This window comes from Desulfovibrio desulfuricans, from assembly GCF_024460775.1.
Lineage (GTDB): Bacteria > Desulfobacterota > Desulfovibrionia > Desulfovibrionales > Desulfovibrionaceae > Desulfovibrio > Desulfovibrio desulfuricans_E.
Map to the genome: position 1 here is coordinate 1 of NZ_JANFYZ010000007.1, position 57,671 is coordinate 57,671.

Sequence of the window (57,671 nt, forward strand, 5' to 3'; positions counted from 1 at the left end):
GTACTCAAGTACGTGAGCATCAAAATCCCGGCGCTGACGCATTCAGGGCGTAAAAGTCGGGTTTGCGTAAATCAGCCTGACAGGCTCACCCACCCCGCCACCAAACTCTTCCCGCCTTTTCTTACCCTCCCAGCCCTTCCCTGTGCCGCAGGGCTACACCTGCGGCTTACGGCTTAAAATCAACGACATATAGGGCGGTGTCTCGCCCGCTGCACAAGCTCCGCCAAGTCCCTGACAGACCTTCTCCGCAGGCTGCTCCACATGACTCGCCAGCACGCACGACTCCAGCCTGTTGGTTGCGCCCAAGGCTTCCGCAATGGCGGGCAAATTTCGATAGGCCTTGAGAATAACAGCCGTATCACTCTGCTGGAGGGAATCCTCCAGACTCTCCCGGCTGTTGATGCCCGGTATGATGCGCAGGGTCTCGCCGTTTTCGCACAAAACGGTGCGGGTGCGGGCAGCTGCCGCCTGAAAAGACGTGATGCCGGGAATAACCTCCACCGCCAGATGCGGCGCGCATTCGCCAAGGGTACGCATGAGATAGCCAAACGTGCTGTACACCAGCGGATCGCCAATGGTCAGAAAGGCGGCGCTCTGGCCGCATTCCAGCACGTCCTTGGTAGTTTGAGCAGCTACGCGCCATGCCTCGCGCAGCATGGAGCGGTCGCGCGTCATGGGAAATTCCAGCCGCAATACGCGCACATCAGCCCGCAGGTGCGGACGCGCCGTGTCCAGCGCCGCAGAAAAGTCATTGCGGGGCGAGGCTGCCGCAAGGATAACATCCACCTCGCCCAACACCCTGACTGCCCGCAGGGTCAAAAGATCGGGCGCGCCAGGGCCGACGCCCACGCCGTAGAGAATTCCGTTCATTACCTGCTCTCTTTACAATACTCTGAAATATTTATGGGATTAGCGGTGCAGCCAGTTTTCCAGCTCTTCCGCCGCATCCAGGGCGCGAGGGCCGGGGCGGGCAAACCGCTCTTCGTCAACTATTAGTACGCGGCCAGCGCGCTGAGCGCGCAAATCCCTGTAATGATCGCGCTCGGCCAGAGGCGTTGGTTCAGGATTCATGGGACCTTTCTGAATAATGTACGCATCCGGGTCTGCCGCAATCAGGGATTCCTCGCTGTAGCGCACCAGTTTTTTACCGTCGCTCACCACGTTTTCGCCCCCCGCAAGGGCCAGTATCTCGCTACTGATGCCACCGCGTCCGGCAGCCAGCAGATTGGGATAACGCACCTCGTAAAAGACGCGCGCCACGGGCTTGCCAGCATTGCGGCTGCGCAATGCCTGCACACGGCTCTTCCAGCCGTTTACGATGGTTTGGGCCTTATCCTCGCGCCCGGCAAGCCGCCCCAGAATTTCCGTCACCTCAAACAGCCGCTCAAAGGAATTTACTTCAAATGTCAGTACGTTCAGCCCCAAAGAACGCAGATTCTCGGTCTGGGTCTGGGCTTCGCTGCGGCCTTCAAGCTGCAAGACCACATCCGGCTGCTGCGCCAGCACAAGCTCGGCATTGGGGCGCATGTGCGTGCCAATGGCAGGCAGGGCCGCAAGCTCCGGCAGATTGCCGTCGGCAGCGGTGCGCGCCACCAGCAGGTCGCCAGCGCCCAGAGCCAGAAAAATCTCGTTAAACGCACCGTACAGGGCGATCACCCTTTTGACGGGTTGGGCAAAGGTTACTGTTGCGCCCGTGTCGTCCGTGATGACAATAGGGACGGAATCACGGCGTTCGCTGTTTTCAGAGTTGGCCGCCTGCGCTCCTGCCGGGAACATAACCAGACGGAGCATCAGGCTCAGCAGCATCAGCAGCATCAGCAGCATCAGCAGGGGCAGCCGGGCTAGCAGTTTTTTCCCCGCTCCACGGGCCTTTTGCGCTGGCAAGCAGGGCCTGAGGCAGTCCCCACCGGGGGTGGGGCAACACGCAGATGGGTATGTTGTAGAGCGCACCAAGATTCTCCTCGGTAAAAACATTTGCTACCGGCCCGTCAAAAACCAGATTTCCATCCCGCAGCCCCATGAGGCGCGTGGCATACAGAGCCGCCAGATTGCAGTCGTGCACGGCCATGAGCACGCAGGCTCCTGCGGCGCGGCGGCGCTCAAGCAGGTCGAACAGATCGACCATGCGCGCCCAGTCCAGCCCTGCGGCCAGCTCGTCCAGCAGCAGGAGCGGACTTTCCTGCGCAAGGGCGCGGGCCAGCAAAACCCGTTGCAACTCGCCGCCCGAAAGTTCTGTGAGCCTGCGGTGCGCCAGCGGCGCGGCCCCGGTTTCTTCAAGCGCCCGGTCTGCTGCGGCATAATCTTCCCGCCCATAAGCTCCAAGCCACGAAAGGTGGGCAAAACGCCCGAGCAGCACCATCTGCCGCGCGGTAAGGCCCTGCGGCAACTGCCCTCGCTGCGGCACCACGGCCACCATGCGGGCGCGCTCGCGCGGCTTCAATGTTGCCAGCGGACGGCCCTGAATCTCAATGGCGCCAGCCTGCGGCGTCAGCACCCCCGAAAGGGTGCGCAGCAGCGTTGTTTTACCGCTGCCGTTGGGGCCAAGCAGGGCGGCGCACTCCCCGGCGTGCAGGGTAAAGCCCGCGTCCCGCAGCACGCTCTGCCCGCCGTATCCGGCGCGCACCCCGGCAATACGCAGCACAGGCGGTGCAGTGCGCCCCTCATGACGAATATCTTGGTCAGGCCGCAGCATCAGCGCCTCCGCACCAGCAGGGCGAAAAATGGCCCGCCAAGCAAGGCCGTGACCACGCCCACGGGCAATTCCTGCCCGCCGGAAAGCACGCAACGGGCCAGCACATCCGCCCAGACCAGCAGCACCCCGCCGCCGAAAAAGGCCGCAGTCAGCAAGGGGCCGTGCCCCCAGCCCAGCAGCAGGCGCAGCACGTGCGGCACCACCAGCCCCACAAAGCCGATCACCCCGGCCACGGCCACGCAGCCCGCGGTCATGCAGCTTGCCCCGGCCAGCAGCCACAGGCGGGCGCGGCCCACATCAAGGCCTGTCTGGGCGGCCTGCTCATCCCCAAGGGAAAGCACGTCCAGGGCGCGCCAGCCAAAGGCCGTTGCCAGCAAGCCCGGTACAAGGGTCGCCAGCAAGAGGGGCAGGCTGCTCCAGCCCCGGCCTTGAAAAGACCCCATGATCCAGAACACGATGCTGGTTACGGATTCCTCGTTGAGGGCCTTCACAAGGGCCACCAGCGCCCCCAAAAATGCAGCTACGGCAATGCCCGCAAGAATAATGCTCTCCCGGCTGAACGCACCATCTCCGCGCCCCAGCCACAGTGCGCAGCCAAGGGCCGCCAGCGCGCCGATCAGGGCCGCAGGGGCCACCAGCCCGGCATGACTGAACCCGGCCAGCCCCGGCACGCCGCCCAACCACGGAATACTCCCCAGCATGGCCACCAGCGGCCCGCCAAGGGCTATAGCCATACTGGCCCCGCAGGCAGCCCCGGCAGAAATGCCCAGAGTAAAAGGATCAGCCAGCGGATTGCGCAACACGCCCTGCAATGCTGCCCCGGCCATAGCCAGAGCGCCGCCGCACAGGGCGGCCAGGCACACACGGGCAAGGCGGATGCTTACCACAACCCCAGTCAGGGCCGGATCATCGGGTGCGGACGCAAAGCCTGCCAATGCCGCCAAAGCGCGAAACACGCTCTGTGTGCTCAAGGGCACAGGCCCCGGCAAACAGGCCAGCGGCAGCGAAACAAGCCACACGACCACAAGACCGGTAAAAACCGGCCACAGCCTGCGGGTCTGCGGGAAGGAGGAGTGAGAAGATGCGGTCGTTCTGGTCATGCCAGCCCTCTGGCCGTAGCCTGCGGGGGCACACGCGGGCCAAAGCGTTGGCTGACCTCAGGGGTCAGACCCTTGCCCAGTGGCGGCCTGCGCCGCGCGAGCATAAAAAAAGCCTCTTCCACTCGTGGTGGAAGAGGCCCGTATTTCCTCTGTCCTGCCGGCAAAAACCCGTTGCCGTGGGGCGGCCAATGCCGCACCGTGGTGCCGTCATTCCATGACTGCGCACCTTGGGGCATGGCAGGTCTTCCGGCTTGGTTCCCCTGCTCCGGCCTTCCCGTTTCCAGTGGCGCAATATGGAGCAAGGTTAAGAACCTTACGGCGGCGGGTCCGCTCCCGTTTTTCACGGGATTCCCTTTTCAAGCCGGTCTACCCGGCTACCAATGCCGCCAACACTCTAGGCGCGGCCCTGCGGCCTGTCAATGGCTCAGGCTGCTATCCACACAAGGCTGGCCTGACGGCCCGAGCGTCTGGCGCAGCGGTAGGAAAAAAACTGCTCGTTGTTGCTGGCGGTGCAGATGTCCAGCCCGTAGATATTGCGCGGCAAAAGACCCGCGCGCTCAAGCTGGTGCCGCGTGAGGCCCCACAAATCCATGGTTTTGCTGCTGGCGTCAAACCAGGGCAGGTAGGGGTCGCCCCACTCCTTGTCAAAATTGACAAATTCCGCCTTGCCCGGCCCGAGGCTGGGGCCGCGCACTGCCAGCAGATCGCGCGGTTCAAGACCATAACGCTCGCAGAAGCGGGCTACGCCCGTGATGGGGAAATCGCAGCGGTTGCCCCGCCAGCCCGCATGCATGGCGGCGATATACGCGCCGCTTTTGTGGGCAATAAGGATGGGCTGGCAGTCTGCCGTTTTAATAAGCAGACCAAGGCCGGGACGCGCTGTGGCCATGCCGTCGCCTTCCGCCGTGACGGGCGTTTCGCAGGCCACGGCCTCCGGCTCAAAAACAAAACCGTCGCCGTGCACCTGCATCAGTTCGGCCCAGGCGGTCATGCCTTGCGGGCGCAGGCCTTCCAGCAGGCTGCGGCGGTTGGCAATGACGTGTTCGGGGTTATCCTGCACGGTAAAAGCAATGTTGCCGCCGCCAAACTCGCCAAGGCTCACGCCTCCGGCGCGGGTCTGAAAGGCGCAACGCACCTGCGGAACACCGGGGAAAACAAAGGGAATATAGCTTACAGACACAGCATACGCTCTTCAGTACATATGTAGTTGACCCGCTGGTCCCAGGGGGCCAGGGGCAGGGATTCCACAAGCTGAAATTCAAAACACAGGCCCACGCGGGGGCAGGTGAATCCTTTTTCCAGAAAGCGGTCGTAATAGCCGCCGCCATAGCCCAACCGCCCGCCAGCGAGATCAAAGGCCACGCCGGGCAGGAGCGCAAGATCGGGGGCAAGTGGGTGTGCTTCCCCCGCGCCGCTGCCGCCCGCTGCTTCCGGCCCGAAACCGGGCAGGGAATCGTGCGGTTCAAGCAGGCCGAGAGGGCCGGGCCGCAACTGATCCGGGCCGCTGCAGGCCACAAAATCCATAAATCCCGGTTCGCTGCGCCGCACACGCGGCAGCCACACAAGCACACCGGCCTGCCACGCTGCGCGCAGCAGGGCCTGCGTGCCAAGCTCGCCCCTGACGCCCACATAGAGGGCCACGGAGCGGGCATTCTTCCACAGGGCGGATTCCATCAGCCTGCTCTGCGCCGCCTCGCTGCGGATTTCGGCCAACTGGGGCGACTGCTCCGCCCGCAGACGGCGCATAACTTTACGCACATCGTTTCTGGCCTGAGCCGTAGCATCGGACAACTCGCCAGAAAGATTGCCCGCCAAACTCGTTGGCGGAGCATCCGGCTGATTCACTGACTGGCTGGGCGGCACAGGCGCGGGGGGCGTGGCATTGGAGGGCAAGCGGCTCTTTCCTTGTGGTGCAATGTGTGGCATTCTCAACACCTGCGCCACTGTAACAAAGGAAGCAATACCATGCCAAGCGCCGACTCTCAGGATTTTCTCTGGATCGCCGTGGGCGACATCCACGACGAGCCTGAACGTTTTGCCCAGATACCGGAACTCTCGCAGGCTGACGGCATTATCGTTACCGGCGACCTGACCATCACCGGCGGCGTCAAGCAGGCAGAGCTGGTCATGAACGCCCTGTGCGTCCACGACATCCCCGTGCTGGCCCAGATCGGCAACATGGACAGGCCTGAAGTCGACCAGTGGCTGAGCGAAAAAGGCTGGAACCTCCACGCCGTCACCCGTGAGCTTACGCCCGAAATCGCCATTTTTGGAGTTGGGGCCTCCACATTTACGCCTTTTGGCACGCCGAGCGAATTTCCGGAATCCGCATTCTCCGCGTGGCTTGAAACCTGCTGGCAAAAAGCCCGCCACTATCCGCACAGCGTGCTTGTTTCGCACAATCCGCCCAAGGATACCGCCTGCGACATGATCCCCGGCGGCATTCATGTAGGCTCCACTGCCGTGCGCGAATTTCTGGAAGAAGCCCAGCCGGACATATGCCTGTGCGGGCATATCCACGAATCGCGCGCCATGGACCGCGTGGGACGCACCCTTGTGGTCAACCCCGGCATGCTGGCGCAGGGCGGCTACGTGCTGCTGCGCTCCAATTCGGGCCAGCTCTCCGCCGAACTCAAGATGCTTGAAGACTGATTTTCGCCTGCCGCATCTGCCGGAACGCATTGCAAGGATGCACTTCGGCGGATGCGGCCCTTGCCCCAGCTCCGCGCCCGCCTCAACAATTTTTCTTCTGCCTCCGCAGCATGTTATAATGACATGATGCAGCCTTGCCTCCCGCATTTTCCCGCCCCGCCCCTGCCCGCTTGCATATTTTCAAAAAAAACGTACTCTCCAAAAAGCGGATTAGCATGCTGCCGCCTTCGCGCGCCTTGTTGGCGCTGCGGCGGAGCAAATACGGCACATTCCCGTAAGTGCATGGCATGCTGGCTGAAATTTTCGCGGAGGCTCAGCGCCCCGCAGCAAAAGGATTTTCATGACCATAGACCAAGACACCCCCGTGGCCGCTTCACAGCCAGCCACGGATGCATCGTCGCAGGAAGTTTCCAAACCCAAACGTTCAACCACAACACGCATCAAAGCCAAACCAGCCTCTGGCAAAACAGCTTCCGGCAAGGCTGCGTCCAAATCCTCCGAGTCAACGCCCGCCAAGGATTCTTCTGATTCTAAAGGCGCTTCCGATTCCAAGGCCGCCCAGGCCGAATCAGCTTCATCCAAGACCACGGCAGCAAAAGCCGCCGCCACTGCCAAGGCCGCAGGCCGCAGCGCGGGCAAAACAGCAAAGACGACTACCGCCAGGGCCAAAAAATCGGCCGACGCCTCCAAAGAAATTTCTGGCAGCACGGCAGATGCCGTAGCGCCCAAGTCAGCTGCGACCCCTGCTGCTGAGGCCCCAAAAACTGCTGGCAAGGCTGCTGGCAAAACGGCAAGCAAATCTTCTGCCAAAACCCCTGCCAAGGCTGCGGGCAAGACTGCTGGCAAAGCCGCAACGCCCCGCAAGGGCAAGGCCGCAGAAGCCAACGCGCCGGAATCCACTGCCACGGCCAAAGCTTCCGAAGCGTCTGAGGGTTCCAGGCAGGAAGCCACACAGCAAAAATCTGCCGCTCCCCAAAAGCCTGCCTCAAAGGCTCCCAAAGGTCGGCCCGCAAAAGCAGCGGCAAAAAGCACGGCTCAGGCAACTGCGCAGACCATTGACGCAACGCCTGCAGACACAGCCCCCAAGGCCGCGAGCCTCGCAGCAGACAAACCCGCGGTTTCTGCGGCTCTCACGAGCCCGGCCCCTGTGGCACAAGCCCATGTAAAAGCGGCTGAGCCGAGCGCAAATCTGGCGTCGGAACAAATTTCAGACAAGCCCGCAGACGCAACGCCGCGCCAGAACGCCCCCGCATCGGAACGTGGGCAAAGCCCCAGACAGGCTGCTGACCAAAACGCGAGCCAAAACACAAGCCGGGCCGCAAGCCAGCCCACGGACAAGGCCGCCGATACACCTGCCGTCCAGGCGGAACAGGGTGCAGAACAGGCCGCTGAAAGCGGTTCTGCCCAGGCATCTGGCGAGGCCGCTGCCGGGGATGGCCCGCGCCGCAAGAACAGGCGTGGACGTCGTGGCGGGCGTGGCCGCAACCGCAAAAAAGAGCTGAACGGGCAGGATGGCGCGCAAACCGCCGAGGACCAGGCCAGCATGGCCCCCCTCGACGATGATGACGCTCTTGATCTGGTCGATGATGCACCAGAACAGGCCAGCCGTGCGCAGAATACGCGCCCCCAGAACGCCCCCAGGCAAAGCAAGCCCGCCAAACAGGCCAAGCCTCAGCAGCAGCAACAACAGCAGAACAAGCCTGAAAACGGCAAGCCTGCCGAAAACAGCAAATCCGCTGAGGGCAACAAGCCCGCCAATGCTGGCAAGGCTCCTGCCGAAGCCCCCAAGGGCAAGCGGCGCATGTTCATCAGCGTGCTGCCCGGCGAACAGGTAGAAGTAGCCCTGGCTGAAGACGGCCAGTTGCTGGAATACTATCTGGACATGCTGCACCAGCGCAAAATCAAGGGCAATATTTACAAGGGTGTCATCCACAACATCGACACCAACCTTCAGGCCGCCTTTGTCAGCTACGGCGCGGGCAAGAACGGATTCCTCCAGATTGACGAGGTGCATCCCGAATACTGGCTGGCCCACCACGAACCCTCCAAGGGCAAGAAGTTTCCGCCCATCCAGAAGGTGCTGAAAGCCGGTCAGGAAGTGCTGGTGCAGGTGGTCAAAGAACCCACCGGCAGCAAGGGCGCGTTTTTGACCACATGGCTTTCCCTTGCCGGGCGCTTCCTTGTGCTTACGCCGGGGCAGGATCAGATCGGCGTTTCCCGCAAGGTGGATGACGACGACGAGCGTTCGCGCCTGCGTGAAATGATGAACGGCATTGACCCCGGTCAGGGGCTTGGCGTCATTGTGCGCACTGTCAGCGCCGGAACCACCAAGACGACGCTCAAGAATGATTTGCAGTATCTCAAGCGTGTCTGGCGCGATATCCGCAAAAAGGCCACCGAGGTTTCCGCCCCGACCCTTATCTATCAGGAGCCGGGCCTTTCAGAGCGTGCCGTGCGCGACTATCTGACCGAGGACGTGTGCGAAATCTGGGTTGATAATGACGAAGTGGCGCAGAGCGTGCGCGACACGGTGAACCTGCTGTTCCCTCGCCGCAAGGATCTTGTGCGGGTGCACACAGACATGCGCACGCCCATGTGGGAGCGCTTTAATCTGCGCCGCCAGCTGGAGCAGATTTATTCGCGCGAGGTGCTGCTGCCCTCTGGCGGACGCTTGGTGTTTGACCAGACAGAAGCCCTCATGGCCATCGATATCAACTCGGGCAAAATTTCCGGCAAGGGCAACTTTGAGGCCATGGCTCACAAAACCAATATGGAAGCTGCGGAAGCCATTGCACGCCACCTCAAGCTGCGCGACATCGGCGGCCAGGTGGTTATCGACTTCATTGAAATGCGCGACAAAAAACATGTGCTTGAAGTGGAAAAAACCCTGCGCACAGCCATGAAGAACGACCGTGCCCGGCACGATGTTGCCCGCATGAGTTCCTTTGGCCTGCTGGAACTGGTGCGCCAGCGCACTGGCTCCTCGGCTTTGGCTATCTCGCTGGAGCCTTGCCCCGCCTGCGGCGGCACAGGCATGCGCCGCAATATTGAATGGCAGGCATTGCAGGCCCTGCGCGAACTGCGCCGCATGGTCAGCGCTGAACCCAAGGAAAAATGCGTATACCCGGCAAGCCCGGAACTGGCCCTCTATCTGCTGAACCACAAGCGCGACACCCTGCGCGAGATTGAGCAGGATTATGGTAAATGTCTGGAAATAATGGTTCGTCCTTAGAATACGGCATGGCAGCCGGGGAGCAAACCCCGGCTGCTTTTTCTGCACAGCACTCCCCCGCTGACTCCGCACCCGCAGGCTCTGCTCTGGCAGGCTCCATTGATGCTGCACCCGCAAATCCCTTGCCCGCCAACAGCCTGCTACTGCATGTCTGCTGCGGCCCGTGCGCCGTCATGCCCATCACGCGCCTGCTGGACGAAGGCTTTGCCGTAACCGCATGGTTCATGAATCCCAACATTCAGCCGCTGGCAGAATATCTGCGCCGCCGCGAGGCCGCCGGACAATGCGCCGAACGTCTGGGCGTGCCAATCATTTACGCCGATGAAACCTGGGACATCACCAACTGGCTGCGCGCTGTGGCGGGGCGCGACACGCCGCCCGCCCGTTGCGCCTATTGCTGCGAAAGCCGCATGCAGGCAGCGTTTGCCTTTGCGCGGCAGCAGGGCTTTGCCTGGGTGAGCAGCAGCCTGCTCTACTCGCGCTATCAGCCCCACGAGGTCATCAAGGCCGCAGGTGAGCAACTGGCGGCTCAGGAGGGCGCGCCGGGCTTTGCCTATCGCGACTTTCGCGCGGACTGGCAGGAAGGCATCGACCGCTCAAAGGCCATGGAGCTCTACCGCCAGCCCTACTGCGGCTGCGTTTACAGCGAGGCGGAGCGCTACCAGAAAAAACTTTTGCGGTGCATCAAGGGTTGAGCAAAAAAATTTTGCAATTTTCGCTTGACCTTGCCCCTGATTTTCCGTAAACACTTCCTTGCCTGAACGATCCCCGATAGCTCAATTGGCAGAGCGGGTGACTGTTAATCACTAGGTTGGCGGTTCAAGTCCGTCTCGGGGAGCCAAAAGAAATCAAGCCCTTACAGCTAATCACTGTGAGGGCTTTTTTCGTTGGGCTACCACCGGGCTACCACCACTGAAAAAGGGGTCGACACCAAAGACAGGGCAAGCCCTTTCCGGGGGCAGCATTTCCAACAGATTTCTAAACAATTCTACCGCTATTCGAGCACTACAAGCGTGCTGGAGGTGGAGGGATTGTCCCTCCCCCTAAAAAATCTTCCTGCATATCAAGACGAACGTTATTCTCCTGCATAAAACGTTGCTAGCTGTTCGAGCATGTCTTTTACAATTGACTCCTTATCTATGCACTTGTTATTCCCCTTACCTTTCCATACTTTGGCTGCAATAAAAGGAATTTTATTATCCCCAGCTATCTTCTTAAAGCCCATTAGATTTCGGCTTACAAAAGTTTCGCTATTACCTTTGTCTTTACTATGGTCCCACACTTCTGGATCTATCTCTGCCCATGTAAGGCCTTCAACCGCCAACATATACGCTTTCACTATCTTTAGATTCTCTTCATTGTCCTTATAAATTTCCTTCAATTCTTTACAACGATCTAGCATGTACTGTTTGGGGTCATCAGAGATGGATTTTTTCGCTACGTCATATTCGAGGACGGTACAAATCTCATTTTCATCAAACATCAGCCTCTCTAGGTAACTGAAAAATTCTTTCCGAACTTCTTCTTCATCTTCAAAAAAATGGAAACGCTTTTTGTATTCATCAAAATCAAAAATAAAAAAGTCCATCTCATGACTTAGTGGCTTTGAATACGACAAGTCTTCCTTGTTAAAATAATCAATAGCGCATTGGTGTAAATAAACACGATGGTATTCGCAGTCACGCAAATAGGAATCTTTTCTCTTTAGTTTGTATTCATCAACAACTTGTTTACATGTTCTATTTATAAATGGATCAATTTTTTCAACTTGTATTACATTACTGTCATATCGAGACAACACAAACTTATTGTTTCCAAAGCTGTCTTGCTCTTTTTCTATACACAACGTTGTTGCACAATTCTTTATGCATCCATTACCGTGCCCATTCAATTCAAGATATTCAAGATAGATCTCACCCTCCTCTTCCTTCACCTCAAAAAATACCTGCCCATTTCCATATAGCCTGACAACCTCACTACCGATGCCAGCAGGACGAGAGAGAGGATTAACCGTCAGGTTGTTGTAATAAATTACATACTCACTATCACAAAACTTAATCTGCATTTCCCTGATATTTTGCAGCCGTTGAGTTGTATTTTCTATTGAAGCCTTAAGAATTGCTTCCATAAATTTATTTTTATGGCGCGTACTGTTTTCCTGCTTACCGGAATAAGTAAGTTTTTTATCAACATATACACTAAAATCTTCAGTTGCCTTTTTACTGATTGCAATGATGCCAGTGGTCTTGTGTGGCGTTATAGTAAAGATTGTATTTCCAAAATACTTAAATTTTGTGTTGCACTGGCTCGAAGCCAAAATCTGATGCCAATTTTCAAAGCGGTAGGCTGCCAACCTCCCGGCGTGGCAAAGTTCTGCCAGCTTCAGCAGCGGAATGCTTAATTTTTCGCAAACCTGCCTCCCCGATAGACGTTTTGAAAGCCCCATCTCACTAGCTCCAAGCTGATGGTAAGTTCACTGCAAGCGATATTTCGCACAACACGCCGCAATAACACAATAAATTATTTAGACACCTCTTCAAATGAAAGTAAAATGACAGTGCTTTAACAAGCACCGGATGCTACTATGCAAGCAACATTGAAAGGAGGTGATGAAAATGTCTGTGGCAAATGTCCAATTAAGGCCAAATCAGTGGCTTACTGAAAAACAGGTTGAAGCCCTCACTGGCATAAGCAGATCGACTCTTCAGAAGCAACGGTTCAAAGGAACAGGTTTTCCATATGTAAAAATTGGCGCTCGTCTTGTCCGCTATTCCGAGGCAGAAGTCGTCAACTACATGCAATCGCGTCAGATCGCCCCCGATGCTTAGAACGTAGCGGCTCTCCCTCCCATCGGCAAGGGTCGGAATGAGAGTAAATTAAATAACACAGGCTAGAAGTCAAAAGAATTAAGCCCAAACTCTCTGCCAATTGAATAGACAACCTTGGAAAGGACGGCGAGCCAATGTCGCGTCGTTCCCGTGGTTATCAATAAGACTTCGGCTCTTGACAGACTTGCCACTCACTTTTTGCGGAAACGCCACCCCATAACCACCCCAGTAAAATTGGGAGTGCTATTTTGGAAAACTCAGATGTCAAATATGAAACCTACCGCACCGCTTAGCAAGAACATTGCTAGTGATCAAAGCTATGATACGAAAATGATGAACTCCGAGATGCGTGATGCGCTTTCCGAGTTTAAAGAAGAAGTACACAGCATATTGCAGCTTCCCCCTGAAGATATGGCTAAAATCGACCATATCGAATGTCGGCTGGACTGGAAGCCTGTGTTGACCACCCGCCTTTACCCCAAAAAATCCTAGATGATGAATGCCAGGAGAAGCAGGGTGACACCTGTTTCTCCTGGCACTGGAGGAAACAATGGCTTTTGATTATAGAGAGATGGTCAAGGAGGCGACTGAAACAGGCCAACCAGTCACCAGAGTTCGCCAGCTCGTTTGTCATGACAATATTCCTGCCTCGGTTGCCGGAAAAACTATTGATACCACGGCAACGGTTGTGCCTTCACACGACCATTCACAAAAACCTCCTTTTGACGTGCTTGACTATGCTAGGCGATGGAAGCTGCCGCCTTCCCATACCCTGCACACTGTTTCTGCAAACAAAAAAGACCATCCTTTCGAGATAACCCCGAAAAAGGTGGCTGAGATCGTACAGCAATTGGATCGCTCCGGCATTCCTGCATGCATGATGGACAGCCAGCAGGCTGCCTTCTATGTATCGCTGGTCGGCTACGAGTTTACTTCCCTGAACGGCTGGACGAAAATCAGAATCATCCGTGCCGTTGGCGGCAATGATGCTGATGCCAAGTTTTGGCAGTCTCATTCACGCTTGGAAGATTTCTTGCCGTGGGTCGTGAAAAAGCTGAATCGTGGCCCTGTAATTTCAGCCTTGGTTCTGGGAAAACTGATGTGTCTGAAGCCGGAATTTTGTTATAGCGCATTTCCTGAAGCCACCCAGCAGAGGGCTCAGTACTCGAAGGAAGCTCAAGTTGAGGATGCAACCCCGAAGGGCATCGTTGTGGGTGCCATCAACTTCAAACGTCTACATATGGACATTCAGCGGGATCTAGACGACTCCATAATGCAGGCGGTGTGCCATTACTCTGATGGTAAAAATGACATATTTGCTCTCGCAGTCCGCGTTACTGGCGAGCAGGGCAAAGATTCACTAAAGATTGGCATGAAAGCCTCCGTTGCGCATCTGCTGTCACGTGATATGATTGTTCGCCACCCCAAAGCCTCCGTGCTCATCTGCGTGGACATCAAAGTGGCTATTTCTTTTCGGGATGCAGCGCGTGAGGGACATGTTTTTGAACGAACTGGTGTGATTGTGTCGGGCTTTGCCGGTGGAGAAGAAACCCCAAAAGGCCTTCTGCTCAGTGATGTGGCTGGGCATTCCGTAACCATCGTATCCACTCCTGGGCAAAAAGGCTGGGATGGGGTTGACCTGCTGATCAAACGCTGCCTTGAGAATGGTGCTACTGACGTGAATGTTTATCCATGGCCCATAGTGCAAGGGGGTGTTCCGGATATTTCCTCATATAAGCCGGAAATGCAGGATAACGTGCTTGCCAAGACGACTAACCTTGACACGCTGGAATTGCCTTCACAACTGGTTGCCCGCATCAGGCGCGAGGCCATTCCGATTGAAGATATGGCATCATGGAAAAAGAACGTGCTGCTCCTTGAAAAAGCCCCTATATGCATAGAAGGAGAACAATCCTGCCAGACGGATTTTGAAATTGTCACGTTCGAGATGCTGCCCGATGTCGTTCCTAGAGAGGATGACGTCCCTGTGGCCGTGAGGCAAATGTTTACTCCGCAGTATACCACCTTGATTTGGGGGGCTTCAAATGCGGGAAAAAGCTGGCTGGGTATTGAACTGGCAACATCTTTGACCACGGGAACACCCTACCTCTATTTTACAGCCTCTGCTCCTTGTACGCTGTGCTATCTTGATGGCGAGGTCGGCTCTGACTTTAAGCCTAGGGTAAATCAGCTTCTGCAGGGGCGTGAAGAATTTCTTCCTCTTCTGAACAAAAACCTCTTTGTGATTTCTGCCAAGGGTGGGCTTAATATTCTTGACGGAGAAACGCAGAAAATCCTCATAGGCAAGCTGCAAAAATCTGGGGTCAAATGCATAGTCATCGACAATCTGCTTTCCCTCGCCCCGACAGCTTCAAAAAGTAATTCCACCCCGTTCTTTGATTTTATCCACAGGATAGAAAAGCTTGGTATTGGCGTCATTGTGCTGCACCATGCCGGTAAAACAGGCAAAGATTTCAAGGGGCCTGTAGATCTTGCCAGCCTGTGCCAGAATGTCATTCACCTTGAAGGCCGTGATCAGCTTGAAAAGGAAATAAGTAAAGACGATGAAGGCAATGATGAACCGTTAAGTCAGGATCTGACCGAGGCCCTTGAAGGCGATGGTCCTGTGGTACGAATGACCATTGAAAAATGCAAAATTGCCCCGGAGCTTGAACGCCGGAAGATGGTGTACAAACTGCCTGTTGGCGGAATCTGGGAATTTGTTGAAGGGGAGATGCCCACACCTACCAGAAAGAGTTCAGATTCTCCTATCGTTGAAGGTACACCAAAAAATTTCCCCGTTGATTCTACACCGTTGCCACCTGATGCCCAGAAGTTGCTTGATACCATGAATAAAGGCCAATCCTACAGCCGGAGCGATCTTGAAAAGATCACTGGGTTCACGACAAAAAAAACTCTCAATGTGCTGAAATCTCTGTTGGAAATCAACCGTGTTTCCCAAAAGGGAGAAGGCAAAAGCACCTATTACTTCAAATCATGACCATGTTATGGCGGCAGTAGTTTTGAGAAGTCGTTGGTGTCATAGCCGCATATACAACGAAAGTGCCTTCCATATGGGAGGCACTTTTGTTCTGTTGTGCCGGTTCAGGCCCAGTTGCGTTTCCAATGCTGTCCATGTCCATGTCATTTACTTTGCCATGTCCATGCCTTTTGCGCGCCTTTTTTGAGTACGATGCGTGTCCACAAACTGCGCCTTTTCAATATGTCGATAAATATCAACTTGATAAGCTAGTCAGATTTGCCTGAAAAACCATTACTGACAGAAAAGGCATAGCGGATAGTGAGTGGAGAAATTGGAGAGGTAGCCCTATATTAGTGGTCAGTCAGATGTGCCCCTCGTTTTGTTCTCGAAAAATTTCCCTCAGTGATCTGCACAAAACGATACCACCTACAACAAAGGCCAGGAAGCTATGCTCCATAGCATGGTTGCAATTGCACACTTTGTCGCAGTCACAACTTTGTCGCAATTTTGCACGCAAGTAAATTCAGCGCATTTCATGCGAAATCATCTTTGATAACTACGGTTATGCGCAAAAATAGACCCCGGTTATTGGTAGTAAGAAAGAATATAGATAATAGACCAATACTGTTCAATAGCATAGGCACAAGGCAATGACATGTAAAATAATACAACGACTGTAATACACATGAATACACTAAACTCACGGAGATAAATCAACATGCGCAGCAAGATAATCAAAGATACAAAGTACAGAGGTTATTCCCTTTTTGAATCAGAAAAGACTAAAGATGGCTTCTACAAGACAACAATCGACCAATTGATTGATATGGCAGAACGCATGGCAGCTAAACATTCTAAGGTGCTTGCAATCAGAATTGACGTCCATAGCCCTCAAGGCTCAGACACCTATTTGACTAGCAGAGATATTACAAGAATCATTGAAAACACGAAGAGAAACATCAATAATCGGCACAAGCATGGAAAGAATGTTCCCGATATTCAATCTATCTGGACCCAGGAACAAACGTGTATGTCTGAGCACCCTCACTATCACCTTCAAATTTCGTGCAATGGTAATGCCATCAAGAATGGCTACGGCATTTTCCATGAGTTAAACAACCAAGTCAGTAGGCACCTTAAAACTGACGACGGTAAGAACAATCAGGGCCTCGTCCACTATTGCGAAAGCAACAAGGGTGCTGGCTTGTTCATAGACCGCAATTCCCCTGACTTCGAAAGCCAGCGGGATGAGGCCGTTCGCATGGGCAGTTATATTGCGAAGTGTTCAGGCAAAGAATCTCTTCCTAAAGGTAGCCGGGTTTCGTCCTCTTCGTTGAAAGGCCTGGGCTCGCGCAACTTGCAGCAAAACAACGTCGGTGTAGCTTCCCCTCCGCAAGAAACAGAAACAGCAGAACATTTCATCGACGACCGGTTTCGTAATGATCACCACCGTCAGCACGACATCTCCAATGTACCTTCGTCTGCTCCAGTTTCAAAAAGCACTGACGACGAAAGTGCGATTGAAGAGATGCTTAAACGCGATTGGGAGCTTTACCGGGACAGTGACCGCGATGCTTGAGCCAACTCGTTACATAGCGGCAAAGGGCTATATTTTCAGCGCTGCCGTACTAATACTATGCATTCCTTCCGCTACCATTATCGGCCCACAGCACATCGCAAGAGGTACCCATGCAACAAAAATCCCCACACATCGATTCAGTATTTACCCAAGGCTTCGTTACGGAAGACTTTTTCAAAGCTCTTGAACGCGAGCTGCCCCCTATGGTCTCGCGGGCTGAAGCATCACGTGCCACTGGCGGGCTTATCTCTGCCAAAACGCTCAGCAACAACGACGCCCTTCATATCGGTCCATGTGGAAAGATACGGGTTGGTTCCAAGGTTGGCTATACACGTGAATCGTTTATCGCCTATCTGCGAAGCAAACTGAAAACATACACGCTGCAATAGCCCCCAGAGGGGTATCGCCATACAGCGATACCCCTCTGCTAAACAAGCTTAATGCACATACGGAAAGGATTCGACAATAAGCAGCCTTAACAGACCTATTCAAACCGATGAGAAAGGCGCTGGATATGTTGAAAGAGCATCTGCTGCGCATCCTGCGCAGATGAGAGTCCATATTGCCGAACGCCAAGCTCGGAGGGCTCAATAGCCTTTTCCAGGCCGCCCGTTCACTAGCCAGGGGCATCGCAACGTAAAAGCATTTATCCCTCTATCTATCTGATCGGCGCTTCCATCAAGGAGCTACTAGTCACATAAGAAATACATAGTCAATGTCGAAGCCACAGACTTTTTGTTTCCCCATTGTGTTTTGCACATAAATGGTGTAAACTAAAGCCTTCATAGATGAAATATTTGCGAGGTCAGTCATGTATCACCACATGTTGCACATTTTTCTGCACTGTACTGATGCATTGCTTGAGTCCTCGTTGCGTCGTGCCAGCGCGCATCCCGGCTTTACTCACGTCATAACAGCCGCCTGCGAATCCAAATGCGGGCAGGACGCGACGGCCTTGCCCAACCTCGCTGAGGCCGACATCGTGCTGCTTGATGGGACAGCTCTTGCACAGTTGCCTGCCATGCGCAAAGCCGCAAAAAGCGGTGCGCAGTTTATTCTTGTGGATGACGGGGCAAGGGAGCCGACAGTAGAACTATTGTCCCTGCTTGATCATCTCTGGCCTGTATCAGCCAGTGCCAGTCGGTATGACTTCTACGTGGCGCGGCTGCTGGATGCCGTACGGCAGCGCAGAGAGCACGAACTCACCACCCAGCACTTTGAAACAATCATAAACCTGACTAGCGACCTTGTATGGGTCAAGGACGCCAAGGGCTCACACGTCAAGGTGAACAAGGCTTTTTGCCGCCTTGTGGGCAAAAGCCGTCAGCTTGTTGAGGGACGCGGCCACTATTTTATCTGGGATCTTGAGCCGGAAGAATACGCTCAGGGCGAATTTGTCTGTCTTGAAACAGACCAGATTGTTATGAATTCGGGCGAGCCGGGCGAGTTTGACGAGGTGATCAAGGCCCCACAGGGAATGCGCCAGTTCAAAACTCGCAAGGCACCGCTCTTCAATGCAGATGGCAGTATCATGGGAACCGTGGGCATTGCCCATGATGTGACAGACCTTGCAAACATGACGGCAGAGCTTGATCTTGTACTGCAAAGCATTCCGTATCCGGTCATGATTCTTGACTCAAACAAGCATATCGTCAATTTCAACGATCGGTTCAAAAAACTCTTTGGCATTGGCTCCACCGACTACATTGCTGGTGAGTCGCGCGATGTTCTGCGTCAGCGCGCAGTGGAACGCCTGGGGTTTTCCCGCAACGGCAGGCATGTGGTCATGCGCTCAGTCGTAGACGGTCTCGAAAAGCACATTGATATGTACGAAAGCGAGATTTTAGATATTTTTAAAAATGTTATAGGTATGATCTGCATTTATCGCGATGTGACCCGGCAGCTACAGATTGAACGACGCCTTACGCTGCGGGCAAATACGGACGACCTCACTGAACTTTTCAACCGTCACTATTTTTTCAGGAGCATTCCGGCCACGCTGTCTGCAGGCGCGGGGTTGGCCTATATTGATCTGGATAACTTCAAGCACGTTAACGATAAATTTGGCCATCATGCGGGCGACAAGGCCCTGATCCTTACGGCCCAGATCTTGCGAAAACACCTACGCGACGCGGTGATCGCGCGCTTGGGCGGCGATGAATTTGCGGCCTTTTTTCCCGAGTCATGTTCCAAGGCTCTTTTGCGCAATTGCGCCGAGGAACTTCTGGTCGCCATGGACGAAGCGTTTGACGGCCACGAGGCCTTTGCCGGACTTTCGGCCAGCATTGGCATCACGCTGGCAGAGCAGCCGGGCCTTGCGCGCGATGACCTGGTGCGACAGGGCGATGTGGCCATGTATGAGGCAAAACGTCTTGGTAAAAGGCGCTACTGTGTATACTCCGCAAGTCTTGAATAAACTGGCAGACCCGGCCCCATCGGCAGACGTATCTGTCATAAATGGGGCAGGCCATGCGTTTTCCAGCATTCGAGCTTGAAGTCTTTTTGGGCAGGTACGAGTCCCCCCCTACCTGCTCGCCCAGTCAGATTGCGAGGCCATGAGCATTAACGCTTTTTTGCGTTTCGAACCTGACTCAGCCTCAGCGCATCACGATTTTTTGAATACCAGCCTCGGATACGGCGAAAACAACGGCAGGCCAGATCTTCGGTGTGCCCTGCCGACCTGTACACCGGCATGGCCGATGAAAACTCCCCCAACAGGCATGCCTTTTAATGAGGGGCGCAGTATTATTTGACAATGAGCAGTCCTAACAAACCACACAAAGCATCCCCTCAATTGTTATCCTACGTGTTCAGCCTGGCTGTGCAGTATGGTGTTGACGCAGAAGCATTATCGTCGATGCATTTCAGCAAAGACATGGCTGATCTGTCTGAGATCGAAGCAGGTGCCCTTATTGAAATAATCAAGAGCGACGATGTGACCTACAGTGCAGAAGAACCCCTTGCTGAATGCCATTGGTAGATGTCTAACGAAATAGGAAATTCTCATGCTGCAGGAAAATGGGGGGGATGGTCAGCCGTCAAATTGAGAATTCTTGCCCATCATCTAGCTTGGCAATGTTAGGGAAGCCATCCATACCCGGTATCCAGGCTGTCCCATGCACGGGTAACAACACTTTGGCGTTCATCTTCTGCGCGAATTCTTTAAGGTCCGCAGTTGAGGCATGACCGCTGGTGTGCAAATGGGTGGAAGGCGTACCAAAACCATCAAACCATGCCTTAACTCCTTGCCCTGGTGCTTTTTCAAGATACCCGCCCCACATGGACCACACCCAGGCATCGTTAGCATCCGGGATCACGCCTTTGCGCTCGTAATCGCCTAAAAGCGAATGTCGTGTCATGACAATCCATTGCCCAGGCGTCTCAACAAGCCTTTGGGCGGACATGCCATACTTGACCATACGTTTCGTCACATCTTCACGCCCTTTTCGCCGATAGAATTCAGACAGTCTGCTGGTGATAACTACCTTGAGGTTTGGCCATCCAGGCTGGGGGATTTTTGCATGCTCGCCAAGCATTTCGAGTACTTCTGCTGTGTAGAGATCGACTACAAGCGTGCGGCCTGTCTTCTTGCAAGCACGATAGAGCGAGACGGTTCGGTCAAGATTTTGCGCGGACCATGCAACGAACACTCTACCCGTGGTTTTTTGAAAAAGGTCAACGAACTGCTCCTCAAGGGCTGATTCACTTATGCAGGGCTTATCACTACCGAGGTTTGTCCCCTCCATGATGAGCGCATCAAGTTTCTTTGGGGGTAACGACATCATACGCTCAACCAGCACCTTCTTGCGACCGTGCGCTCGAAAATCTCCAGAGTAGAGGATCTTCTTTCCAGCTATTTCGACCTGAATCATGTAGGCATCGAACGCGGAATGGTCTGTCAGCATAGGCGTTATACGAAACGGCCCAGCCTGAAATGGGCTACCGCTGAGCCATGGCGAGATCGAGCGGGTGATTGGTTCGTGTATGATCTCAGAGGTCAGTTTGATGAGCTTAGCAGCGGCTTTTCCAGAAAAGACCGGCCACGAGGTTGGCAGCTGTTGGAGAAGTCCATAGTGATCTTGATGCGGATGAGAGAGCAGAACCCCTTCAACAGGTTTCGAAAGATCAAGGCTGGCTGGGAGCTGTGGCTCTAAACCTTCTGGTACGTCCAAGGGCCTGCCAGCATCGAGAATAAGGCGAGCCCCATCTCCATTGGTGATCTCGATGCAATTGCCACCAATCTCTGAAGCCGCACGATGAATGGTTATGCGAACGTCGCTCATGCGATGTTCTCAGGTAGGCGACGCTGATGGGCGTCAGATACTTCAAAATAGATGGGGTCGATTCCGTGCTGCTTGAGCTTTGCTTCGTGCGTAGACCAATTCGCTCGTTCACCATTTGCGGAGTCATTCAAGATGACCAGGTGCAAGCCCGGATGGATGGTGAGATCTGATGTCCCTTTCGCAGCACGGGTGACAGCTTCCGGTAGAACAACACCGGGGTGACCGCATCGTTCCGCCATGCCCTTGAACTGCACTAGGAGCTTACAAGTTTCGCAGTATGCGGTTTTGACATGTTCACGATGGGTCTGCACATTGAGAAAGTCTTTATAGCTCTGTATTTGCCGTAGAACTTTAGGTTCAGTTTCAGAGACGAGACGAGCGTCGCTCAAGAGTTTTGCTTCCCAGCAGGTAATACGAGCCTCACAAGATTTGTGCGTTAGTGTAACAAAATCCATCCGCAGGGCTGAGGTACGCTCTCCCCATGCTGTCAAAGCCATTTCAACATCAATAACGGATTCATTGGCCGCCACAATTTCATCTACAAAACGCTTTTCATTGTGTGTGTATTGGGAAGCTCGGTCTATCCATTCATGCATAGTGCGCACCCCATTATAAGGCAGTACCATGTCACTGTGTGGTAGGGAAATCTGATTTCCTACCAATTTTGCATGATCTTGGACCGGTTGTCCCTCGGCCACATATTTTACATGGGTTTCTATGCGTGGAACTCCACCGTGGCCGAAGCACACTTTGGCGATCGACTGTCCATGGAAGTAAAAATTCAAATAGCCGTCGCGAATGGCTAGGCGAAGGCCATCCTTTCCGCAGGGCTGGCCGCTGGGACGCCAGAGTGAAAGTAAATCTTTCCACCAGTTTTCACCGGCATCGTTCGCCATTGCATGGAGAGCCTTTAACCCTGCAGTGGAGATGCGTCTTTTGAAAATGCTCATCTTTGTTCCCCTCTATCCTTATGCAAGTGCACTGGTTGCATGAGATCAAGTTCGTTGCAGGTTAAAAGCGCTGTTCAATCCCCCCCACCGCTACTAGCGTCGACAATCTCAAGCCAAACAGTGGGTTGGGTTCATATTCAGCCAAGACCCTAACCTCCGAAGTGATCCATCCACTCGAAAGCGTATCCCGATCACTTTCGCGCAGAGGCCGGAGGCACTCCACAATCCGTTGGTGATCAGTGTGAAGCTCCCTCAAGCCTGAAAGCCTAGGTAGATGCCGAAGAAATCACCCGTGAGTATGTATGCGCTTTCATTGCATACCCTACCCGAGGCTCGAAGTACAAGCTCTGAGCAGCCGCGATGCAGTATGCCGTAGGTGGAATTCTGCAGCGGCCACATTCCCGAGTCAGGCATAGCAGCCAGCTGGATAATTGAGATATGTAGCAGAGAGGGCCGGGGAAATCCCCGGCCCTCTCTATTCTGGCAGGCTACTTTCTGATGAACAAGGACAAGCCTTCACTGATTGGCAAGCAAAATCCAGAGCACGGTACCGCGAAGCCAACTTGACCAATAGAACCAAATTCAGCACTTATTTGGCTAAAGGAGCGTGAATATGCAACGCAGCACAGCAGTACGCCCAATTAGTGCGGTCAAGGCGCACCTTGCAGAAATTATTCGCACTTTCAAAGAAAAAGCTGCGCCGCCCGTTGTAATCACCCAGAATGGCGAGGCTAAGGCCGTGCTGGGCATTCATGAATCAGAGCGCATGCAGGAAACGCTTGCCATGCTCAAAGCTCTCAGCCTTTCCGGCAAGAGCTTTGAGGCGGGCAAGGGACGCCCCGCTCGAGAAGTTTTCACAAACCTACGGGGCATGGCTGAACGATAATTCTTTCCGCTGGAACGCCCTATCGGCAAGCCTTGCTCTGCCTCTAGGGCGAGCAAGACTTGTTATACCAACACCTGTACCGAGGCCAATGCCGGACAGGATTATCCTGACACTTTCTGACAAGTTAAGCGGGACATCTGTTTTCTGGCCAGCCGCTGCATGACAGTACCCCCCGAACTTGAATTAGTAATCATCGCCCGCTATCTTGAAAGACATGTCCAACCAGAGACGCATTATCTATAAAGCACTTGAGGCCGTTGTGCATGCTCATTGAGTGCTCGACTTCCGACGGGGTGTTGCTGGATGATTTACACAAACAATGCTGCGAGTTAACGTTTTGCTATTGGCTTTAGCCCCGTAGTTTGCGTTTAACAAAGAGTTGCGCCATGATAAGGAGACTCTAGTGCCCAATACTTATGATTTTAGTGCCAGAATAGTTTCGAAAAAGTATGTCTTCGTGTAGTTTAATGGGGATCTCTGACTTACAAGTGGTGAATGCTGTGGGTCAGGTCAAGTCCATCTGCTTTCTTTTTTACTTCTGGCGAGCTATGAACTACTTCCAATCCTCACGAGGAGCTTCAAAACTGCCCGATATGAAAGGTTCTGTTTGCAAATCGATATTAGTAAATATATTTTTGGACAGCGGTAACACCAACGCAAACGGATCGATAAGCAAAATGCCTGATCATCGCATGGGCATCCATGAAAGTTCAAGAAAGATGATATAGACAAGTGCTTAGCTGTAAGTAGTCACATTGATCACCATATAAAATATTGTTGATAAAGAATGAACAACGACAGATACAACATGTCATTTACAGCTGGAAGCCTCTTTCACGGTGAATCTGTAAATATTGCGAAACTCTATCTTGACCATGGCGATTGGAATGTAGTTCGAGATATGGTCATCGCAGATAATTTATTACAAGCTAGAACTCTAAGCACACTCAAGCGTGTTTGCCGTGAGGTTCTTTCTCGGATACAGACGCTGAGCTATGATACTCTTGAATTTTTTGTTGAAGGTAACAGTCAAGAGCAAGGCTATCTTTTGTGGCTTGCCATTTGTCGTCGTTACAATTTCATCGCTGATTTTGCTGTAGAAGTGCTTCGGGAACGTTACATTAGTCTGAAAACTGATGTAACCTATGATGATTTTGATTCTTTCTTCAACCGGAAGTCCGAATGGCATTGTGAGCTTGATGATCTTACTCAAACAACCCGTGAAAAGCTGCGGCAAATCTTGTTCAAGATGCTTCGGCAGGCCGACCTCTTAGCGGTCAATAATACAATAAATGCAGCCATGCTTAGCCCTAGATTACTAGAATTGATCCTGCAAGGGGATCGCAGAGATCTCTTATATTTTCCGGTAAACGAATCCTATCTGCGGAGGATAGCGCGTTGACAGCAGATCTAGCCAGAATGCCTATGCAAGACAGATTTCAACATCTTTTTTCTGTGATATCTGGGCAGCGTTTTCTCAATAAACAAGGCCTCGGTAATGAGATCCCATTCTTTATCTGCCCATTTATACCTGAAGAGTCCAATGAAATGGAACGACTTCGAAACCAACTCATCAATCGCCTAGCGCAAGTAGGGGTCAGAGTCCTTGAGATCAACCTGTATGACCTTTCAATAGGCATACTCAAAGCTGAAGGTGACTTTGAATGGTTGATTCAAAATGAGTCTCGCTTGGAAAAATCCAAGCTTCAGGAAGAACTTCAAGGTATTTTGGATATCGAAACTGTTATGGTGCCCGCCATCGCAGAGAAAATTGCATCCACTGATTTTGACGTGCTTTTTCTTTCTGGAATAGGCGAGGTTTTTCCCTATATCCGATCACATAACGTTTTGAATAACTTACAGAGTACGGCGAAAGAGCAACCGACTGTCCTCTTTTTTCCAGGAGCCTATAGTCATTCCCTTGAATCTGGAGCGTCTCTCGATTTATTCGGCAGACTACGTGACGACAAGTACTACCGAGCGTTTAACATCTTTCACTGCGAAGTATAAACGAGGGATGCGTAATGAATCTTGGAAACATTTTTGCGAAGCCAGTTGACCGTCCAATCGAAGGGGTCATCAAAGCTGATGATGAAGCCAGTCTCCGTTTAGAAGTTGAAGAATATGTCCTGACTAACGAGGTTGAAAAGCAACTCGAATCCTTTCTAGGAGCCTATAACCACTACGAAGGTGCTAATGGTGTATGGGTTTCCGGCTTCTTTGGGTCAGGTAAATCACATCTATTGAAAATTTTGGCAATGTTACTTGAAAACCGGCAGATCGACGGAGTCTCTACACTTGACTTGTTTCTTCCCAAGTGCGGTGACAACGAAATTCTGCGTGGTGATCTCAAGAGAACGGCTAACATCCCTTCGAAAAGCATTCTGTTCAATATTGATCAAAAAGCAGATGTGATCAGCAAAGCTCAGCTTGATGCGCTTCTTGCAGTTTTCGTCAAAGTATTCGATGAGATGTGCGGGTATTACGGCAAGCAAGCGTACATCGCACAGTTTGAGCGCTCACTAGACCATGAGGGCCTGCTCGAGGCATTTTGCTTGGAGTTTGAAAAGGAGGCCAAGAATTCGTGGGAATGGGGGCGTAGTCGACCAACCCGCGTAGCAGATCAAATTGACAATGCTTATAATAAGATTACTGGTCAAAATCAAAAAGATGTACTTGATAAGCATCGGCAAGATTATCGTCTTTCTATAGAAGATTTCGCCGAGCAAGTGTATGCCTATATCAAACGGCAATCTCCCAATTTTCGCTTAAACTTCTTTGTTGATGAAGTTGGTCAGTACATTGCTGAAAATGTTAAGCTGATGACCAATCTCCAGACTATCGCCGAGACATTGGCCACAAAATGCCGAGGACGCGCATGGGTCATCGTTACCGCCCAGGAAGACATGGGGACGGTTGTCGGCGAGATGGGCAAACAGCAAGGCAACGACTTCTCCAAGATTCAGGCGCGATTTGCTAACCGCATGAAGCTGACCAGCGCCGACGTGGCGGAAGTTATACAAAAGCGTCTGCTTATGAAAACTGATGAAGGCGTTCGTCTGCTCTCAGACATTTTTTACACGCAGTCCAACAATTTTAAGACTCTGTTCGATTTTGCCGACGGCTCGCAAACCTACAGGAACTATCAGGATCAGGATCACTTTATCCACTGCTATCCGTTCATTCCGTACCAGTTCGCGCTGTTCCAGTCGGCTATTCAGAATCTGTCGCAGCATAATGCCTTTGAGGGCAAGCACAGCTCAGTAGGTGAACGCTCCATGCTCGGTGTGTTCCAGCAAGTTGCGATTCAGATCGGGGGGCATGAAATTGGTCAGCTGGCGACCTTCGACCTAATGTTTGAGGGCATCCGCACCGCGTTGAAGTCCAATATTCAGCGGGCCATCATCCAGGCTGAAAACCATCTGGATGGCCCCTTTGCGATCCGGCTGTTGAAAACGCTCTTCTTGGTCAAATACGTCAAGGAATTCAAGCCGACCCTTCGCAACCTGTGTGTCCTGATGCTGGACGGATTCAATCAGGATCTACCTGCTCTTCGGAAAAAAGTCGAAGAAGCCCTCAGCCTTCTCGAACAGCAAACCTACGTGCAGCGCAATGGCGAACAGTATGAATACCTGACCGACGAGGAAAAGGACGTCGAACAGGAAATCAAGAATACCGAGGTTGAGTCGTCAGACATTGCCGCCGAACTTGAGAAGATCGTTTTCGACCACGTCATCAAGCATAGGAAGATCCGCTACGACGAGAATGGCCAGGATTACCCATTTTCCAGAAAACTCGATGACCGACTGCACGGGCGGGAGTACGAGTTGACCATTCATGTCATCAGTCCGTTCCATGAAAACGCCGAAAACGAGTCCATCCTGCGGATGCAGAGCATGGGGCGAGACGAACTGCTAGTCCTGATGCCAGCAGATGAACGGCTTGTTCGCGACATACTCATGTACAAACGGACGGAGAAATACATCCGTCAGAATATCTCGATCACGCAACAGGAGGCCGTCAAACGCATCCTGACAGACAAGGGCTTCCAGAACCGGGAACGGTATGCCGAACTACAGCAGCTTGTTCAAAGCTTGCTGAGCAAAGCCAAGTTGGTGGTGGCAGGAGGTGACATTGAGATCGGTTCCGAAGATGCACAGACCCGTGTGCTACGCGGATTCCACGAGCTTATTTCCCGCACCTATCCGAACCTTCGCATGTTGCGCGGTGCCACCTATGCCGAAAATGACATCGCTAAATTTCTCAAACATTCGCAGCAGGGGTTGTTCGGCAACGATGCCACCTCACTGGCCGAGTCCGAGCAGGAGCTTCTTGCGTTCATCCATAGCAACGATCGGGGTGGCGTGCGCACCACGCTAAAGAACCTGCTGGAGAAATTCGAGCGCAAACCATACGGCTGGTACTACGCCGCCGTGCTTTGCACTTTGGCTAAACTGTGCGCACGCGGCAAGGTTGAAGTTCGCACCGACGGCAATCTTCTGGAAGAGGGCGAAATTGAACGGGCACTACGAAACACCCATGGCCACGGCAATGTAGTGCTGGAACCCCAGGTCGAATTTACTGCATCGCAGGTCCGCGCCCTCAAGGAATTCTTTGAGGACTTCTTTGATGCCCCGCCACGCTTCAGTGAAGCGAAGGTGCTTGGCAAGGAGACCGGAACCGCTCTTCAAGAACTCATCCATCAGCTAAATCCGCTGGAGGCCCAGGCATCCCAGTATCCTTTTCTGAAGGCGCTGACTCCGGTAATTGAGAAGCTCAAGGGGCTAACCGGTAAGCCATACACCTGGTATCTGACCGAACTCACCCGCCAGGAAGATGCACTGCTCAATATGAAGGAAAGTGTCATCGATCCTGTCCGGAAGTTTATGAGCGGCCCGCAGAAAGGCATTTTCGATAACGCCCGCAAGTTCGTTCAAACCCAGGAGCCCAACTTCGCCTACATCGAAGGCGACGAAGCCGCACAGGTGGTCGCTTGTTTGACCGATCCGAAATGCTTCAAGGGCAACCGCATGCCGCAGGTGAAGACGCAAGTCGAAATCCTGCAGGGGAAGGTCACTGCCCAGATCGAGGCCGAGATTGCCAAGGCCAAGGAAAGGGTCGACGCCCTCAAAGGCCGCCTCTGCGGAATGGCTGAATTCAGCGTACTGAACGGTGAGCAGCAGGAGCAGGTCACCCGCCCGTTTAACGAATTCAACTCAGGCCTTGAGCGTCAGCAACTGATCGCCGTCATCCGCGACAACCTGCGCCGGTTTGAGGAAAGCGACTACCAGCGGCTGCTTTCGCATATGACCTCTTGGGCGCAACCGGCACTAACCCCCGAGCCTGAGCCGCAACCCGGCCACGCAGCTACGCCGGATGCAGGTACGAAGCCCACGCCACCGGCTAAACCGGAACCACGCATTGAATACGTGCCGAGCCGCTCGTTGAAGGTCTCTTTCGACAAGGCCTGGCTGGCCGACGAGACCGACGTGGAACGCTACCTGAAATCCATGCGCGAGGCGCTGCTGGATGAAATCCGCAAAGGGAAAAGGATTCAGATTTGATGAACTGCGGAACTCACGAACAGCTCGAAATGTAAGCGCAAAACCATTTTCCCGGCGGCGGGAAAATGGTTGGAGAGAATACCCATGGATAAGCTCATCGTTCAAAAGCTACACAACCGATTTGATTCATTGAGCCATGCAGTACCGGACAAGAATGTGGAATTCTGGTTTGCCCGGGAACTTCAGGAGCCCCTTGGTTATGCCAAGTGGGAGCGTTTTAAGGATACGATTCAGCGGGCTATTACTTCATGCGAAACAACGGGGTACGACCCGAACAACCATTTTCGTGGCGTCACGAAAGTAGTCAAACTGGGCAGCGGAGCTGAGCGGGCTATAGAGGATTTCATGCTCACTCGCTACGCTTGCTACCTGATCGCCCAAAATGGTGACCCGCGCAAGGAACCCATCGCTTTTGCCCAGAGCTACTTTGCCATTCAGACCCGCAAGCAAGAGTTGATCGAAGACCGGATGCGCCTACAAGCCCGGCTTGATGCACGGGAACGTCTACGGGAATCGGAAAAGACCCTTTCCCAGAATATTTACGAGCGCGGTGTCGATGATGCAGGATTCGGACGCATCCGGTCTAAAGGGGATGCCGCTTTGTTCGGCGGCCATACCACACAAGTGATGAAGGACAAATATGGCATCACCAAAACCCGCCCGCTGGCTGACTTTCTACCAACCCTGACCATCGCAGCTAAAAATCTGGCAACGGAAATGACCAACCACAATGTGCAGCAGGAAGATTTGCAAGGCGAACACGCGATTACCCGTGAGCATGTGCAGAATAATGTCAGTGTGCGCGACATGCTCGGCCAGCGAGGTATCAAACCCGAGAAGCTTCCACCGGAAGAGGACATCAAGAAGTTGGAGCGGCGGGTAAAATCCGATGAAAAGAAACTTGAAAAACGCTCTGGCCGACTGCCCGAATCGAAGAGCGAATAATGGAAACACTAAAATTAAAGCGCTTCGCCCAATATGCTCGACGCTCTCTGCTGGAGCAGGTCTCCGTCAAGCTGAAACTGGTGCTGGCGGCAGAGAGCTCAGCACGTCGTGAGCATGCGGCGGCGGTTAAAAAACTGGAAGAAGCAATCCAGAAAACCGATAAGGAACAGGTCATTGAGCGGGTGGCATACATCTGGTTCAACCGCTTCTGCGCCCTGCGCTTCATGGACGTGAACCGCTATAACCGGGTCAATATTGTCTCTCCAGCAGACCCTGGGCAGTTCCAGCCCGAAATTCTGGCCGAAGCTAAGATGGGGCATATCGATGAAGAAATGGTGCCGGACAAGACCCGTCAACAAATCTTCGCACTGCTCGACGGCAAAGCATCCAGCAATGATCCGCAGGGGGAAGCCTACCGTATGCTGGTAGTGGCCGCCTGCAACTTCTGGAATAAGGCCATGCCTTTCCTGTTCCAGCGCATCGACGACTACACCGAACTGCTGATGCCCGATGACCTGCTCTCGGGCAACTCCATCCTCGCCTATACCCGCGAGGCGATGACGCCGGATGCCTGCGAGGATGTCGAGGTGATCGGCTGGCTCTACCAGTTCTACATCTCCGAGAAGAAGGACGAGGTGTTTGACGGCCTGAAGAAGAACAAAAAGATCACGCCCGAGAACATCCCTGCCGCCACCCAGCTCTTCACCCCGCACTGGATCGTCCGCTATCTGGTGGAGAACTCCCTCGGCCGCCTGTGGCTGCTCAATCGTCCCAGCTCGAAGCTCGCCCTGCAGATGGACTACTACATCCAGCCAGAACAGGCCGAGACCGACTTCCTGCGCATCGCCAAGCCGGAAGAGATCAAGATCTGCGACCCAGCCTGCGGGTCCGGTCACATGCTGACCTATGCCTTTGACCTGCTCTATGCCATCTACGAGGAGGAAGGCTATGAACCCGCAGAGATCCCGGAAAAGATCCTTACCAATAACCTCTACGGTATCGAGATCGACGAACGCGCCGGGGAGCTGGCCGCCTTTGCCCTGACCATGAAGGCCCGCTCAAAGCAGCGCCGATTCCTCAACAAGGGCGTAAAACCGAACATCTGCGTGCTGGAAAATGTGCACTTCGACGGCAATGAGTTGAAGGACTACATGGACTATGTCGGCCGCGACCTGTTCACCGCGCCGCTGCAAACCACCCTGCGCCAGTTCGAAGAGGCCGACAACTTCGGTTCCCTGATCCGTCCCGATATCACCGACGTGGACGGCATGCTCAGGATTCTTGAGTCAAAAAACGTCTCCGGCCAGCTGTTTATCAGCATGACCCATCAGAAGGTGCTGCAAGCCCTGCGGCAGGCCGATTACCTGAGTCCCAAATACCACGTGGTGATTGCCAATCCGCCGTATATGGGTGGCAAGGGGATGAATGGGCGGTTAGGTGCTTGGGCAAAAGACAATTACCCGAACAGCAAGTCTGATCTTTTTGCCATGTTTATCGAGCGTAATCTCGACCTTGCTCAGAAGCACGGAACGATTGCGATGATAACCATGCAGAGCTGGATGTTCTTGTTGTCCTTTGAGGTGCTACGATTAAAAGTTTTAGATCAAAACACCTTGCTTTCAATGGCTCATTTGGGCGCTAGAGCATTTGACAGCATCGGCGGAGAGGTCGTATCAACAACCGCCTTCGTTGCAAGAAATTCAATGGTCCAGGATTTTGAGGGGTCTTATGTAAGACTTGTGGATGGAAAATCTGAAACCGAAAAGCGGGAAGCCCTTCTTCAGGCAGCCAAAAATCCTGATTGCGATTGGTCTTTTAAAACTTCTGCAAAGACCTTTCAAAAAATTCCCAGCAGCCCTATTGCTTATTGGGTCAGCGAAGGAATGGCCGACTGCTATGTTAGAGGGGAGCTTCTTTCGACAGTTGCCCCAGCAAAACTAGGGATGAGAACCGGTAATAATTCTAAATGGTTACGTCTGTGGCATGAAATCTCCGACGATTTAACAAATGTCTCTGCTACGAGTTCAGAGGATGCCAAGGAATCCTGTAAAAAATGGTTCCCATATAACAAAGGCGGTGAATTTCGAAGGTGGTATGGAAACAATGACTACATGGTTTTCTGGGAAAACGATGGCTATGAAATAAAATGCGAAACGCTGGAAAAATATCCTCAGCTTTCTTGGGATAATCTCGGATGGAAAATCACCAATGAGGCAGATTTCTTCAAGCCCTCCTTAACCTGGTCATTTGTTAGCTCTTCTAATTTCGGCGTTCGAGCTAGTCTGGGAGGAGCATTGTTTGATGTTGGCGGGTCGAGTGCATTTCCTAAACCCAATCAGTATTGGGTAATTGCAGGTTTTCTCTGCTCCTGTCTTTCTTTTGAGTTTTTGAAGCTTTCAAATCCAACTCTTAATTTTCAAGTTGCCAATATAAATTCCTTGCCGTGGTGTGGCGCAGGGGGCAGAGAGAGCGAACTTAATATCGTCGTTAAACGATTGGTAGATATTGGAAGGTCAGACTGGGACTCCTACGAAACCTCATGGGACTTCACCAGCCTGCCTTTGCTGAACCCCGACTACCGCCAGTCAGCCCTGAAGGCCACCTACCAGAAGCTCCGTGCCCACTGGCAGGAAATGACACTGGAGATGCAGCGGCTGGAGAAAGAGAACAACCACATCTTCATCGAGGCCTACGGCCTTAAGGATGAGCTGAATGAAAAAGTTGACCTCAGCGATATCACGCTGACCTGCAACCCGCACTACCGCTACGGCAACGACAAGTGTGAAGACGAGCTGGAGGCGCTGCTGCTGGCCGACACCATGCGCGAGCTGGTTTCCTATGCGGTAGGCTGCATGTTCGGTCGCTATGCACTGGACAAGCCGGGGTTGATCCTGGCCAACCAGGGCGAGACCATCGAGGACTACCTGAAGCGGGTTCCTGAGCCCAGCTTCCCGGCCGATGACGACAACGTCATCCCCATGCTCGACGGCGACTGGTTCACCGACGACATCGCCGAGCGCTTCCGCAAGTTCCTGCGCGTGGCCTTTGGCGAAGAGCACTACGAGGTCAACCTTCGCTTCGTCGAACAGGCGCTGAACCTCAAGGGCAAGCGCAACTACAGCATCCGCGATTACTTCCTCGGCGAGTTCTACACCGACCATGTGAAACGCTACAAGAAGCGGCCCATCTACTGGCTGTTCTCCAGCCCTAAGGGCAGCTTCAACGCGCTGATCTACATGCACCGCTACCGCCCGGACACGGTTAGCGTGGTGCTCAACGACTACCTGCGCGAATTTCGCACCAAGCTCACCTCGCACAAGAACCATCTGGAGGCGGTCAGCATCAGCGCCAGCAGCAGCCAGGGCGAGAAGACCAAGGCCCTGAAGGAGATCGAGAAGATCACCAAGATGATCGCCGAGATGGAGGAGTACGAACGCGAAGTGCTATACCCGCTGGCCACCGAGCAGGTGGAGATCGACCTCGACGACGGCGTGAAGGTCAACTACCCCAAATTCGGAGCGGCCTTGAAGAAGATCGTCGGTCTGGATGCGCAAGAGGATTAAGGAGCACCATTGATGGAAAACCGCATTGCCCAAGCCCTGACCAAACTCTTCGACCGGCACCGAATTGTCTTTTGGTACGATGCCAAGCTGGAGTTACGCGACGACTTCGAGGCGTTGTCACTGCCTGACGTAGAGAAGCTGGAGCTGATCAATAACGAGTACGGCATTAAGTATCAGCTGCTGCGCGAGCAACCGGAGCAAAAATTCTTGCTCTACCGTGAAGGCCCTCAGCCCGCCGATCTGGATAACTGGCTGCTGGATGTTCAATTGGCCCACGGCGAGTTCCGCACTGATCAGGTGGCCATCTGGCTGTCCGAACTGGAGCTCGGCCTGGAGTTCACGGATGTGGTTCAGGCCAATGCGGAGTTCTTCAAGGCGATCAAGCGTAAGGATGCCCTTAAAACTCTGCTGAAAGCAGATGACACCGCCGGACAGATTCGCCTGAAAATGCTGGCGGTATGCACCGGCAGTGAGCCGCGCATGGATGCGGTGGTGGAAAACCTGCTGCAGGAACTTGCCGACGGTCGAGACGAGAAAATCAAGCTGGTTGGACGGTGCAGTTTGGATGGCTTCCTCTGGGAACAGATGATCCGCTACTATGGCTACAAGTCCGACGAGCCGGGCATCCGTGACTTCGCCATCGAATTGTTCAAATCCTGCTACGCCATGGGCACCAACGGTCAAGTGAAACTGACCAGCGACGCCATGGTGTTTCTTAAGCGCTGGAAGGACAGCCGTCAGTTCGAAGGCGGCTTCGAAACCCTCTCGGGGGAATGCGCCGAGGTTCTTGGCATTGAGCAGGACCTGACCAAGCGGGATTTCCGCGAGTTGATCGATCTGGATTATTTCCGCCTGATCGATCAGAAGATCATCAGCGAACTAGTGCGGGTGGTGTCTACTCGTACCGCCTCCAGCGGAGATGTGGCGATCTGGGTTCGCCAGCGGCGGCAAGGCCACTGGTACCACGAATACCGGCATCTGTACGAGGCGGTCGATTACGCCGCTCAGTTCACCCATGCCCTGGGCGAGGCCAAACTGGCCATGGACAGCCTAGCCGAGGGCGTCCAGCATTACAGCCGCTTCTGGTATCAGCTCGATCAGCTCTACCGCAAGTTCACCTACCATGTGCGCATGTCGGGACAGGCCTCGTTGATGGGCAGCCTGACCGACCAGATCGAAAACCTCTACTCAAATAACTACCTGTTGAAGCTGGGCGATCGTTTCCAGACCTTTGTGGACTCGGCATCCAAGTGGGAAGCCTTCCCGGTGCGCAAGCAGAAAGAATTTTTCGAGTATTGGGTGCGGCCATTCCTGCGCAAAGACAACAAGGTCTGCGTAATCATCTCCGATGCGATGCGTTATGAGATCGGCGACGAGTTGATGAGCCTGATCCGCCAGGAGGACCGCTACAGCGCCGAACTAGAACCGGCTCTGTCGATGCTGCCCAGCTACACCCAGATCGGCATGGCGGCCCTGTTGCCCAACAAAACGTTGGCCATTGCCGACAATGAAACCGGCACGGTGCTGGTGGATGGGCAAAGTTCCCAGGGGACGGCCAACCGCATCAAGATCCTCGGTCAAGCGATCACGCAACGGGCTACCGCTTGTAAGGCCGATGAATTGATGGCCATGAAGGGAGACGATTGCCGGGCCCTGGTGCGCGATCATGACGTGATTTACATTTACCACAACCGCATCGATGCCACCGGTGATAAGAGGGAATCCGAGGAGCGGGTCTTCGAGGCGGTGGAGGAAACCTTGCAGGAGCTGATTCGCCTGATCAAGAAGCTGACCGGTGCCAACGCCAGCAACTTGCTGGTGACCTCAGATCATGGCTTCATCTACCAGAACCGCACCATCGATGAGAGCGACTTTTCCGGGGTTGACGCCGAGGGCGACAAGATTCTGTTCCGAGATCGCCGCTTCGTGCTCGGCAAGGGGCTTGCTGAAGCATCAAGCCTGCGCAAATTCACTCCCGAGCAGCTTGGTCTAGCCGGTGAGGTAGAAGTGCAGATCCCCAAGTCTATCAACCGCCTGCGCCTGAAGGGCTCCGGCAGCCGCTTTGTGCATGGCGGCGCGTCGCTGCAGGAGGTGGTGATCCCGGTGCTCAAAATCAACAAGAAGCGCCAGAGCGATGTCACCGCCGTCGAGGTGGACATTCTGCGTGGAGCCAGCTCGGTGATTACCTCAGGGCAACTGGCGGTAACCATGTACCAGGCCGGGCCGGTGACGGACAAGATCCAACCGCGAGTGCTACGGGCTGGCATCTACACCGAGGCAGGCGATCTGATCTCCGACAGCCACGACCTGACCTTTGACCTAAGCTCGGACAACCCCCGGGAGCGGGAGCTGCAGGTTCGCTTTGTGCTCACCCGCAAGGCCGACGAGGCCAATGGCCAGGAGGTCATTCTACGGCTGGAGGAAAAACACGGCGGGACGTCGCATTATAAGGAATACAAATCGCTCCGGTACTTGATACGGCGCTCATTTACCAGCGACTTCGACTTTTAAAGGGCGGGTGACCGATGAACGAACTTGACCAGAAAATCAACAAATGCTTCCCGGGACTGGTTGTCCGCAAGGATCTCGTCAAGACGGTCAAGGGCAACGCCATCGTCCCATCATACGTTCTGGAATATCTACTGGGCCAGTATTGTGCCACCAGCGATGAGCCGACCATCCAGACCGGTATCGAGACGGTCAAAGAAATCCTTGCCAAGCATTATGTCCACCGTAACAAAGCAGGATTGGTCCGCTCGCACATCAAGGAAAAAGGGCGCTACAAGGTCATCGACAAAATCAGCGTTGACCTGAACGATAAGAAGGATGTCTACGAGGCACAGTTTTCCAACTTAGGGCTGAAGGAGGTCTTGGTTGATTCCGGAACGGTGAAGAAGCACCCCAAGCTTCTGGTCGGTGGCGTGTGGTGCATTGCGGATCTGGAATATGAGTTCACCGAAGACAAAAGCGCCAGCCCCTGGATATTGTCGTCCCTCAAGCCGATCCAGCTCTCCCATTTCGATTTCGACGGTTACGTTGAGGCCCGCAAACAATTCACCATCGATGAGTGGATCGACCTGCTTGTGCAAAGCATCGGCTTTAACCCGGAGATCTTCGGCAAACGTAGCAAGCTGACTCAACTGGTCCGCCTGATCCCGTTTTGCGAACGTAACTACAACCTGATCGAACTTGGCCCCAAGGGAACTGGCAAGTCTCACATCTACTCGGAGTTCTCGCCCCACGGCATCCTGATCTCCGGCGGCGAGGTTACGGTTCCCAAGCTGTTCGTGAATAATTCTTCCGGAAAAATTGGTCTGGTCGGTTACTGGGATTGTGTTGCCTTCGACGAATTTGCCGGAAAGCAAAAGCGTGTGGATAAGGCCCTAGTAGACATCATGAAAAACTACATGGCCAACAAGTCCTTCTCTCGAGGCATCGAAACGCTGGGCGCTGAAGCCTCCATGGTGTTCGTGGGTAACACACAGCACACCGTGCCGTACATGCTCAAGCACTCTGACCTGTTCTGCGAACTGCCCAACAAATTCTACGACTCCGCATTTCTTGATCGCATCCATTTCTACATCCCCGGCTGGGAGGTCGACATAATCCGGGGAGAAATGTTCTCCAACGGTTATGGTTTCGTGGTGGACTATCTGGCCGAGATCCTTCGCTCGCTGCGCAATCACGATTACTCGGATCGCTACCAGGAGCATTTCTCGCTCTCATCCGATATCTCAACGCGAGACCGTGATAGCATTCATAAGACGTTCTCAGGCTTGATGAAGATACTCTTTCCACATGAAGGGGCAACTAAGGATGAAGTGGAAGAACTGCTGCAGTTATCGATTGAAGGCAGAAAACGTGTCAAAGACCAATTAATGCGTATCGACTCCACCTACGGCAACGTCCGCTTTACCTATCAAGACACCGCAGGCATGGGCAAGCCTGTCACCACGCTCGAAGAAGATGAATATCCCGGCTACTACCACAAAACCATCGCCGAGGGTGAAGACGGGGAAATCTTGGAAGTTGCTCAATCGGACTCGCCCCTAAGTCCGTCCGAATCCGTGGCTTCGGCCGAATCTGCCCTCAACGAAAAGCACCTCACATTTCAGGAGAACCAGAAGGGCCTCTCCTTCGATACTCTGCTCGGACCCTACCTAAAGGGCGCTACCGCGATCACTGTAACCGACCCTTACATCCGCCTGTTCTACCAGGTGCGCAACTTCATGGAATTTTTGGAGACGGTGGTCAAACACAAGGCTCCTGATGAGGAAGTGTCAGTGCATCTGGTGACGACGGAAGACGAGTTCAAAGGCGAACAGCAGAAGGACAGCTTCGAAAAGATGAAGGAGTCCGCAGGCAGCGTGGGGGTGAACTTCACATGGGAGTTCGACGGCACCGGCACGATCCACGCTCGCCACATCGTAACCGACCAAGGCTGGAAGATCTCCTTGGATCGCGGCCTCGACATTTTTCAGCACTACGAGATGAACGATGCCTTCACCTTCGCCAATCGCCTACAGCAATACCGCCCATGCAAGGCGTTCGAGGTGACGTTCATTAAACATAAGCGGGAAGCTGAGGGGGAATAACATGAGCGGGATATCGGCATCACTGACCAAATGGTTTTCAGAGCGCCCCCAGTGGCTCCAGATTGCGGCTACTCGGCTACTTCAGCAGTCAGAGCTTACTGACACGGACGTCTCTGAGCTCGCAAACCTTTGCCAGCAGGAAGCCGACGGTAAGCTGCCCAAAACGACCTGTTCCTTTCCTGCTACCGCGTTCTCCCAGGGCGCAGCAGGCTCCCTGCGTTTGTGTTCAATCAGTGAAGTCGAAGGAGTAAACGCCCTTGCTCCGAAAAAGCCACTTGAGTTTGGTAAGGGCAATATCACGATTGTTTATGGCAACAACGGGTCAGGCAAGTCCGGTTACGTCAGACTCCTCAAACATGTATGCGGAGCCCGCGAGACGGGTACCCTCCACCGCAATGTCTACAAGCCCGGCTCTGCCGCACAGAAAGCCTGCATTTCGTTTGAGCAGGACGGCGTACCGAAGACCCATACCTGGTCTGGGCAAGGTATCTGCGATGACCTCAACAGCGTTGATATTTTCGACACCTCTTTTGGCAAGGTGTTTGTCAGCAGCGAAGACGAGGTGAGCTACGAGCCGCCGGTTCTATCGTTTTTCAGCTCGCTCATCCTCGCATGCGAAAAGGTCGCATCGGCTCTGGACAGCGAGGCCAGCCGGCACCAGTCCAAAAAGCCGAATATCCCTGCTGACAAGAAGGTAACTCCTGAAGGCATCTGGTACGAAGCCATCAGCGCCAAGACCAGCACCCAGGACATCGACAAGCATTGCGCATTTGGCTGTGCTGACGAAACCGAGATGCAAACGCTGCAGCAGCGTCTTGCCGAACAGGCACCGGCGGAAAAAGCGAAGCAGCTAAGAAAGCAGAAACAGCATATCGACACTCTGGTCCAGGATGCCCAAAAGTATCTGGAACAATTATCGGACGAGAATTACCGACGAATCATCGCTGCCAAGAAAAAGTCGATCCTTAAAAAGACTGCGGCAGATACGGCGGCGCAAAAGGTGTTCTCCGGCAGCGAGCTGGAAGGCATCGGCTCTGATGTCTGGAAAGAGCTTTGGGAAGCGGCCCGGAACTACTCCGTATCGGCTGCCTACAAAGAAGCTGAGTACCCGAACGTTTCCGATGGTTCCCGTTGTGTCCTGTGCCACCAGACCTTGACCCAAGAGGCCAAGGAACGGTTGATCTCCTTCGAAAACTTCGTGAAGGGCGAAATGCAGAAAGCCGCAACGGATGCGGCCAAGGAATACGATACCGCCAGTCAAACTATCGAGGCGCTACCGACATCGGAGACGCTGAAGACGCGTATCGATGCGGCTGGCATTCCACAGGATGAAGTTGCCAGCCAGGTGACGGAATTCTTTGCCCAATTGCAGACCAGAAAAGACCTGCTCCCTGGGATCGATTCCGAAGAAGCCATTCCCGACCCACTACTCTCACCGAAATGGATCGAAGAAGCCAACGCCCAGTCGAAAAGCCTCGGTGAACTCGCGGCAAAATATGACGAAGACGCCAAAAGCGACAATCGTGAGGAGATCAAGAAGAAGCTAAACAGCCTGCAGGCCAGAAAGTGGTTGTCTGAACACCGCGCCGCCATTGATGAAGAAGTCACCCGATTGAAGCTGCTAAACCATATTCAGGAAGCCAAGAAGTCGACCAACACCAAAGCCCTATCCCAGAAGAAAGGGGAGCTGGCAGAAGCCTTGATCACGGATGCGTTCGTGCAAAGGTTCAATGCGGAGCTCAAGGCCCTGGGCGCGTCTCAGGTGAAAGTCGAGCTCGTGAAGTCAAAAGTCTCCAAGGGCCGCGTCCTTCATAAGCTCCAGCTTCGAGGGGCCTCTCAGAATGGGCTCGCCGATGTGCTGAGCGAGGGAGAAAATCGGATCGTTTCCATTGCGGCATTTTTGGCCGACGTCACCGGCAAGAGCAACCAGGCCCCGTTTATCTTTGACGATCCAATATCCTCGCTGGACCAAAGCTATGAGGAGGCCGTGGTTCAAAGACTGATCGAGCTGTCTCAGGACAAGCAGGTCATTGTCTTTACTCACCGCCTGTCCTTGCTGGGAACGGTCCGGCATTTTGCCGAGAAAAAGACCATCAAGCCCGATGTGGTGAGCATTCGCTCTGCGGACTGGGGGACCGGAGAGCCAGCTCCCATTCCACTTTCACAGAGTGACATCAAATCCGCCCTGAACACACTCATGAATCAGCGGTATCAGGATGCAAAGAAGGCAAGTGAAAACGGCGAGTTTGAACATGCCGAAATCTTGCTGAAATCGATATGCAGCGACTTCAGGACATTGGTGGAGCGCTCTATTGAAAATGATCTGCTGTGCGGGGTGGTTCAAAGATTCCAACGACCGGTCCATACGTTGAAGCTCAAGGAGCTGGCCAAATTGAAGGACGCGGATTGCAATCTCCTTGATTCGCTTATGACTAAATACTCCGGATTTGAACACTCGCAGCCAACAGAATCACCTGTGGAGCTGCCGAAGCCAGACGATCTTTTGGCCGACATGACTTCATTGAAAAACTGGAGTGAAGAATACGCGAAGCGCCCCGCCTCTGCGGTGGCTGGGTAGCAGTATGAGAGTTCTCCATACATCCGACTGGCATATCGGCCGCACCCTTTACGGCAGAAAACGCTACGAGGAATTCGAGGCTTTTCTGACATGGCTGGCGGAGACCATTCAGCAGAATGAAATTGATGTCTTGTTGGTGGCGGGTGATGTATTTGACACCAGCGCCCCGAGCAACCGCGCCCAGGAGCTCTATTACCGGTTCCTGTGCCGGGTGGCCGCCTCATCCTGTCGGCATGTTGTCGTCGTCGCGGGCAACCACGATTCCCCATCCTTCCTCAATGCTCCCAAGGAGCTGCTCAAGGCCCTTGATGTCCACGTGGTCGGTAATAGCACCGCATCCCCGGAAGATGAAGTGCTGGTGCTCTGTAATGAGCAGGACGCTCCGGAATTGATTGTTTGCGCCGTGCCCTACCTTCGCGACAGGGATATCCGAGTGGCGGAAGCGGGTGAAAGCGTCGAGGACAAGGAGCGGAAACTGATCGAAGGCATTCACACCCATTACGCCGCCGTCGCGGCTTTGGCCGAACAGAAGCGTGAAGAACTCGGGGCAGATATTCCCATCGTTGGCACGGGGCATCTGTTCACCGCAGGCGGACAAACCGTCGATGGTGATGGCGTGCGCGAACTCTATGTCGGCTCCTTGGCTCACGTGACTGCCGGGATTTTTCCTGTCTGCTTCAACTATCTGGCGCTGGGGCACCTCCACGTCCCCCAAAAGGTGAACGGCTCCGAAACCATTCGGTACAGCGGCTCTCCTCTGCCCATGGGGTTCGGAGAGGCAAAACAGCAGAAGAGCGTTTGCCAGGTTGAGTTCCACAGCACGGCTGCATCCGTACAGCTGATCGATGTGCCAATTTTTCAGAAACTTGAGCGCGTCAAAGGAGACTGGGACGGCATCTCAAACCGCATTCTTGAATTGTCGGCGATGGACTCCCAAGGCTGGCTCGAAGTCATTTACGACGGTACTGAGGTTATCGGCGACCTGCGTGAACGCCTGGAGGCTGCGATTTCCGGCACCCAGATGGAAATTCTCCGCATAAAGAACAACCGCATCATCGACCGCGTGCTGGGACAAATCCATGAAGAGGAAACACTCGACGATTTGAACGTGAACGACGTGTTCGAACGATGCCTCGCCGTCCATGACGTGCCCGAAGAGCAGCGGCCAGAGCTGCTTCGGGCCTACCAGGAAACGGTCTCGTCTCTCTATGAAGACGATGTGCAGGCGGAATAGCGAGGCTGTCGATGAGAATACTGCAGGTACGCTTCAAGAATCTGAACTCGCTGGTCGGCGAATGGCAAATCGACCTGATGCACCCGGCCTTCGCGTCTGATGGCATCTTTGCCATAACAGGTCCCACCGGCGCGGGGAAAACCACGATCCTCGATGCTATTTGTCTCGCACTTTATGGGCGGACGCCTCGCCTGAACAAGGTCACCAAGAGCGGAAACGAAATCATGTCCCGCCAGACCGGCGAGTGCTTTGCCGAGGTGACCTTCGAAACCCAGACCGGGCGTTACCGCTGTCACTGGAGTCAACACCGGGCACGCAAGAAGCCGGATGGCGAGCTCCAGGCCCCGAAGCACGAAATTGCCAATGCCGATTCCGGCGAGATTTTCGAATCCAAGATCAGAGGGGTTGCCGACCAGATCGAGTCCACTACCGGCATGGACTTTGATCGTTTTACCCGCTCCATGTTGCTGGCCCAGGGCGGCTTTGCCGCGTTCCTCCAAGCGGCACCGGATGATCGGGCTCCTATCCTGGAGCAGATAACGGGTACAGAGATCTACAGTCAGATATCCATCCGTGCCCATGAACGCCAGCGCGAAGAGAGGGAAAAACTGAACCTGCTTCAGGCTGAAACGGCAGGCATCGTGATTCTTGAGCCGGAGCAGGAACAAGAGATTGGGCAGGCACTCGAAGCAAAGCTGAAGGATGAGACAGACCTTGCCGCCAGGGCCGCTGAAATCGGGAAGGCCATAGCCTGGCTCACCACCATTGATGGGCTGAGGAAGGAAGTCGTCAACCTGGCCGATGAAGCGAGCAAGCTGCAGGGCGATATCGAGGCGTTCAAACCGGATCGTGAAAAGCTGGGCCGGGCTTTGAGTGCCGCCTCGCTGGACGGCGCATACGCAACGCTCACCGCCACCCGCAAACAGCAGGCGGATGACAGTGTAGGCTTGAAAGCCGAGGAAGAGGCGCTTCCTGGACTGGAATCCTCCGCCAAGGAACAGGCCGAGGTACTGAAATCAGCTGAGCAACAAACTGCTCGGGCCAAAGAAGAGCTGAAAGCGGCCGCGCCTACATTGCAGAAGGTTCGCTCACTTGATCAGAAACTTGCCGATCAGAAAAAAGCTGTATCGGAAGAGGATCAGGGCTGCAAGAAGGCTATGGCAAAAATTGATGCAGACAAAAAAGCCCGGCTCGAAGAGCAGGACAAACGATCCAAGGCTCATGCGACGCTGGATCTTGTGGACGGCTATCTCAAGGAGCATGCACAGGATGAATGGCTGATAAGTGGTCTGGCTGGCATTGAAGAACAGATCGGCGGCCTGCTCTCCAAACAAAATGAAATCGTTCAAAAAGACGCTGCGCAGGAAGCAGCCAATACGACTCTGGAAATGGCGACGAAGTCACTCGATGACTGTCAGAAGCAATCCGGCATTCGGAAGCAGAAACTGGAGGACGCCTTAAAACAGCTTCAGCAGAGTAAGGATGCTTTGAGCCAGTTGCTGGGAGACCGCTTGTTGCGGGAATACCGCACCGAGAAGGAAACCCTGCTGCGTGAAATCGCCTTCCTGACCAAAATTGCGGAGCTTGAAGATCACCGGGCAAAGCTGGAAGACGGCAAGCCCTGTCCGCTCTGCGGTGCAACCGAGCACCCATTTGCGGAAGGGAATGTCCCTGTTCCCGATGAAACCGAAAAGAAGATCGACGCCCTGACTAGGCTGATCAGCAAAGCCGAGGATCAGGAAGTCGCCATCAAGAAACTCGAAGAAGCTGAAAGCCTGGCCCGCAAAAACCTGACAGAGGCTGAAAAGCTGGAGTCAGCAGCGGCTAATGACAAGAAGGCTGCCGAGAAAGCCCTCGCCGAGGTGAAGGACGGCCTGGTGAAACTCCGTGCCGATTTTGCCGAACGCAGGCAGGCTGTTACTACAAAACTCCAGCCGCTAGGTATTGCGGACATCTCCGAAACGGACATTTCATCACTGATCGAAACTCTCAAGGCGCGGTTGAAGGCGTGGCAGGCCCAGGTCAAGAAAAAGGCGGACATCGAGAAACAGATTGCCGACATCGACAGCGAGGTGAAGCGGCTGGATGCGATTATCGAAACTCAAAGCACCGCCCTGGCCGAAAAGCTGGAGCGTCTTGAAACCTTAAAAAAGGAACTCGCCACCGGAAGTGATGAGCGCAATGCACTGTACGGCGACAAGAATCCCGACGATGAAGAACGTCGTTTCAACAAGGCAATTTCGGATGCCGAAGGTTCCGAAAAGCAGGTCAGAGAACGGCACAATGAGCTCCAACAACAATGGAATACCGCGAAGGCCCATGTCGAATCTCTGAAGAAACGCATCGACATACGAGAGCCTGAACTGAGAAGGCTGGAAACCGAATTCTCCGCAGCGCTCGTGCCCGTTGGTTTTTCAGATGAAGAACAATTTTTGGCGGCCAGGCTTTCCTCTGAACGGAAGGCTGAGCTGGCGGCTACGGCCAAGGATCTGGATGAGCGTCAAACAGATCTGAAAGCCAGACAGAAGGATCGGGAAACGCGCCTGGCCACGGAGGTGGCCCGCAAGCTTACAGACAAGTCGCTGGAAGAACTCGAGCCCCAATTCAAGGAGCAAGAGGAGACCCTGAAAGAGCTGCGTGACATCATTGCCGGTCTCAAGCACAAGTTGAGTGAAAATGCGGCTGCAAAAGAGCGGATAAAGGAAAAGCAGACAGCTATCGAAGCCCAGAAAAAAGAGTGCCGCAGGTGGGAAAACCTGCACGAATTGATCGGCTCGGCAGACGGCAAAAAGTACCGCAATTTTGCTCAGGGTCTGACCTTCGAAATGATGATTGGTCACGCCAACCGGCAATTGCAGAAAATGACCGACCGATACTTGCTGGCCCGTGACGATGCTCAGCCCTTGGAGCTCAACGTCGTCGACAACTATCAGGCCGGGGAGATTCGGTCCACGAAAAATCTTTCCGGCGGCGAGAGCTTCATCGTCAGCCTGTCCCTGGCGCTTGGGCTGTCCCATATGGCCAGCAAGAATGTCCGGGTGGATTCTCTGTTTCTGGATGAAGGCTTCGGCACCCTGGACGAGGAAGCCCTCGACACCGCCCTGGAAACCCTCGCGGGCTTGCAGCAGGACGGTAAACTGATTGGCGTCATTTCGCACGTGCCCGCCTTGAAGGAGCGGATCAGCACGCAGATCCAGGTAACGCCTCAAACCGGTGGCAGAAGCCAGATAGCCGGGCCTGGATGCGGCAGGTTGGGGGCTACAGAGCTGGACGTAGAAGCAGGTTGACTTGAAAATGTCGGACGATCTCAAAACAGCAAAAACCGCCCTCGCCAAGCCTCATCACGACATGGAGGCTATCAACAAGCTGGCCAAGCCGTCCTATCTGAGTGTGATCGAGCAGATGGAGCGCACGCTGGAACCGATCCGTCGTCAGCAGTTGGAAATCAGTCGCGCCCTTGAACTGTCTGGAGCAGCGGCCCGGATACAGGAGATCGTCAGTGTCAATCAACACTGGCAGGATTTAATAAAACAGGCCACCGCGACAAGTCGTATTACCGAGAGTCTTTCGGCTGCGCATCAGTCATGGCTTGATACGATTAAACCTATCCGGCACGACTTCTCGCATCTTTCACAGCTTCAGGCATCCGCCAAACTGGTCCTGTGTGACACATCCCTGCGGCTTGTCGCCGTGGAACGGCTCATGGCTGGCATCAATTTTGAGGCGATAAGGGGTCGTTTCCAGATCGAGATGCCGGTCATCTCTGGACTGGAAAGTTCAATAGCCCATGTGGCAGCCTCGTATGGGAGTTTGGCCGAGTCACTGAGGGAGATCTCGGACATCACGCGCCTGCCAGCTTTCGTTTTGCCGGGGGCCACTCGTGAGATCTACACCACCAGCTTCGCGCTCGAGACCCTTCGCCCCTGGGATGAACGGGATGAGGAAGATGTAGAAACGAAAATTCAGCTTGTCGCCGAAGCCGAGATGGAAACATCGGGCTGCATCGCTCTTTTGCAGCAGGTCGATCCGGGGCTCGCTCGGCCCTACATCGGCGCTCGGGATGCCATGTATGGTAACAATCCCGACCGGGCAAGGCACATTCTGAGCTCGCTCAGGGAGCTATGGAACCATCTGCTCAGGCGACTGGCACCCGATGGTCTCGTCGCCGCGTGGATTCCGGGCGTGTCCAACCAAAAGGACCTGCTACATGACGGCAAGCCTATCTGCACGCTTTTGAAACCGGCTCCGAAGCTCGTGCCGGAATCGGCAGATGGATCGACTTTTACAATCGGCTCCGGCCTCACAGTAGCTTGGGAGGCTTGCCTCCGGACACTTACTACGAACAAGGGCTTGTAAAGGCAGCCTGATAAGGGAAAAACAAGCTAACGAATCGCTGTCTGCTGTCCGAACAATGGGACCGCCTCTATACTCTACTTTAAACCCGTCAATCTTGACATATGAATCTAAGAACGAAACGCAGAAGATAGACCTACGAAAGCACCCCCAGGTAGCTAAAATTGTTATTCATCCAAGTTTAAGAATATATTACTCTTACAAGAACACCAGAGTAATGCTTCAAATCAACCTGAAAGCCCTGTTCGGCCACAAGCCGAACAGGGCTTTATCCTTTTGCTATCTAAGGAGGATATTCACATGAACCAATACCAATCAGAAAGCATCACAGAAATCGCTAAGGCCCTGCTCAACGTGCAGCGAACGGTACAACCTATTGCTAAGGACGCTGAAAATCCCTTCACCAAAAGCTGGTACGCCAGCCTCAACAGTGTCATGGACGCCTGCCGTAATGCTCTCATTGAAAATGGTATCTGGCTGTGCCAGTACCCAGTGCCTGTGGAGCAGCCTAACTCATTAGGGCTGGTTACCAAGCTGACACATGCAGAGTCTGGTCAGTGGCAAAGCTCTCTTGCGGTAGTTCCTTTACCCAAGGCCGACCCGCAGGGCATGGGATCGGCAATGACATACGCTCGTCGATACGCTCTCACCGCCATGCTGGGCATGGTAACTGAAGATGACGATGGCGAAGGGGCTAAAAATGGCAAAAAATCGCCTACACGGCCAAAATTGCCCGTAATTACCCCTGAATCACAAAAAGCGCGTCATCGCGACCCATCCACAGCAAACAACATTTCAAACACCTCAAATCGCCCCTCAGCAAGCCTTGAAAATCTCCCGCCACTGGAAGGCGTCACCTACCAACAAGTTACCGCTCAAGATGGGCGTCCCTGCATCATTGCCACCGGCAACACGCAGGCCAAAAAGGAATTACTGACTGGTTCGGGCTTCCGTTGGAACCCGCAGAGAAAATTGTGGTGGAAGTATGTTGATGCCGCATAGCAAAAATAAAAGTACCGAGTGAGAGGGCTGCCTGATGGCGGCCCTCTCGCTTTTATGGAGACTAACCCATGGAACAGATAGACCGCACGGAAGGATTGAAGGCGCTAATCAGACAGGGCCTGCAAGCCATCGCCCACAAAGACACACTGGCCCTGCTGGGCGACCGTTCCAGCTATGTGGGAATGAGCGATATTGGCCAGCACTGGGAATGCCCACGGGCGGCGGTGGCCAGAAAGGTGCTGCCCACCACAAACAGCCTGGAACGCCTGCTTACGTTGCAACGCGGGCACTGGTTCGAATCTGGGGTTGGGCAAGCTCTCGAATCACTGGGCCTCCATGTACTGCCCCAGCTTGAGATCACCTGGCAACATCAGGGAGTGCCAATCAAAGCCCACCTTGATTTTGTGCTGGTCTGGGGTGCGTCCGTTAATGCCATACGGATTCTGGAAGTGAAAAGCACCGACAAGCTGCCCGACATACCGCACGATTCCCATCTGCTGCAACTGCACGGGCAAATCGGCCTTTTGGTAAAAGCATGGAACAAGCCCGTCTTCAGCCACCGTGCTGAGGACGGTACGCTTCTACATGAGAAGATGACCTTCCCTCAACTTTGCCGTGCCCAGCTTGGTCTTGAGATGCCTTTAACTGCTGCCAAGACAAGCATAGAAGCATGGTTGCTGTGCCTTTCCATGAAAGAGGTTAAAGCATTCGGCCCCTATGGCTTCAATCAGGCCATGCTGGATACTGCCCTTGATCATGCGGCGCAGCTCTGGGGAGAACTTACAGATTTCCGCGCCGGACACATAACCCTGGCACAGGTTGATTGCGCTCAGGGCTTTTACCCGTTGTGCTCGTACTGCGAACACAACGGTGACTGCCCCAAATTCCCGCAAGGCGTGCAAATGCCCCAGTGGGGGCCCGCACTGGAAAAGCTGGCTGCCCTTAAGGAGCAGCGCACGGCCTTAGATAATGAAATCAAAGAAATGGAGACGGTGCTTAAGCTGGTTCACCGGCAGTCTGGCACACGAGATTGGGTAGACACGGGAAACTATCGATTCCGCATGTCAGTGGTAGCTGGTCGAACCACGTTAGATAAGGATGTTCTGCGTGAGAAATTGACCGAGATTCTTAACGCTGAGTACATGGGCGGCATCGACGTGGACACCTTGCTGGCCCGTTGCGAGCGCACAGGCTCACCTTTCGAAAAATTGAGCATTTCGCCCATAAACTGAAAAATGGGGTGCTCATGACCATCCCCTCACTTTTATCACGAACCCCAGAACCGCCCCGCCCTGGGGCAGTTTTTGTTTTAAGGAGCTATGCATGAATAGTATCGACGACCTTAGTAACCTGCAGCCCACCGATCTTGATGCAGGACATGTGTTCAGTGGTAAGCCCTCTGGCACCACGGTCAGGGGCTACGCCTTCCCATCGGCCTACACCCCAGCCATTGATCACGACTATATCTTCCATGAATCCAGCCGCGATGTTGTGGTTTGGTTTCTCAATGCGCAGGAACCGTTGTACATTTTCGGTCCTACAGGCTGCGGCAAAACGACATGCATCAAGCAACTGGCAGCCCGCCTAAAATATCCAGTCTTTGAGGTCACCGGACATGGGCGGCTGGAGTTTGCCGACCTGGTTGGTCATTTGACGGTCAAAAACGGCAACATGACCTTTGAATACGGCCCGCTTGCGCTTGCCATGCGCTACGGAGCACTTCTGCTGCTGAATGAGATCGACCTGACATCCCCTGAAATTGCAGCAGGCTTGAACAGTGTGCTGGACGGATCCCCCCTGTGCATAGCTGAAAACGGCGGCGAACTGATTGTGCCACACCCCATGTTCCGCCTGGTTGCCACGGCCAATACCAATGGCGGTGGTGATGACACCGGCCTCTACCAGGGAACCCAGCGGCAGAACCTTGCCTGGCTGGACCGCTTCACCATCTGCGAAGTGGGCTACCCATCTGCCGATGTGGAAAAAAGCTTACTTGCCCGGCGCTTCCCATCGCTGCCCGAATCGTTGTGCGCCACTATGGTGGACTACGCCAATGAGGTCCGCAAGCTGTTCATGGGTGAGTCTTCCACCAGCAATCTGACCAACGCCATTGAAGTTACATTCTCCACTCGCAGTTTGCTGCGATGGGGTGATCTGACCGTTCGCTTTCAGCCTCTGGCCCATCAGGGCGTACAGCCCGTCACCTATGCCCTCGACCGGGCGCTGGGGTTCCGAGCCAGCCGTGAAACCCGCGCCATGTTGCACGAGCTGGCTCAGCGCATGTTCCCGCAGCAGATGGAAGATGAAACCCCTAAAACAGAAACGTCTGAAGCGGAAATCCTGCACGGCGACCAAGCCCTACGCTTCATGCGCGACCATCTACACCACACACCTACGGTGGCCAAGCCCCTCGTTCATCTTCAGGTAATTCACAACCTTTCTGGCAAAAAGCAGGACGGCAAGTTCTGGATCGGCGAGGCTAGCCCTGTGGGCCTCACGCTAAAGTGGGGCAAGCCGGACACCGTTGGCCAGCAGCACTTTATTCCCGCCGAAAACTGTGAGGGCAACAATTCCGTGATGGAGCTTGAAGCACGCGCAGAAAAGAAAATCAAAGAAGGCTACTCCCTCAATACAACAAAAAGCTCGTTCTAGGAGGCTACTATGACACAACTTGTTTCTGACATTCGTATTTTGGACAACTTGCTGGCCCTCAACCTCAACGTCAGCCTGTGGTCTGCCCGTCGTAAAATGAGTCAGGAAGATCTGGGCGGCGCAGAGCTGCCACCTGAAGATTTGGCATCGCTGGGTTCCAAGCGCATTGCCGACCCGGAGAACCTCAAAGTGTTTGGCACGCTCAAGGCCCGTGCCTTCAACTACCTCGACCGGCATGGGGTGCGTTTCATGTCCGGCTGGGCCATCCCCGAAGAAAAGGCCGGCGAAATTGTGCAGGAGCTGCTTAACATCCGCACCGAATTCCAGAAAGAAAAGGAAGCGTTTCTGGCTGACTATGATCAAAATGTGCAGGCATGGATTGAGAAGCACCATCAGTGGGGCGAAATTATTCGCAACTCCCTTGTGGAGCCTGACTATGTACGAGCCCGCATGGATTTTCGCTGGCAGTTGTATAAGGTGGCTCCGCTTGAGCAGCACACAGACAACACCGCAGTGTTGGAAGCCGGTCTGGCGGAAGAGGTGCAGGGCCTCGGCGGCACCCTGTTTGATGAAGTGGCCAAGTCGGCTGATGATATCTGGCGCAGGGTTTACCACGGCAAGACGGAGGTAACCCACAAGGCGCTTTCGCCGTTGCGTACCCTGCATACCAAGCTTACGGGCTTGTCATTTGTAGAGCCACATGTGGCCCCGGTAGCTGACATCGTGCGGGCTGCACTGTTGCGCATGCCCAAGAAGGGCAACATCACCGGCACAGATCTGCTGCTGTTGCAGGGCCTGGTTTGCCTGCTCAAAGACAGTATGGCCCTTGTGGGCCACGCTCAAAAAGTTATTGAGGGCTACGGCCCGGCCTTTGTGCTGGATGCCCTGTTGGCTGGTCCGGACGTTATCCACGAGTCGGGCGGCCTTACTGGACAGATGGATGGCACAATGGATGGGAATATGGACGATGAGCCCATCCTGCCAGAGATTCCCGTGGCAGATAGCGCTTTGCCGCATCCTGCCATACCCAGCCTGGGTCTGTGGTGACGCCATGGTACGCACAAAAGACGTTCTCAACTGCCTGCCCCTGCTGGCGTCCATCCTTGGCGACCGCTATGGTGTGCAGGTATGTATTGGCGGCAAGGAAGCCTGCACCAACGGTAAAGTTATCCATCTGCCATCGTTGCCCATTGATTGTGAGCCGGAATTATTGGCTCTGGCGAGGTCGTTTGTGGATCATGAATCCGGCCATATTCGACACACTGATTTTAGCGTGCTGAAAGCTGAAAACCTTGATCCTGTGACCTTCAACCTCTTCAATTGCCTTGAGGACTGGCGCGTTGAAAAAATGCTGTCAGGCATTTTCCCCGGCTGCCGGAGGAACCTGAACTGGTTGATACGACGATTCTTTGTAGAGCAAGCACAGCCAAGGGCCGGGGACGATTCCCCGGCCCTTGCTGTTTTGGACTATGTGCTGTTGACGGTGCGGGCCTGGGATGTGGAAGAAGTAAACTCGGCACGCCAAAACGCTGCGATCATTATGGAGCAGCACTTCCCCGGATTGAAAGAGGCTTTGGATGCCATTTTGGTTAAGGTTTACATCCATTGCCCGGATACAAAGGCAGCGGTTGAATACGCGAGGCAGATCGCCCAGTGCATCCGGCAGTGGGAACCGCCTCAGCCAATGGCAACCAACAAGTATACGGAAAAAAACGATCAAGGCGACATGCCACAGCCGACAAGGGAGACCAATGATTCTACTTCACAAATAGACCAACAATCTTGGCCTGTTCAACCGTCGAGTGCTTTGAGTGATTTACCGCTCAAAGCTCTTTTTCATGCGGAGGCGCAGGATCTACCCCAGCAACTCGGCGAAATCTTGGCGATTGAACTTACCAATAATAGTGTCGAAGCTGCCGGTGACGCTCTTAACGTCGCGGTAGAAGGCACACGACCAGCAACACCCTTGCCAGCTAATCAGAAGCTGCAAGCGTTACAGGCCAGCATTGCGCTGCGTATACGCCTTCAGGGCTTTCTGCAGGCGCAAACGCAAAGGCGATGCAGTATTGGGCGCAAGGGCACACTGCACGCCAATTCGCTACATCGCCTGCAGACTGGCAATGCTCGTGTTTTCCAAAAAGAATCTGAGCAGCAAGGGCTAAACACTGCTGTCCATATCCTGCTGGACGTAAGCGGCAGCATGGCTGGTGCACCGATTAACCTTGCCAAGCGGGCCTGCTTTGCAGTGGCAACTGCGATGAGCCATCTCCGTGGGGTGAACCCAGCGGTAACTGCCTTTCCCGCAGTCACGGCAACCAATTCCATATTCCCCATTATGCGGCACGGACAGATGGTGCCAGACCTATTCGACATTCGGGCTTCTGGCGGAACCCCCTTGGCTGGGGCCTTGTGGTGGGTTTTGCAAACCATGCTGCCCCTCAAAGAACAGCGCAGGATGATCCTGATTATCACTGACGGCATGCCGGACAACCCGCTTGCTGCAAACAATGCCATAGGGGTGGCGCAAAAACTTGGTTTTGAAGTTTACGGCCTGGGCATACGGGATGAGCACATCACGTACCTGCTGCCACACAACAGCAGAGTGGTCAACGATTTGCCCGATCTGGTGCCTGCCATGTTTGCCCTGCTGCAGGTAGCCTTGCTCAAAGGTGGTGCAATATGATGGTCCCTATCGATTTCAGACCTTGGTACCGAACGGGGGTATTCCGTTTCTTTACGCTTAACAAAAAGCGGCGTATCCCGCGCTGCTAAAAATGAAGGAGGGCATATGAACCCACTGGCTTGGATACCAGTAGCCATCGCCGTATTGCAGGTCATCAAAGACAACTGGGACGACTAGCCCACAAGGCTGGCATGCGGAGGGCGGGAATTCCCCGCCTTCTGTCATTTCGTATGAACAAAAGGAGTAAAATATGAGTGGTAAATGGACGTTTATAGGCGGCATACTGGCTGGCATCGCAGGAGTATTCACTGCGGCGGCAATTTCTGTGGAACTGGAAGGCCGAAGAAACGACAGATGCGATACCGTGGGTGAACCGGAAAGGCTGGCCTTGCCTGAAAGCGAAGCCAGGTAGAGGACTACAGGTTAATTGCAGGGCAGGAACCCCAAATGGTTCCCGCCCTGGTTACAGACATTTCAATGTTCTCATATTTAAACAGGAGCGTTTGCAAATGCTGACAAAAAATGATTACGGTTGCAACGTTCCCTTTTCCACTTCCATGCACACACGAAGGGCGTCATTCATAGCTGGTTGTAAGCCATTATCCGGTGTAGCTTGGACATAGTGTAACTACAATTTTGCATATATCAATAAATGAGTGAGGTACGCCTACTCAGCGGTCTTTTTGAAGGGCAGAACTTTGCCGCCGCTGAAATCCTTCTGAATTTGCGCTGCTGTTTCAGCGGCGGCAATGGCGACGGGATTATCTGCAAGATGAGCATAACGTGCTGTTGTCGCCGCTTGGGTATGTCCAAGGATGGCCCCGATAACTGGCAGACTCTTGCCTGAGCATGCGGCATAACTTGCATAGGCATGGCGTAAATCATGAATTCGCCAGCCCGTAAGTCGGGCAGTTTCGAGAAGTCGTCGCCATGTATCTTTGACGTTTACAATGTGCCCAGTTCCTCTCCTGCCCGGAAAACAGTATTCATTAATGCGAGGAAGCGAGGCCAACACAGCTTGCGCAGGAGGAGGGAGGTGGAGCGCCTTTGCACCTGTCTTTGAGTCTGGAAGGTTGGCAATTCCCCTGTCATTGTCGATATAGACCCATTTGAGGGTAAGCACTTCCATGCACCGCGCACCCGTGAAAAGCATTACCTTAAGGGCGGCGGCAATTGTGGGGTCAAAAGCCGTTATCTTGCCCGTTTTAGGGTCTGCATAGCCCTGAGCTTCCATTACGAGGAAAGCATTCCCCAATGCTTCCAGTTCCTCCCGCCCCATGAAGACCTTGCGTTTTTTCTCTTCATACTTCTCAAGGCCAATAACTGGGTTGCTTCCACGATCCCGATACCCGTTTTTTTCGCACCAGCCAAAAAACTTTGATAGCAGAGCCGCCATTCTATTCGCCTGGTACGGAGTGTCTTTCATAGCGTAGTGAAGAGATGCAACGTGTCGATACTGGACCGCTGCAACCTTAATGTTTCCTATGGCAGGGGAAATATACTGCATTGCTATTCGGTGGTATGCAGCAGATGTGCTATTTTTTACTTTTGTGTCATGCTGTTCAAAAAAAGATGTAAAAGCTACTTTTACTGTTGGTGCAATTTTGTCCTCATTTACCAGTTCTGCAGGATCTTCTCCAAGCGCAACTTGAGCGGCTCTCTGCTTGGCAATGTTGCGAGCCTGCTCAACTGACATCGTTGGAAATGTTCCGAGACGGAGCCACCTTTTTGTGGCCGCCCGCCCCTTTCCAGCCCTGTATACCATATAAAAAGATTTATCGCCAGAGGCTCCAATCCGTACAGCAAAGCCTGTTACATCTTTATCAAAAACGGCATACCGTTTTCCTGTGACTTGCAGTGCCTCAATGTTTTTTTTGGTCAGCTTCATTTTCGGGTATCTCCTGCTGGATTTTTTGGGCTACCACCGGGCTACCACGCGAAAAGAAAACTACGGAAAATTCCTGCGACACAATGGCATACTAACTAGCTGAATTTTCATAATAGTGCAACACGATGAAAAACAAAGAAAATAAAACCGCACGACTGTTAATCACTAGGTTGGCGGTTCAAGTCCGTCTCGGGGAGCCAAAAGAAAGCAAGCCTTTGCGAGAAATCGCAAAGGCTTTTTTCGTTTGACGGCCAGAAGATCAGACTCACTTTAATGAATTTGCAAAAAAAACAAAAAATTATTAAAAAAAATGGTAGTAAAAAAATGTAGAGGAATAATCATAGCAAAATTTAAAAATAGCCTTAAAATCAGCTTTTCTGCTTAATCAACTTCTAAAAATCATAAGTTCTCGTCGGAGTGTCCGCCTCCAGACGCTATAAGATCGACAATTCAGATAAAAACATACTATCTAGGCATAAATTATATCATAATAAAGCAATAAAAAATCGTGAGTACAAGATGAATAGCATTCCATTTCAAAAAAATTGCAAGGTTGTGATAATTGGAGCAGGACTTGCAGGTTTAAGTTGTGCTTCAAAACTAATAGATAGTAACGTCAATTGCATAGTAGTAGAAAAAAATTCTCCAGGTGGTTTTTTAAATATCGGAGGAGTAAAAATATCTCTTCTGCCTGCAGGAGCTGCCACAGCAAATATTATTGGCTTTAACAACTACGTTTCATATCAAAAAAAATTTTTTGAAACAATAAAACCTTATTTAACACACGTAAGCAATAAAAAAATTGATTATCTTGGGATACATAAAGTAAAAACATATGATTCATTTTTGCTAAATAATCATCAAAATTACACCTCAACACTACTACATAAAATAAAAGCAATTTATCACGAAGAAATTGTTAACATAAAAAAGGTGAATAATTTTTACATATTAAATTTAAAAAATGGTGGTATTATTAAATGTGAAGCCGTTGTTATTGCAACAGGAAGGGATGCGAGTCTTGTTGAATATTTAAAACAACTAGGCCAAATATATCTCTATGAAAACAATGCTATCGTTGGGTGCAGAGCAGTATTTAATGCTAAAGAATCAAACAAGATTTACAAACAACAACTTGATTACAAAATTAAGAGCGATTGCGGGTTCCAGACATACTGCTTCAACTATAAAGGTGATTTGCATTGGTATAAATACAACGACAAAGACGTTGTTTCTGGTATAATTAATAGAAACGCAGCAAACGGAAACATTATGATAGGAAAAAAAATTATTATCAATAATAATTTTTTGCAACTTTTAAATTCGCCCCAAATAATCACACAGGGACAGCTTGATTCATTTATAAGACAAACATGTCCGCAGATTATTGGCTTGTCAAATTTTGCGCAGGATGTTGAAGCAATACTCGGGACAAACTTTACATCTTATCATTTCCCAGCATTAGAGCAATTTTGGAATAAGCCGATTATAAAAAGTTCGTTCGAGTCAACAACTCTAAAAAACATATACTTTTGTGGAGATGCTTCCGGAGTATCCTTCGGGTTTACCCAATCTTTTGTAACAGGGCATTTTGTTGCGGATCAACTTTTGAGGTCAACATGCAATTCTTAGACTGCCTCTACGGGAATATTCAGCTAGATATTAATAGAGAATTATTATCTCTACCAGAAGTACAAAGACTACGAGAAGTCCGCTTATGCAATATTAATTCTCCATACTTAACAGGTGGCTCCAATATAAATAGATTTGAGCATGCCATAGGTACCTGCTTTTTGGCTCAAGAATTTAGCAAGCATAATAGAATTGCTGAAAATGAAAAACAGCACTTTATGATTGCATCTCTATTGCATGACATAGTCACTCCTCCATTTGCACACTCACTTGAGTATTTATTTGAAAATTTTGGAATAAAAAATTATGAACACGCAAACATTCACACGCTGCTTTCCGGGAGCACCATAACACAAGATAGAGCTTTTTTTGTTGGCTTGAAATCAAAAATAAAAAAATCTTTAGTCAAATTTGATGTAGCTAAAATTCTTAAAATAATTAATGGTGAAGATGCACTATCCAACATTCTTTCTGCGGACATTGATATTGACAATATAGATAACGTATTCAGATTTGCATACCATTTAGGTTTAAACTTTAACAAAAACACACCACTCGCCATCGCGACATCATTGCGATATATAAATCGTGTTCTACATCTTACTCCCCAAACAATACCTTTGGTTACAGAGTGGTTTAATATTCGACAGGAGCTATATAGACTACTTCTAGAAAATAATGGGGAGTTTGCAGCTAAGGCCTTGCTAGAAAGAATATTCATCGACCTCATAGAAGTTGGGTCGTTAGGTGCCACCGACTGGATTAAAACAGATTATGAGCTAGTTGAATTTATACTTAAAGACTCGCGGACTCCTAATGATACCAAAAAAACTCTCCAGAATTTAATGACAATGAACCTTCCTAAATATTCTCTAATTCTACACTCTGATGACATACTCGAATTTAATAAGATTGCAAAAAGTAAAGTTAAATTTATTAACGAAATCCATATCAACTATCGAGTTTTTATTCACTTCATTTCAGATATAAATAAAACCTGCCGCCCGATTAAGGCTTACGATACTGAAAATAATACTTTTCTCCAGATTGGAAAAAAAAGGGATCGGCTTTTGATTGGGCTATTTTCTGACGAGAAACAGCACTTTGACACAATACGAAAACATCTAGCAAATCAATTTGACATTAAGACTTCAGAGGTTGTAAGCCGTGACAAAACCCAACTTTCCCTCATCTAAAACACTAGAAATACTGAATGAAATTGATTGGGACTCCTTTGATAAAACTCACGATCAAGACTCGCTGGGCATCTTGCATTGGTACCCAGCAACTTTCATCTCTAACATCCCATCAAATCTTATTGAACTTTTTTCATCAGAAGGTGACCTTGTCTGGGATCCATTTTGTGGATCAGGATGCGCTGGAGTAGAGGCAATTAAGAGAAATAGAAATTTTGTCGGAAACGACATCAATTATATTGCATGCAAAATTTCACGCGCCAAATTGACACTTATTGCGCGGCTTGAGAATGTTATAGAGGCCAACAAACAAATACAAAAAAACTTAATAGAATTTTTATTTTCACATTCAGATTCAAATGATAAAGAAATTTATCAAAAAAATTCTATACTTAATGGAGAGTCGATTAACGAGCTTGCTTCATGGTATAATAATTATACATTAAAAAGACTATTACTTTTGCACTCTTTTGTTTTCTCGCTCTCTTTTTCAGAAGAAATAAACAATTATTTTGAAGTTATTTTTTTGACAGTAGCACGAATATCTAATGCTCAACAAAAAACTTGGGGGCATATCGCCGACAATGTAAAACCCAAGTTA

General features: G+C 52.6%; 38 protein-coding genes, 1 tRNA gene, 3 pseudogenes and 1 riboswitch (1 of these 43 running past the window's edge). Of the genes and pseudogenes, 32 read left to right on the forward strand and 10 right to left on the reverse strand.

Features of this window, described 5'->3' with window-relative positions; genetic code table 11:
* Positions 1 to 153: 153 nt before the first annotated feature.
* The 6 genes from cobI to NE637_RS09870 form a co-directional block, all read right to left on the reverse strand.
* Positions 154 to 870, reverse strand: coding sequence for a precorrin-2 C(20)-methyltransferase (gene cobI, locus NE637_RS09845; protein WP_227119209.1), 717 nt, complete (start codon positions 868 to 870; stop codon positions 154 to 156).
* Between the two features lie 39 nt (positions 871 to 909).
* Positions 910 to 1,791, reverse strand: a complete 882-nt coding sequence (locus tag NE637_RS09850; RefSeq protein ID WP_227119208.1) for an ABC transporter substrate-binding protein — start codon at positions 1,789 to 1,791, stop codon at positions 910 to 912.
* On the reverse strand, positions 1,742 to 2,692 hold the full coding sequence (locus NE637_RS09855; RefSeq protein ID WP_227119207.1) for an ABC transporter ATP-binding protein: 951 nt from the start codon (positions 2,690 to 2,692) through the stop codon (positions 1,742 to 1,744). Before NE637_RS09855 ends, NE637_RS09850 begins: the two co-directional genes overlap by 50 nt.
* A complete protein-coding gene (locus NE637_RS09860; protein WP_227119206.1) occupies positions 2,692 to 3,792 on the reverse strand; it encodes a FecCD family ABC transporter permease in 1,101 nt (366 codons plus the stop codon). The genes NE637_RS09855 and NE637_RS09860 overlap by 1 nt, the downstream gene beginning before the upstream one ends.
* 219 nt (positions 3,793 to 4,011) lie before the next feature.
* A riboswitch (cobalamin riboswitch) is annotated at positions 4,012 to 4,190 on the reverse strand.
* A gap of 26 nt (positions 4,191 to 4,216) precedes the next feature.
* Positions 4,217 to 4,972 (reverse strand): purine nucleoside phosphorylase YfiH/LACC1 family protein, encoded by a 756-nt coding sequence (locus NE637_RS09865; protein WP_192113856.1) that lies wholly within the window; start codon positions 4,970 to 4,972, stop codon positions 4,217 to 4,219.
* Complete coding sequence (locus NE637_RS09870; RefSeq protein WP_227119205.1) at positions 4,963 to 5,718, reverse strand: 5-formyltetrahydrofolate cyclo-ligase; 756 nt, start codon at positions 5,716 to 5,718, stop codon at positions 4,963 to 4,965. Before NE637_RS09870 ends, NE637_RS09865 begins: the two co-directional genes overlap by 10 nt.
* 39 nt (positions 5,719 to 5,757) lie before the next feature.
* Between NE637_RS09870 and NE637_RS09875 the strand changes: the two genes are divergently transcribed.
* The 4 genes from NE637_RS09875 to NE637_RS09890 all read left to right on the forward strand — a co-directional run bounded on the left by NE637_RS09875 (position 5,758) and on the right by NE637_RS09890 (position 10,517).
* Positions 5,758 to 6,444 carry a metallophosphoesterase gene (locus NE637_RS09875; RefSeq protein ID WP_192113854.1) on the forward strand — a complete coding sequence of 229 codons (687 nt, stop codon included), beginning with the start codon at positions 5,758 to 5,760 and terminating at the stop codon, positions 6,442 to 6,444.
* 340 nt (positions 6,445 to 6,784) lie between these two features.
* A complete protein-coding gene (locus NE637_RS09880) occupies positions 6,785 to 9,676 on the forward strand; it encodes an Rne/Rng family ribonuclease (protein ID WP_227119204.1) in 2,892 nt (963 codons plus the stop codon).
* Positions 9,649 to 10,371, forward strand: coding sequence for an epoxyqueuosine reductase QueH (locus NE637_RS09885; protein ID WP_227119203.1), 723 nt, complete (start codon positions 9,649 to 9,651; stop codon positions 10,369 to 10,371). Before NE637_RS09880 ends, NE637_RS09885 begins: the two co-directional genes overlap by 28 nt.
* A 70-nt stretch (positions 10,372 to 10,441) precedes the next feature.
* A tRNA-Asn gene (locus NE637_RS09890) sits at positions 10,442 to 10,517 on the forward strand.
* A gap of 234 nt (positions 10,518 to 10,751) precedes the next feature.
* On the opposite strand, the gene NE637_RS09895 is transcribed toward NE637_RS09890, so the two are convergent.
* Complete coding sequence (locus NE637_RS09895) at positions 10,752 to 12,122, reverse strand: hypothetical protein (RefSeq protein ID WP_256267700.1); 1,371 nt, start codon at positions 12,120 to 12,122, stop codon at positions 10,752 to 10,754.
* 169 nt (positions 12,123 to 12,291) lie between these two features.
* Between NE637_RS09895 and NE637_RS09900 the strand changes: the two genes are divergently transcribed.
* From NE637_RS09900 to NE637_RS09925, 6 genes are all read left to right on the forward strand, one after another.
* Positions 12,292 to 12,504 (forward strand): helix-turn-helix transcriptional regulator, encoded by a 213-nt coding sequence (locus NE637_RS09900; protein WP_256267701.1) that lies wholly within the window; start codon positions 12,292 to 12,294, stop codon positions 12,502 to 12,504.
* 261 nt (positions 12,505 to 12,765) lie between these two features.
* Entirely contained in the window at positions 12,766 to 12,996 is a 231-nt protein-coding gene (locus NE637_RS09905; RefSeq protein ID WP_256267702.1) for a hypothetical protein, read from the forward strand.
* A gap of 58 nt (positions 12,997 to 13,054) precedes the next feature.
* Complete coding sequence (locus NE637_RS09910; protein ID WP_256267703.1) at positions 13,055 to 15,505, forward strand: AAA family ATPase; 2,451 nt, start codon at positions 13,055 to 13,057, stop codon at positions 15,503 to 15,505.
* A gap of 700 nt (positions 15,506 to 16,205) precedes the next feature.
* Positions 16,206 to 17,066 carry a YagK/YfjJ domain-containing protein gene (locus NE637_RS09915; RefSeq protein WP_256267704.1) on the forward strand — a complete coding sequence of 287 codons (861 nt, stop codon included), beginning with the start codon at positions 16,206 to 16,208 and terminating at the stop codon, positions 17,064 to 17,066.
* Between the two features lie 110 nt (positions 17,067 to 17,176).
* Positions 17,177 to 17,455: a hypothetical protein gene (locus tag NE637_RS09920; protein WP_256267705.1), complete on the forward strand. Its 279-nt coding sequence runs from the start codon at positions 17,177 to 17,179 to the stop codon at positions 17,453 to 17,455.
* A gap of 422 nt (positions 17,456 to 17,877) precedes the next feature.
* Complete coding sequence (locus tag NE637_RS09925; RefSeq protein WP_256267706.1) at positions 17,878 to 19,482, forward strand: sensor domain-containing protein; 1,605 nt, start codon at positions 17,878 to 17,880, stop codon at positions 19,480 to 19,482.
* Between the two features lie 622 nt (positions 19,483 to 20,104).
* Here NE637_RS09925 and NE637_RS09930 read toward each other — a convergent pair.
* Positions 20,105 to 21,349, reverse strand: a complete 1,245-nt coding sequence (locus tag NE637_RS09930; protein WP_256267707.1) for an MBL fold metallo-hydrolase — start codon at positions 21,347 to 21,349, stop codon at positions 20,105 to 20,107.
* Positions 21,346 to 22,299 (reverse strand): hypothetical protein, encoded by a 954-nt coding sequence (locus NE637_RS09935; protein ID WP_256267708.1) that lies wholly within the window; start codon positions 22,297 to 22,299, stop codon positions 21,346 to 21,348. Before NE637_RS09935 ends, NE637_RS09930 begins: the two co-directional genes overlap by 4 nt.
* A gap of 613 nt (positions 22,300 to 22,912) precedes the next feature.
* Here NE637_RS09935 and NE637_RS09940 point away from each other — a divergent pair.
* The 19 genes and pseudogenes from NE637_RS09940 (at position 22,913) to NE637_RS10030 (ending at position 52,766) form a co-directional block, all read left to right on the forward strand.
* A complete protein-coding gene (locus tag NE637_RS09940; protein ID WP_256267709.1) occupies positions 22,913 to 23,185 on the forward strand; it encodes a type II toxin-antitoxin system Phd/YefM family antitoxin in 273 nt (90 codons plus the stop codon).
* A gap of 787 nt (positions 23,186 to 23,972) precedes the next feature.
* Positions 23,973 to 24,587, forward strand: coding sequence for a DUF1819 family protein (locus tag NE637_RS09945; RefSeq protein WP_256267710.1), 615 nt, complete (start codon positions 23,973 to 23,975; stop codon positions 24,585 to 24,587).
* Positions 24,588 to 24,604: 17 nt separating this feature from the next.
* Entirely contained in the window at positions 24,605 to 25,195 is a 591-nt protein-coding gene (locus tag NE637_RS09950) for a DUF1788 domain-containing protein (RefSeq protein ID WP_256267711.1), read from the forward strand.
* 14 nt (positions 25,196 to 25,209) lie between these two features.
* Complete coding sequence (gene brxC, locus NE637_RS09955) at positions 25,210 to 28,749, forward strand: BREX system P-loop protein BrxC (RefSeq protein ID WP_256267712.1); 3,540 nt, start codon at positions 25,210 to 25,212, stop codon at positions 28,747 to 28,749.
* Positions 28,750 to 28,833: 84 nt separating this feature from the next.
* Positions 28,834 to 29,694 carry a DNA damage-inducible protein D gene (gene dinD, locus NE637_RS09960; protein WP_256267713.1) on the forward strand — a complete coding sequence of 287 codons (861 nt, stop codon included), beginning with the start codon at positions 28,834 to 28,836 and terminating at the stop codon, positions 29,692 to 29,694.
* Positions 29,694 to 33,257, forward strand: coding sequence for a BREX-1 system adenine-specific DNA-methyltransferase PglX (pglX, locus tag NE637_RS09965; RefSeq protein ID WP_256267715.1), 3,564 nt, complete (start codon positions 29,694 to 29,696; stop codon positions 33,255 to 33,257). The genes dinD and pglX overlap by 1 nt, the downstream gene beginning before the upstream one ends.
* Positions 33,258 to 33,269: 12 nt before the next feature.
* The gene (pglZ, locus tag NE637_RS09970; protein ID WP_256267716.1) at positions 33,270 to 35,768 is read left to right on the forward strand and encodes a BREX-1 system phosphatase PglZ type A; all 2,499 of its coding nucleotides are present in this window, start codon (positions 33,270 to 33,272) and stop codon (positions 35,766 to 35,768) included.
* Between the two features lie 14 nt (positions 35,769 to 35,782).
* A complete protein-coding gene (brxL, locus tag NE637_RS09975; protein ID WP_256267718.1) occupies positions 35,783 to 37,852 on the forward strand; it encodes a BREX system Lon protease-like protein BrxL in 2,070 nt (689 codons plus the stop codon).
* A gap of 1 nt (position 37,853) precedes the next feature.
* Positions 37,854 to 40,430, forward strand: a complete 2,577-nt coding sequence (locus NE637_RS09980; protein ID WP_256267719.1) for an AAA family ATPase — start codon at positions 37,854 to 37,856, stop codon at positions 40,428 to 40,430.
* A gap of 4 nt (positions 40,431 to 40,434) precedes the next feature.
* Positions 40,435 to 41,664 (forward strand): exonuclease SbcCD subunit D C-terminal domain-containing protein, encoded by a 1,230-nt coding sequence (locus NE637_RS09985; protein ID WP_256267720.1) that lies wholly within the window; start codon positions 40,435 to 40,437, stop codon positions 41,662 to 41,664.
* A gap of 11 nt (positions 41,665 to 41,675) precedes the next feature.
* Entirely contained in the window at positions 41,676 to 44,951 is a 3,276-nt protein-coding gene (locus NE637_RS09990) for an AAA family ATPase (protein ID WP_256267721.1), read from the forward strand.
* A gap of 697 nt (positions 44,952 to 45,648) precedes the next feature.
* Positions 45,649 to 45,828: pseudogene (locus NE637_RS09995) on the forward strand (pPIWI-associating nuclease domain-containing protein); the annotation flags it as partial.
* A gap of 56 nt (positions 45,829 to 45,884) precedes the next feature.
* A pseudogene (locus tag NE637_RS10000) lies at positions 45,885 to 46,031 on the forward strand (integrase core domain-containing protein); the annotation flags it as partial.
* Between the two features lie 286 nt (positions 46,032 to 46,317).
* On the forward strand, positions 46,318 to 47,019 hold the full coding sequence (locus NE637_RS10005; protein ID WP_256267722.1) for an ERF family protein: 702 nt from the start codon (positions 46,318 to 46,320) through the stop codon (positions 47,017 to 47,019).
* 68 nt (positions 47,020 to 47,087) lie between these two features.
* Positions 47,088 to 48,251, forward strand: coding sequence for a hypothetical protein (locus tag NE637_RS10010; protein ID WP_256267723.1), 1,164 nt, complete (start codon positions 47,088 to 47,090; stop codon positions 48,249 to 48,251).
* A 91-nt stretch (positions 48,252 to 48,342) separates the two neighbouring features.
* A pseudogene (locus NE637_RS10015) lies at positions 48,343 to 49,311 on the forward strand (AAA family ATPase); the annotation flags it as partial.
* A 369-nt stretch (positions 49,312 to 49,680) separates the two neighbouring features.
* The gene (locus NE637_RS10020) at positions 49,681 to 50,718 is read left to right on the forward strand and encodes a DUF3150 domain-containing protein (RefSeq protein WP_256267724.1); all 1,038 of its coding nucleotides are present in this window, start codon (positions 49,681 to 49,683) and stop codon (positions 50,716 to 50,718) included.
* Between the two features lie 4 nt (positions 50,719 to 50,722).
* The gene (locus NE637_RS10025) at positions 50,723 to 52,354 is read left to right on the forward strand and encodes a cobaltochelatase CobT-related protein (protein WP_256267725.1); all 1,632 of its coding nucleotides are present in this window, start codon (positions 50,723 to 50,725) and stop codon (positions 52,352 to 52,354) included.
* Between the two features lie 250 nt (positions 52,355 to 52,604).
* Complete coding sequence (locus tag NE637_RS10030; protein WP_256267726.1) at positions 52,605 to 52,766, forward strand: hypothetical protein; 162 nt, start codon at positions 52,605 to 52,607, stop codon at positions 52,764 to 52,766.
* A gap of 255 nt (positions 52,767 to 53,021) precedes the next feature.
* Here NE637_RS10030 and NE637_RS10035 read toward each other — a convergent pair whose 3' ends face one another.
* A complete protein-coding gene (locus tag NE637_RS10035; protein ID WP_256267727.1) occupies positions 53,022 to 54,242 on the reverse strand; it encodes a tyrosine-type recombinase/integrase in 1,221 nt (406 codons plus the stop codon).
* 519 nt (positions 54,243 to 54,761) lie between these two features.
* On the opposite strand from NE637_RS10035, the gene NE637_RS10040 reads away from it, so the two are divergent.
* The 3 genes in view from NE637_RS10040 to NE637_RS10050 are tightly spaced (each overlapping or abutting the next) and all read left to right on the forward strand, a layout consistent with a single transcriptional unit that may run on beyond the window.
* A complete protein-coding gene (locus tag NE637_RS10040) occupies positions 54,762 to 55,874 on the forward strand; it encodes an FAD-dependent oxidoreductase (RefSeq protein ID WP_227119202.1) in 1,113 nt (370 codons plus the stop codon).
* Positions 55,862 to 57,070 (forward strand): HD domain-containing protein, encoded by a 1,209-nt coding sequence (locus NE637_RS10045; RefSeq protein ID WP_227119201.1) that lies wholly within the window; start codon positions 55,862 to 55,864, stop codon positions 57,068 to 57,070. Before NE637_RS10040 ends, NE637_RS10045 begins: the two co-directional genes overlap by 13 nt.
* A protein-coding gene (locus tag NE637_RS10050; RefSeq protein WP_227119200.1) for a DNA methyltransferase crosses the window boundary here: on the forward strand, positions 57,042 to 57,671 show its 5' portion. The gene runs 576 nt beyond the window's last position; the window shows 630 of its 1,206 coding nt (coding positions 1-630); its start codon is at positions 57,042 to 57,044; its stop codon lies off the right edge, out of view. The genes NE637_RS10045 and NE637_RS10050 overlap by 29 nt, the downstream gene beginning before the upstream one ends.

Excerpts from the sequence above, each read along its gene's own strand:
- cobI (WP_227119209.1), bottom strand. The coding sequence starts at position 870 with ATGAACGGAATTCTCTACGGCGTGGGCGTCGGCCCTGGCGCGCCCGAT.
- NE637_RS09850 (WP_227119208.1), bottom strand. The coding sequence starts at position 1,791 with ATGCTCCGTCTGGTTATGTTCCCGGCAGGAGCGCAGGCGGCCAACTCT.
- NE637_RS09855 (WP_227119207.1), bottom strand. The coding sequence starts at position 2,692 with ATGCTGCGGCCTGACCAAGATATTCGTCATGAGGGGCGCACTGCACCG.
- NE637_RS09860 (WP_227119206.1), bottom strand. The coding sequence starts at position 3,792 with ATGACCAGAACGACCGCATCTTCTCACTCCTCCTTCCCGCAGACCCGC.
- NE637_RS09870 (WP_227119205.1), bottom strand. The coding sequence starts at position 5,718 with ATGCCACACATTGCACCACAAGGAAAGAGCCGCTTGCCCTCCAATGCC.
- NE637_RS09875 (WP_192113854.1), top strand. The coding sequence starts at position 5,758 with ATGCCAAGCGCCGACTCTCAGGATTTTCTCTGGATCGCCGTGGGCGAC.
- NE637_RS09880 (WP_227119204.1), top strand. The coding sequence starts at position 6,785 with ATGACCATAGACCAAGACACCCCCGTGGCCGCTTCACAGCCAGCCACG.
- NE637_RS09885 (WP_227119203.1), top strand. The coding sequence starts at position 9,649 with ATGTCTGGAAATAATGGTTCGTCCTTAGAATACGGCATGGCAGCCGGG.
- NE637_RS09895 (WP_256267700.1), bottom strand. The coding sequence starts at position 12,122 with ATGGGGCTTTCAAAACGTCTATCGGGGAGGCAGGTTTGCGAAAAATTA.
- NE637_RS09900 (WP_256267701.1), top strand. The coding sequence starts at position 12,292 with ATGTCTGTGGCAAATGTCCAATTAAGGCCAAATCAGTGGCTTACTGAA.
- NE637_RS09905 (WP_256267702.1), top strand. The coding sequence starts at position 12,766 with ATGTCAAATATGAAACCTACCGCACCGCTTAGCAAGAACATTGCTAGT.
- NE637_RS09910 (WP_256267703.1), top strand. The coding sequence starts at position 13,055 with ATGGCTTTTGATTATAGAGAGATGGTCAAGGAGGCGACTGAAACAGGC.
- NE637_RS09915 (WP_256267704.1), top strand. The coding sequence starts at position 16,206 with ATGCGCAGCAAGATAATCAAAGATACAAAGTACAGAGGTTATTCCCTT.
- NE637_RS09920 (WP_256267705.1), top strand. The coding sequence starts at position 17,177 with ATGCAACAAAAATCCCCACACATCGATTCAGTATTTACCCAAGGCTTC.
- NE637_RS09925 (WP_256267706.1), top strand. The coding sequence starts at position 17,878 with ATGTATCACCACATGTTGCACATTTTTCTGCACTGTACTGATGCATTG.
- NE637_RS09930 (WP_256267707.1), bottom strand. The coding sequence starts at position 21,349 with ATGAGCGACGTTCGCATAACCATTCATCGTGCGGCTTCAGAGATTGGT.
- NE637_RS09935 (WP_256267708.1), bottom strand. The coding sequence starts at position 22,299 with ATGAGCATTTTCAAAAGACGCATCTCCACTGCAGGGTTAAAGGCTCTC.
- NE637_RS09940 (WP_256267709.1), top strand. The coding sequence starts at position 22,913 with ATGCAACGCAGCACAGCAGTACGCCCAATTAGTGCGGTCAAGGCGCAC.
- NE637_RS09945 (WP_256267710.1), top strand. The coding sequence starts at position 23,973 with ATGAACAACGACAGATACAACATGTCATTTACAGCTGGAAGCCTCTTT.
- NE637_RS09950 (WP_256267711.1), top strand. The coding sequence starts at position 24,605 with ATGCCTATGCAAGACAGATTTCAACATCTTTTTTCTGTGATATCTGGG.
- brxC (WP_256267712.1), top strand. The coding sequence starts at position 25,210 with ATGAATCTTGGAAACATTTTTGCGAAGCCAGTTGACCGTCCAATCGAA.
- dinD (WP_256267713.1), top strand. The coding sequence starts at position 28,834 with ATGGATAAGCTCATCGTTCAAAAGCTACACAACCGATTTGATTCATTG.
- pglX (WP_256267715.1), top strand. The coding sequence starts at position 29,694 with ATGGAAACACTAAAATTAAAGCGCTTCGCCCAATATGCTCGACGCTCT.
- pglZ (WP_256267716.1), top strand. The coding sequence starts at position 33,270 with ATGGAAAACCGCATTGCCCAAGCCCTGACCAAACTCTTCGACCGGCAC.
- brxL (WP_256267718.1), top strand. The coding sequence starts at position 35,783 with ATGAACGAACTTGACCAGAAAATCAACAAATGCTTCCCGGGACTGGTT.
- NE637_RS09980 (WP_256267719.1), top strand. The coding sequence starts at position 37,854 with ATGAGCGGGATATCGGCATCACTGACCAAATGGTTTTCAGAGCGCCCC.
- NE637_RS09985 (WP_256267720.1), top strand. The coding sequence starts at position 40,435 with ATGAGAGTTCTCCATACATCCGACTGGCATATCGGCCGCACCCTTTAC.
- NE637_RS09990 (WP_256267721.1), top strand. The coding sequence starts at position 41,676 with ATGAGAATACTGCAGGTACGCTTCAAGAATCTGAACTCGCTGGTCGGC.
- NE637_RS10005 (WP_256267722.1), top strand. The coding sequence starts at position 46,318 with ATGAACCAATACCAATCAGAAAGCATCACAGAAATCGCTAAGGCCCTG.
- NE637_RS10010 (WP_256267723.1), top strand. The coding sequence starts at position 47,088 with ATGGAACAGATAGACCGCACGGAAGGATTGAAGGCGCTAATCAGACAG.
- NE637_RS10020 (WP_256267724.1), top strand. The coding sequence starts at position 49,681 with ATGACACAACTTGTTTCTGACATTCGTATTTTGGACAACTTGCTGGCC.
- NE637_RS10025 (WP_256267725.1), top strand. The coding sequence starts at position 50,723 with ATGGTACGCACAAAAGACGTTCTCAACTGCCTGCCCCTGCTGGCGTCC.
- NE637_RS10030 (WP_256267726.1), top strand. The coding sequence starts at position 52,605 with ATGAGTGGTAAATGGACGTTTATAGGCGGCATACTGGCTGGCATCGCA.
- NE637_RS10035 (WP_256267727.1), bottom strand. The coding sequence starts at position 54,242 with ATGAAGCTGACCAAAAAAAACATTGAGGCACTGCAAGTCACAGGAAAA.
- NE637_RS10040 (WP_227119202.1), top strand. The coding sequence starts at position 54,762 with ATGAATAGCATTCCATTTCAAAAAAATTGCAAGGTTGTGATAATTGGA.
- NE637_RS10045 (WP_227119201.1), top strand. The coding sequence starts at position 55,862 with ATGCAATTCTTAGACTGCCTCTACGGGAATATTCAGCTAGATATTAAT.